The organism is Paenibacillus sp. Lou8.1 (assembly GCF_024213565.1).
Lineage (GTDB): Bacteria > Bacillota > Bacilli > Paenibacillales > Paenibacillaceae > Paenibacillus > Paenibacillus polymyxa_B.
Window position 1 is genome coordinate 1 of the sequence record NZ_JANAVN010000009.1, and the last position, 57,671, is coordinate 57,671.

Genomic DNA, 57,671 nt, shown 5'->3' on the forward strand with positions numbered 1-57,671 from the left:
AACACGACCGTTAAGCCCTCCAGCGCCGATGGTACTTGGACCGCAGGGTCCTGGGAGAGTAGGACGTCGCCAAGCAATATAAAAGAGCACAGCCTTAACGGGCTGTGCTCTTTTTCCTATAACCGATTCATTTATCATTCACATGAAAGATCTTTCTCATGGATTCGGTCAAAAGTTTTATGATATCCTGGTTGTCCTTTGTATAGTGGTGCTTAGTTAGCATTTTTAACAAAGGACAGTATTAACTGGGGAGTTAATCTATTTCAACCTGTTCTGTCTGAAGGACACTCAAGGCTTGAAGTTTACGGGTAATTTCTTTTTGCCACTTGGTATCTCCGACTTGTACGGCAAGATTGAGAAGGTCCAAATAATCATCAATATGCAGGGAGGTTTTACTGAAAGTTTCTTTCACTGCGGTCCTGCCTCCTTTAAAGTCTATGTGTATTTATCATTTAATAATGATAATCATTATCAAAATATGATCTTATTCATATTATGCCTGTGTTCTAGATAAATTGCAAGTTATGATATGAATGAATTTTGAAGCACGCAAATGAGGGCTTGAAAAAACAAACCCTTCTCCTTAAGTTCACGCATTGTTCACGTCTTTTCTATGGAACATAATGAAAAGAACAAGCGGGCATTGAGTGTCCACCAATAAGGAGGGCAAATTGCGCAATGCTTCAACAAGAGGAGGAAAAGGACCATGAGCAGAACAAAAATGAAAGCGTTTGCCATTGTGATGGTGAGCGCCTTGGCATTGACGCTGGCAGCTTGTAATAACGGACAAAGCGCAAGTCCGGGAAATTCAGGAGAACCGAGCAAAGGCACCGAAACGAAAGATGTTACGATTACCTTTCAGAACATTAATCCTGATCCGAGCACCCCTTCGTACAAAATGATTAAGCAAATTGTAGGTCAATACGAGCAGGATCATCCTCATGTCAAAATTGAATTGGATTCGCTAAATACAGATCAACAAAAGCTTAAGCTGAAAACACAGGCAGCGGCGAAGGAAGTACCTGATATCACGATTGTAAACCCGGCTGCACAGATGAAGCCATTCGTAGATGCCGGGCTGCTGGCTCCATTAAACGATGTGGCTGATAAAGAGGGGCTAAAAGATACGTTTCAGAATGGACTTCTTAATTACTATAGTTTCGACGATAAGCTCTACGCTTTTCCGGACGGTAACAATATAGAAGTGGTGTTTTACAATAAGGAACTGTTCAAGCAGGCGGGAATCCAGAAGTTGCCGACCACCTTTGACGAGCTGATTACGACGGTCAAAACGCTGAAGGCGAAGGGAATTACTCCGATTGCCATTGGGGAAAAGGATTCATGGACGGGGTCCCTCCTTTTTATGAACATTTTGTTGCGTACGAATGAAGGACCGAATTTTCTCAATGATGTATTGGACGGCAAAAAGACGTTTAACGACCCGGCTTTTGTGGAAGCGGTGGATGCATTTCAGGAATTGGTGCAGGCAGGAGCTTTCCCGGATGGAGCTACATCTATTGACTACAATGCAGGCGGTAATATTTTTAAAACAGGAAAAGCCGCGATGTATATCATGGGTACATGGGAAACGGGGTCAATTGATGCTTCTTCGGTAGCGGGTAAGGTAGGAGCGTTTCAATTCCCTACGGTGAATGGCAAGGGTGATGTGAATGAGTATGTAATTGCGCCGGGCAGCGCATTTGCGGTATCTGCGAACAGTGAACATTTACAGGAAACGAAGGATTTTCTGCACTATTTTATTAAGGAGATGCCCAAAATTCAGTTTGATCTGAAAAATGCGATTGGCAGCGGTCAGAAAATGAAAGGTGATCTAAAGGAAGCGGGCTACTCCGAGTTAGCGATTAGTCTTAATGAGCTGTTCAAGAATGTAAAAGGGGGCGATCTCGCTTTTGATAATACGATGAATCCGGCTATTGCGCAGGCGCATCTGAGTAGCATTCAAAACCTGTTCGTACAAAAGGAAGACTCTGCACAAGTTGCCAAGGAACATCAGAACACTTTTGAAGCGAATAAATAAGTGAGGTTTTGCAAAAATCCAATAAGCGACTCCCAATGAACAATATATAGATCAAATTGGCCTGGTTCGTCTAGATATTGCACTTTGGAGCGACTGGAATCGAATTTTGCAAAATCCTGAAGTAGCAGGCACTAGGGAGGGGGCGAAATGCTTCTTCCCTGATTGGAAATCATGTAGGTTGTGCATCCTGAGAAGATGTTCAGAATCAACACAAAGGAGATTAGAGCATGAATGTACTGAAGGTGCCAGCACGTACCATTGCCGTTTTCGTGCTACCCTGCCTGTTGTTGTATACCTGTATGGTATTTGTTCCGATTCTGGTATCGGTGTATTGTGGATTGCTGGATTGGAACGGAATTGCCGAGGCAAAGTTCGTGGGGCTGGCTAATTTTGAGCGGATTTTTACAGCAGATTCAGTATTCTGGCCATCCGTGAAACGGACTATGATGTTTGCTGTGTTTTCCATGCTGGAGATTCCGTTCTGTCTGCTGCTGGCGATCTTGCTTAATCGTTATGTGCGTAAGGCCAATACGCTGGTTACGATGTATTTTCTGCCGGTTATTCTGTCGGTGGTCATTATCGGGCAGCTGTGGAAGACGATTTATAATCCGGCCTCGATGGGGGGAATGCTGAACGGTATTTTGATGGCGATTGGGCTGGAAAGCTGGACACGCTCATGGCTGACGGAACCGCAGATAGCGATGTACGCCCTCTATTTTGTATCGTTGTGGCAGTATTTTGGCTATCATTTGCTTATCCAGTTTACCGGGGTACAAAATATACCGAATGAGTTGTACGAAGCAGCCAAAATTGATGGAGCTGAAGGATTCAAAGCAGACCGCTATATTACGCTGCCGCTTATTGTACCTATTTTCAAGATATCAATTGTATTAGCATTTATCGGCTCTCTGCAATCGTTTGATTTGATCTGGGTGATGACGGGTGGAGGACCAGCCCATGCGACGGATACAGTATCCACGTATATGTACAATATGTCCTTTTTATCGATGAAATACGGATATGGCAGCGCATTGGCTTCAATTCTCGTAGTGATTTGCTTGTCATTTACAATTGTGATAAATTTTGTTTTCAAACGAATCGAAAATAAGGTAAGCTAAAGGAGATGGAACTGTTGAATGCCTTGAAAAAAACGGGAGTCTTTTCCTTATTGGCAATCTTAATGGTCACGCAGCTGTATCCACTCTTTTGGCTGCTGACCTATTCGTTGAAGACGAATGAAGAGATATTGAGCTCAAGTTTCTTTGCACTCCCTCAAGTGCCCCAGTGGCACAACTATCAGGAAGCCTATGAATCAGGGAGCTACTTGCGTTATTTAGGAAACAGTGTGCTGGTGACCGGGGTTACGATGATTTTCGTTATTTTATTAAGCTCGATGACTGCTTATGCGATTACACGTTTTCGTTGGCGCTTCGGGGCTGTTGTGCTGACTATGTTTTTGATCGGGATGATGATCCCGATGCAAGCCACACTACTGCCGCTAATGGTGATGTTTAAAAACGTCCATATTCTGAATACGTATTTCTCACTGATTTTACCCTACATTGCTTTTCAGACACCGATTGCGGTCTTCATCCTATCCGGCTTTATGCGGTCCATTCCCCACGAAATTGAAGAATCCGCTTACATTGACGGAGCAAGCATTTATCGTATTTTCCGCAGTGTAATCTTACCCATCTCGATTCCGCCTATCATGACGGTATGTATTTTAACTTTCATTAACATCTGGAATGAATACATTATGGCTGCCACCTTTATCTCATCCGAGAAGCTCAAAACTCTCCCTTTCGGCGTATATACGTTCGTCAGCCAGTATTCTGTGAACTACGGTAATATTGGTGCTTTTCTAGTCATGGGTGCCTTACCGGTCATTATTATTTATTTTGTTCTGTCCGAAAATATCACCAAGGGCATGGTTGCGGGAGCGGTTAAAGGATAGGCGGCCGAAGCGAAAGGAGCGCACGGAGGTATGATGCGCCGTTTTCAATCCATTCAATACCGCTTGTTTGTTCTGTTCCTATTGAGCATGTCCGGCATTGTGCTGGCGGTCAGTCTATTATTTTACAACCGTACTACGGTGCAGTTCCATGATAAGGTCAGCGAGCTGGCGCGAAAAAATGTATCCCAGACGGCAGGCCTGTTCGAATTGCTACTCGGCAGCTATAACAGTCTCTCCAAATCGATCAGCAACAATATGGATTTGGTTCGTCTGTTGACGACGGATAGTAGTGATTTACCTGCTGTCAATTACATCAACGAACGTACGATTACGAATATTCTGGGGGCTATCTATTATTCGCGTGAGGATCTGATTGGCATCCATGTCATCACAGACACAGGCAAGGTATATAACTATGGAAATTATATGAATGTCATTGATACTCATTACGAACATACGGAATGGTATAAGGAAATTCGAAAGTCGGCGGGCAAAATTGCATGGCTGGGCGTGTATCCTCACTCTGTCATTGATCAGGTGGAAACCAGACCCGTGTTTGCGTTTGGGCGGCAGCTCTATGATCTGGATGAACACAAGCCGATTGGTATTGTCCTGTTTGAGGCTGAGCCGCGTTCTGTTTTGTCCGCTCTCCACAATTTGCGGTTAGGCACCAATAGTCAGGTATATTTGTTGGGTCATGAAAATCGAATTGTGTCGGCCACTTCCTCTGATCCGCCACCGGATTTGCAAAATTTAGAGCAGCAGGTACCGGAGGAGGATGTTATTGTAAATCGAAGTAATGAAAGAGTTGTAATCGCTTCCAAGTTGCCGTTTGCCGACTGGTCTGTGATTAGTGTGACACCTAGTGAGGATCTGAACGTGGAGCTGGTGCAAAATCAAAGGTACTTATTTATCGTGGCACCTATACTTATTATTGTGTCGGCGTTAATTGCATCTATCGTCTCCAGGGGCATTTCCCTTCCACTCAAGCGAGTCATTCGGGAAATGAAGCGGGTAGAGACAGGAAATTTCCGTCATACGGTAAACACCAAATCCTATGAAGAAATCAATCAACTAGCTACCTCTTTTAACCATATGGTAAGACGGATTGCAGAGCTAATCGAGCTGGTGCGTATATCATCGGTCAGTGAAAAAAATGCGGAGCTGCACGCGCTGCAGACGCAGGTCAATCCACATTTTCTGTATAATACGCTGGATATGATCTATTGGATGCTGGATGAAAAGGGACAAGATCAGCTCGGAGAGGTGGTTCTCTCCTTATCCCATATGTTCCGTTACAGCAGCCATTGGGAAGAGGGGACTGATGTAAGCCTTCGTGAAGAAGTGGAGCAGGTTGGCCACTATCTTACCATTATCCAAGCCCGGCTGGAGGGCAGGGTATCCGTAGACATCAATATTGAAGAACGATGGATGGATATCCGCTTGCCGAAAATGACCTTACAGCCATTAATTGAAAATGCGGTGAAGCACGGACTGGAGCCTCTTCATGCAGATACAGGTGGCAAGTTGCTCGTCAGAGCGGAGGAATATGGCGGTGTATTGAGTCTGCACATCATCGACAACGGTGCAGGGATGGAGTACGAACGATGGGAGGTGGTCCAGGTCGCTTTGGCAGAACCCGGCAAACAGGCGGGCAGCGGGCAGGCGGGAGGCATCGGCCTGCAAAACCTAAATTTACGGCTACGGCACATGTTCGGAGAAGAGTACGGCCTACGGATCTCTAGCGTACCTGGGGCCGGAACAACAGTCACTGTAAGTGTGCCTCTGCCACAGAAGGAGGAGAAACATGAATATTCTGATAGCTGACGATGAAAATATGATTCGGCAGGGGATTCGGCGTACCATTGGCCAAGCTCTACCAACCTGCGGCATTCATCTCGCTGCTTCCACCGAGGAGGCAGCAGGCATTCTGGCGGAGCATCCTGTAGATATTGTATTAACTGATATCCTGATGCCCGGTATGGATGGTCTGGAATTCATGCGTATTTCTAAGCGAAAGCATCCTCATCTGCAGTGGGTTGTCATTTCGGCCCATTCCGACTTCCATTATGCACAAAGAGCAGTAAAGCTGGGTGCCAAAGACTACCTGTTAAAGCCGATTGGTAAAAGAAAGCTGCTGGAATGCATTGAAATACTGGCAGCCGAAGCGCTTGTGGCCTCGCAGCAGGCGAACGAGGGTAGGCTTCTCAAATCCAATATGGTTTATTTGCGTGAAGCCGTTTTCCAACGCTATGCCCTTGGACTGGACACGGGCAAGCTGGATATACAGCCTTTTGTCGAAAATTATCCGGAATTCCATCTCTTCATGGTTCGCATGGAACCTGATCACAAGCAGACGCATCTGGAGCATTTTATGATTGAAAATGTACTGTCCGAGCTCATTGAGGCAGGAGGCAGCGGCTTTGTCGTCAGTCTAGACCGCCATAGTCTGCTGGGCATTGCAAGGCTAAGGGATGAGGCAGAGGCCGCACGGCTAGAGACGTTGCTCGAATCCCATTTGAAGCGTTATGTGAAGGTGCCCCTACAAATTACACGTTCGGGTGTTCATCACAATTTTGCCTCCATACCTGAAGAGGTGGCGCGACTAAGACGTACACCAGAGGAGATTGCAGCCGCAGCAGCGGATACAGGAGAATGTCTGCGCAAAGGCATGCATACGGTAGATGTGGCATTGCAATACATTCGGGCTCACTTTACAGAGGAGCTGTCGCTGGAGAAGGTGGCTTCAATCGTATTTTTGAATCCGGTGTATTTCAGCCAGTTATTCAAGCAAAAGACGGGACAAGGCTACAAGGATTATGTCATTTGCCTGCGTATGGAGGAGGCGAAGCGGCTGCTCAGTGATCCTCATCTGCGGCTGGCTGATATTTCGGAGCGGATCGGCTATCAGGATATGCGGCATTTTACACAGGTATTCCGGCGCAAATGTGGAATGACTCCAACCGAGTATCGGCATCAAGGAGTCAAGTAAGGCGGTTACCAACGACCGAATGAAGGAAGTTCATCTAGCATCAGACTGTTTCAGGAGTAGAGCGGTAGGCATCTACTCGGGAACAGTCTTTTTCGCGTCTCCAGCTTGTAGCAGTTCAACAAATTTGCGAGCTGCATTGGATAAATAACGATCTTTGCGCCATACGACGGCAGGCTGTGTGAAGGGGAATGGCTCCTTAATGGAGAGTGTGCGAAATCTGTCCCCGTATTCTTGTCCCAAGCCAGCGTCTGGAATAATGGTAATTCCCATGCCTGTGGAAACGAGCGAGAGAATGGTCGATATTTCTGGACAGTCTAGTACGACGCGCGGAATAAGATGGTGTTCCTGAAATTTGCGGATGACGGTTTCGTATAGTCCGTATCCTTCTGTTCGGCGTCCCAACAAGAGGTCATAGCTGGCAGCTTCCTGTAAGGTAATTTCCCCACTGGGATGGCGATCTGCCCATTCACACGGAAGAACCGCAACAAAAGAAACGCCCTCCAGTTCAATCGTATGGTACGATTTGTCATCTACCGGAAGCAGCAGCAGGGCCAGATCAACTTTATTTTGGTGCAGCAGCTCTTCCAGATGATGTGTGTCTCCGTGTCCTATTTTAACGTATACCTCTGGATAAACCTGATGAAAGCGACTGAGTTGTTCAGTAATCAGAGACATACAGGCGGATGACGTGCCTATAGCAAGTGTGCCGGTTACTTTGTTTTCAAACTCCCCAATTTCTCTACAGGTGTCCTCCATTTCAGCCAATAATCGTTTGGCGCGTGTATACAGTGTATACCCGGCCTCGGTAACTTCCCACTTCTTTCCTTCACGGTAAATCAGCTTTACACCAAGCTCGTCCTCCATATTTTTGAGTTGTTGACTCAATGGAGGCTGGGCCATGTTGAGCGTTCTGGCGGCCTTGGTGATTTGGCCTTCCTCCACGATGACGCAAAAGTAATGCAGATGCTTCAAGTCCATTGGGGATTCCTCCTCATTTCTAAACAACGCTTCGATTTGAATACTTTTAAAGTATGCATTACATATATTATATATATTTTTCGTGTGCAGGGAACGGGCGTATAATTTTTGACAGTAATGCATGGGTGAACATAAAACGATGGGATGGAAGGAGGGGACATATGAAGAAAATCATTGTAGGAATATCGGGAGCGACAGGGTCGATCTTTGGTATCCGTATATTACAACAATTACGAGAGGCTGGAGTCCAAAGCCATCTGGTGCTATCCCCGTGGGCTATTGCGAACATCCCCTATGAGACAGGCTACACGGTGAAGGAAGTGGAGGCGATGGCGGATGCGGTCTACTCGTATAAGGATCAGGCTGCGCGTATTTCCAGCGGCTCCTTTCGAGTAGACGGCATGGTCGTCGCTCCTTGCAGCATGAAGACCCTTGCCTCCATTCGTATTGGTATGGCGGACAACCTGCTTACCCGATCAGCGGATGTGATACTAAAGGAGCGAAAGAAGCTGCTGCTCATGACCAGAGAAACACCATTAAGCAGTATCCATCTGGAAAATATGCTGGAGCTGTCACGTATGGGCGTGATGATCCTGCCGCCGATGCCTGCCTTTTATAATCATCCTGCAAGTATCGAGGAATTGGTGGATCATATTGTTTTTCGTGCATTGGATCAGTTCGGTATTGTCACAACCGCAGCCAAACGCTGGGATGGAATGAAGCAGAATGACTCCAGACTGCACCAGAATTGAGAAATCGAAAGACGAAGGAGAATGAATGATGGCTTATAAAGACTTTCGCGATTTTCTACACACCTTGGAAAAGGAGGGACAATTACTCACGATCAGCGATGAGGTAAAGCCGGAGCCGGACCTCGCAGCAGCTAACAGAGCATTAAACAATCTTGGAGATAAGACGCCTGCTCTCATTTTCAACAACATCTATGGATATACGGATGCTCGTATTGCAATGAATGTGATGGGCTCCTGGCCCAATCATGCCCTCATGATGGGGATGCCAAAAAACACGCCGCTCAAGGAGCAGTTTTTTGAATTTGCCAGACGCTATGAACAATTTCCGGTGCCCGTGAAGCGGGAAGAAACCGCACCCTTTCATGAAGTCGAGATTACAGAGGATATTAATTTGTTTGATATTTTGCCGTTGTTTCGTTTGAATCAGGGGGACGGTGGGTTTTATCTGGATAAAGCAATTCTAGTTTCACGCGATCTGGATGACCCGGACACCTACGGTAAGCAAAATGTCGGCTTATACCGGATGCAGGTGAAAGGCAAGAACCGTTTGGGCATCCAGCCTGTACCACAGCATGATATTGCGATCCATATCCGTCAGGCTGAGGAGCGCGGAGAAAATCTGAAGGTGGCTATTGCCCTCGGATGTGAGCCTGTGATTACAACGGCTGCTTCTACGCCGCTGCTGTACGATCAATCCGAATATGAGATGGCGGGCGCCATTCAGGGTGAGCCTTATCGTGTGGTCAAAGCGAAGGATGCAGATCTGGATCTGCCTTGGGGAGCCGAGGTCATTTTGGAAGGCGAAGTGTTAGCAGGTGAACGTGAGTATGAAGGTCCATTCGGTGAATTCACAGGTCACTATTCCGGCGGCCGCGCGATGCCAGTCATTCAGATTAATCGTGTATATCACCGCAAACAGCCTATCTTTGAGCATCTGTACATCGGGATGCCTTGGACGGAAACGGATTATATGATCGGTGTGAATACAAGTGTACCGTTGTTTCAGCAGCTTAAGGATGCTTTTCCTAATGAAATCGTAGCCGTTAATGCCATGTATACGCATGGGCTGGTCGCTATTATTTCCACGAAAACCCGGTATGGCGGCTTTGCAAAGGCTGTGGGAATGCGTGCGTTAACGACTCCGCATGGATTGGGGTATTGCAAGCTCGTGATTGTGGTGGATGAGGAGGTCGATCCGTTCAATCTGCCGCAGGTCATGTGGGCTTTATCCACCAAGCTTCATCCAAAGCATGATACTGTCATTGTTCCTGGCTTGTCTATTTTACCGCTTGACCCCGGCTCTGATCCGGCAGGTATGACGCACAAAATGATATTGGATGCGACGACACCTGTAGCACCGGATATTAGAGGACATTACTCGCAGTCGCTCGATTCCCCATTGGGTGTAGCAGAATGGGAGAAAAAGTTGAGCCAAATGCTTCGCTGAATATTTTTAAAAATAAAGAAAGATTAAAGGAGTGCTGACAGATGCATATTTGTCCCCGTTGTGAATCTAATCGTTCGGAGGTTGTTACCCGCTCGCCAGTTAAAGGCGCCTGGGAGGTTTTGTTGTGCCCTGTATGCCTGTTCACATGGCGTACCTCAGAACCGGATAGCATTACGGATCCCGCAAAGTATAAATCGGCGTTCAAGGTAAACCCCCAAGATATTCCCAATGCTGCTCATGTTCCTCCTATTCCAGAGCGGATATAGGGTCGTTCGTAAGTAGCCGTAAATTATGGTACTTTGAAGTTATAGGCCAAAATTAAAGGGGAATATACTTCATGCAGACACCAAGGATCGGTAAGGAACTGTTTACGCTGTTGGACGGTAAGGAGTTGAAGGACAAGCAGCATGAAGCAATGATGCTGATGACGGTCACGGAAGATCAGTGGCCGCACATAGCGATGATTAGTGTGGGCGAGGTTGTAGCGCTGGACGAGGGGAATTTGCGTTTGGCACTATGGCCGGGTACGACCACGACGGGCAACATGATCCGTACTGGCAAGGCGACGCTTGCGGTGTTTACTGGGGGGAAGGCGCATTATGTGCGGTTGTCGCTGGAACATCTGCCTGCTTTGCCCGGAGCCAAGCATGTACGTGAGCGATTTGCGGCGCATGTTTTTGCAGCCAGAGAAGATTCGGCCCAATATGCGGATATCTTGACAGGTGTCACGGTCCGTCTCAAGGAACCGGAATCGGTGATCCATCGTTGGAAGGAAACGGTGGCTGAGCTGTTAATGTAATGCCATCTGATTACTCCGTCGTTTATATGCACCAACTGGCTCCTAATATGGAAGAATACCATCATTTAAGAGTTCGCGCAGCAGCATATAGCTGTTTGTAAATGCGAGATTGTGGATCTGTTGAGAAAAATCTTCACTATGGCTCTGAAGCTACAAAAATTGTAATGTCTAATTTTTATCAGAAACGATCTAGTTAATAAGGACCAAATTTCCTTCGAAGCCTAAACTATTCTTTTCCATATGACGACATAAAACGTAGGTGTAAGGATTTTGCGAAATCCTTAATTTAAGTTTTGAAATGGGAGGGAATTAGATTTTGAAGAATAGATGGTCCGGTTTTCTGGCGTTGGTCATCCTGATTTCAAGTTTTACATCATATGCAGGATTTGCATCTGCTGCGGATGCAGTGCTTTCCAAGATTGTCCTTTCCTCTAACGAGGTAACTTTGCAGCAGGGAGATACGGCAGCGTTGACGGCTACTGCTGTTTTTAGCGATGGGACAACCTCGAATGTAACCGTAAGCACGGATTGGAAAAGTGATAATACAGCTATTGCTACTGTGTATAATGGTACAGTTTCGGCCAAGGCTGAAGGGGAAGCCACCGTGGTTGCGACCTATAAAGAGAAGGTACAATCGGTTCAGGTACATGTAACGAAAAAGGTTAAGGCGCTGACATCCAGTGTACAAAGCCTGAACTTGCGTTCAAGCGGTACAGGACAGGTTGATTTGACAGCGACATACAGTGATAATACAACAGCTCAGGTTTCGGGTGATGCTACTTGGACCTCCGATAATCAAAAGGTAGCCACAGTAGTGAACGGATTGGTTACCGCTCAGGGAGCAGGTACAGCTAATATTAAGGCCGTATATGGTCAACAGACCGTAACCATTGCTGTGCAGGTGGAGCAGGTTAAACGCCTCGATGTTAGTTCATCAGAGGTTTCTCTTTTGTTGAAGGATACTGAGAAGGTTAAGCTTTCAGCGACGTTCCCGGATGGATCGGTACAGGACGTGACAGAGTCCGCTGAGTGGAGCTCCAGCAATGCAGCTGTGGCGGATGTACTGAAAGGCACCATTACCGGCTATAGCGCGGGAAAGGCGACAATTACAGGTAAATATGGCACGATGTCCGCTACGATTTCGGTGGATGTCGATCAAACGAATAAGTTGAAAGCCAGTGAATCCAATATTTTTCTCCGTCTGGATGAATCTAAAAAAGTACAAGTTTCTGCCGTTTATCCGGATGGGACGGTAACGGATATCACAGATAAAGCTACTTGGACATCAAGCGATGAAAAAATTGCGACTGTGAATAAGGGAACGATTATGGCGATTGGAGCGGGTTCGGCTACGGTGACCGCTAAGTATGGAGATAAGACCGTTTCGATCAAGACAGATGTCGAAACCTCCAGATATCTGGATTTGAGTGAGGACAAGCTGAGCCTGAATGCCAAGGAATCCAAAAAGCTCAAGCTGACCGCAACGTATGTAACAGGTACGGAAGAAGATATCACAAGTAAGGCAGAGTGGAAGTCCAGCAATGAAGACATCGCTTTTGTCAGTGCGGGAGAAGTCACGGGTTATAAAACAGGTGAGGCTACGATCACCGCTTCTTATGGTGGCAAAACAGTTACAGCTACGGTATCCGTAAATGTACCCGGTGATCTGTCTCTGTCCTCCAAAACGGCAACGATTGATATTGATGAGGACTATACTGCAACTTTGACGGCTACTTATGCGGATGGACGTAAAGAAGATGTAACACAGGATGCAGAATGGACTTCAAGCGCAGAAGATATTGCCTCTGTGTCCAAAGGAACGATTACGGGTAAATCCGCTGGTAAAGCGGTTATTACAGCGACCTATAATGGCAAAAAACTGACGATTAACGTGCAAGTAGGCCTTGTAGACCGTCTGGAAACAGACTCGCGTGTAATTGCGCTTGGTGCTCAGGAAACGAAGCAACTGAAAGTAACAGGAGTTAAGAGTGGCGGTACAAAAACAGATGTAACTAAGGACGCCACCTGGACAACTAGCAATGTAAAAGTGGTTGAGGTTAGCGAAGGTTTGATCAAAGCGAATGGTAGCGGTAAGGCAACTGTGACTGCTTCATATGGCAAGCAAAACATTACGTTTACGGTAGAAGTGGACGTAGCGCAAAAGATTGAAGCGGATGCAATCGCGCTATCGCTCAAATCTGGAGATCAAAAAACCATCGCGATTGTGGTTAAATCGAGTGATGGTAAAGAAAAGGACGTTACGGCCCAAGCTGAATGGAAAACGTCTAATTATAAGGTAGCCACTGTTAAAAAGGGTCAGGTTACCGCGGTTAGCTACGGTAAAGCTAACATTCAGGCGAAATTTGGCGGGAAGGTAATCAGCGTACCTGTGGATGTTGATACGCTTAAATACCTGCAAACAGACGAAGTCGCATTGAATTTGAAGGCAGGACAGCTGGCTAAGGTTACGGCTACAGCCACGTATAAGGATGAGTCGGAGAAGGATGTCTCCAAACCGGCTGTCTGGTCCTCGTCCAGAATTATTGTTGCGACCGTCAAAGACGGTAACATTAAGGCACAGGGCAAGGGTAAAGCTGTAATTACTGTGAAATATGCAGGTAAAATGACGAAGGTACAGGTAACCGTTCAGTAAAAAAGAGAGCAAGCATACGTCCAAGGACGATAGGCTTGCTCTTTTATTTTAAGGAGGCTACCGCTTATAATTTATGACTTATCCTTCTTGGTTGGTGTGTTGCGTGTAAGTGATTCGGTCAAACGCTTGCCAGTCGGCGTCTGGGCCAACCCGCCTTTGGCGGTCTCGCGGTGCTTCGACGGCATCGCACTGCCGACTTCAAGCATCACGTCAATGACTTCGTCAGACGGAATAGCGCTGCGCACACCCGCCAAAGCCATATCTGCTGCGGCAAGTGCAGTCACGGCTCCCAGCCCGTTGCGCACGATGCACGGGATCTCCACGAGTCCGGCGACGGGGTCGCAAATCAGGCCGAGCGTGTTCTTAAGGGCGAGACCCACGGCGTGAACAGCCTGTTCAGGCGTACCACCGCGCAGCTCGACCATAGCGCCAGCGGCCATCCCGATAGCTGAGCCAATCTCAGCCTGACAGCCTCCCTCCGCGCCAGAAATGAAGGAGTTGTTGGCGATCACGTAGCCAATGGCTCCAGCGGCGAATAGGCCGTTCACCATATGCTCATCATCCCAGCCGAACCGTTCCTGCGCACTGATGAATACACCAGGGATAACCCCACATGAGCCTGCGGTAGGCGTGGCGACAATGCGACCCATGGATGCATTAACCTCCGACACGGAGAGGGCATAAGCCATGGCGAGCGCGGAGGCATCACCGGAGCAGGTTTCCCCTGCCCGCAGATACTCGGCTAGGCGCTTGCCGTCACCGCCCGTCAATCCACTGCGGGATACGGTGTCTTGTGTCTGACCGCGATGAACGGCTTCCTTCATGACTTCATAATAATCAGACATTTGGCGAAAGATTTCTTCCTCCGTTGTATTCGTTTCTTGTACCTGCTCTTGAATCATCAAGCGGCCAATCGTGGTGGATTCTTCAGCGCATAAAGCGCTGATCTCATGCAGATGGCTAAACCGCATCGGATTCAGCTCCTTTTTTCAAATTAATCATCTTAATTTCATACATATGAGGTAAAGAACGCAGTTCCGCAATTAGTTCAGCTGGAGCAGAACTGTCCGTTTCAATGGCGGTGAGTGCTTCACCATCCCGGCCCTTGCGATCTACGTGCATATAGGCAATGTTAATGTGAGCCTCGCCCAGCGCTGAAGTTATCGCGCCCAATGTACCGGGCTTATCCGAGTGGAGAAGCACCAGCGTAGGCAGCTCCCCGGTCAGATTGACCCGGAATTCATTCAGTTGCTGGACATGGATGCTGCCGCCGCCGATGGAGGAGCCCAACAGTGTGCGCTGATCCTCGCCCTTCCACAGCTCGAAACGGACAGTGTTCGGATGAGGGGCGGGGAGTCCGCTGACGGCGAATTCCACGGCCATCCCGGCTTGTTCGGCCCATTGCTCGGCATCGGGAATCCGGTGATCGTCCGTATCGTAATTAAGCAGTCCTGCGATGAGCGCCAGATCTGTACCGTGTCCTTTATACGTATCGGCAAAGGAGCCGTATAATGTCATGCGGGCACGGTCAGGCTGCGCTCCGAGCCAGTGCCGGGCAACGCGTGCGAGTCGCACCGCGCCTGCGGTGTGTGAACTGGAAGGTCCGGTCATGGCCGGGCCGATAATGGAAAATACATCTTTGAAACGCATGGTGTGGCCCCCTGTATGTTCTAATACCATACTATATGGTATTTCCGCGTCTTTGCGCGTTTATGACGGTTCCTAATGCTGACGCGCAATGTGAGCACAAAAAAGGACAGGATAAGGAAGTTTCCCTTATCTCTGTCCTCGTTACCTGAGAGTTTCGTGCGGTGTTCTTACCGCCTTACCCCTTGGGTGGCTTGCGCTCTCTCCAGAGTTGCGTCAGATGACGATACATGGACCTGAGAGATTATCCGCCAGCCGGGTGCTGGCGTCTTGCTCCTTCGGTGCCGCCAGAGTGTAGGCTCCCTGGACAGACTCTCCCGTCATCTTCATTCGCGTATACCGTTCTACATGTCTTCCTTAGGGTAATGTATGCCGTGCTCGGTGTCAATCACAGGGTTCAATTTTTACATAAACAGGTGCGTTTCCAATAAAAAAGATTAAAATTTACATAATTATGGATGAAATCAGGAAGGAATTAGAAGATTGGCGGCTAATCTGATAAAGGACAAGTACATTTATAGAAAACATAGGAGGGATATTGACGTATGGTAAAAGGCTTGCGGTTCACAGGTTCACGCTTAAAAGGGATGCTGCATCTAGCAGCAATCGTATCACTGCTGATCGGGATCTTCGTTCCATTCGGTCAGGTCAAGGCAGAGGGAGTATTGACAGTAGCCGAAGCACTTCAAGGCCAAAGCAGTGGAGGTACGGTGACGGTGGAAGGCTACATCGTCGGACATGCTACCGGATCGAAAACGGCTAACTTTTCTTCTCCGTTCGCGAATGATTTTAACGTACTGATTGCTGATCAGGCAAATGAACGTAATACGTCTAATCTATTGGATGTACAGCTGACTTCAGCGTACAGAGGGCAATTTGGGCTGTCAGGCCATCCTGAGCTGATCGGCAGCAAAATTCGTGTGACGGGTACACTCGGCGCCTACAATAATTTTGGTGGAGTGAAAAGCCCAAGCGCTGTTGAACTGGTGAGCGGAAGCGAGCCGGGGGAACCAGGTGAACCTGGCGAACCTGGCAACCCGGGTCAACCCGGTACTACATTGCCGGATGGAAAAGGCAAAAAGGTGCTGTTCGATAATACGCACGCACAGACCGCTGGTGCAGCAGATTGGGTCATTGAAGGCGCCTTCTCCGACTTTGCCAATGGACTGCGTAATGTAGGCTTTACGGTAGACCAATTGAATCGCCCCATTCCTTTTACTTATGGAGAGCAGGCCATAACATATGACAAGCTGCGCCAATATGATGTGTTCATTATTGGTGAAGCGAATGTTGCCTTTAAGGCATCCGAGCAGGCTGCTCTGCTGCAATACGTGAATAACGGGGGGAGCGTCTTCTTCATCTCCGATCATTATAATGCGGACCGTAACAAAAACCGTTGGGATTCCTCCGAAGTTATGAATGGCTACCGTCGTGGAGCCTATACTAATCCGGCCAAAGGCATGACTGCAGAAGAAGCAGCATCACCGGCGATGCAAGGATTAACAAGCTCCGATTGGCTGGCGACCAACTTTGGTGTTCGTTTCCGTTATAATGCGCTTGGTGACGTGAATGCTACTGACATTGTAGCCGCAGATCAATCTTTCGGTATTACCAAGGGTGTGCGCTCGATTGCAATGCATGCAGGATCTACGCTGGCTATTATTGATCCTACCAAGGCTAAAGGCATTGCTTATATCCCTTCAGGCACGAACAAATGGGGGAATGCTGTAGACCAGGGAGTTTATAACGGTGGGGGCCGTGCAGAAGGGCCTTATGCCGCTATCTCCAAGGTAGGTCAAGGCAAGGCAGCGTTCATCGGTGATTCTTCCCCTGTAGAAGATGCTACACCGAAATATGTGCGTGAGGAAAACGGACAGTCGAAGAAGACATATGATGGTTTCGAGGAAGTGGATGATTCCACCTTCCTGGTACAAACGGTCCAATGGCTTGCATGGAAGCAGGACTACACGAAATTGTCTGATGTGGCAGGTTTGACTCTGGATCAACCAACGAAGCTTCTGCCATTCGAGGAGCCTGCGGCTTCTACCGAACCACAGGCTGAGCCTTGGTCTGCGCCGGCAGCAGGCTACAAATGGTATGATCCTAGAACGTTCAAGTCTGGCTCCTATGGAGCGGCTTCATAATTATCGCCAGAAGCTCAATGTGAGCTGGCATTAGTTAGTCGTTTGATCCCTGTAGAGGGATCAAACGACTTTTTTTGTGATGAAAATTAACCTGTGGTTGGTTATTTCATTACATTTTGTGCCAGAAAGGCCGCGCTACTGCTGGATCATTGATTTTTTAAATGATGTTGATAGCATAATCTTAATTGATATATCCATATACTGGTGATAGGATGTATTCAAATTATTCCGACAAAAACGGTATGTAATGTTCATGAGAGGTTTTAAACATCAAACATGGTGAGAATAAGCGGGACAAGACCATGGAGAATGGAGGAAGCGCGCATTGAATACCGAACCCGTGTTGGAAATTAAAGGATTATCCGTCTCTTTTCGCATCAAGGATCAATATCACCCCGCAGTCGACCATTTGGATCTGACGGTCAACCCCAATGAAGTGCTGGCTGTAGTCGGAGAATCTGGCTGTGGCAAAAGCGCGCTGGCGCTTTCTATCCCGCAACTGCATGACATGGAACGCACACGTGTAGAGGGAGAGGTCCTTTTTAAAGGCACGGACCTGAACCGTCTTTCTTCAGGGCAAATGAATAAAATCCGCGGAGCGGGCATTGGTATGATTTTTCAGGACCCGCTGACAGCACTCAACCCGTTGATGAGCATTGGCAAGCAGATTGAGGAAAATCTTGATTATCATACGTCACTATCTACGAAGCAAAAAAGGGAACGTGTGCTGGAGCTGCTGGAAAGTGTAGATATACCGAATCCTGTGCGTGTGTATGATCAGTATCCGCATGAACTGTCAGGAGGGATGCGGCAGCGTGTGATGATCGCGATTGCCATAGCTTGCCGACCTTCTCTTATTATTGCAGATGAACCAACTACTGCGCTCGATGTAACGATCCAATCGCAAATTCTCGACTTGCTCAAACAGCTTCAACAGGAGACTGAGAGCGGAATTATCCTGATTACGCACGATCTTGGTGTTGTGGCAGAAGTAGCCGACCGCGTGGTGGTCATGTATGCCGGAGAAATCGTGGAGAGCGCTGATGTTTTTGAATTATTCAGGCATCCACAGCATCCGTATACGCGTTCTTTGCTTGCTTCTATGCCGGGATCGCATACCAAGGGGGAATCACTGCATGTCATCGGCGGCATTGTTCCCTCATTACAAGATATCCCCCGCAATAGTTGCCGCTTTGCTCCGCGTATTCCTTGGATTCAGGAGAGAGTGCATGAAGACCATCCCCAACTAAATGAAATTTCCCCTGGACATTGGGTCCGTTGTACATGTTATCAGCATTTTCATTTTGAAGACGAGGCAAAGGGGGAGGTTGCTCATGGCACTACTAGAGTTAAATGATCTAAGGGTCCACTATCCGGTGCGCGGTGGTTTCTTCCAGCGTGTTATCGATCAGGTGAAAGCAGTGGATGGCGTGTCGATCAGCATTGAGGCAGGCCAGACATACGGGCTGGTGGGAGAATCCGGCTGTGGAAAAACGACGACAGGCAGGACGATCATCGGTCTAAATAAGCTGACGAGCGGACGGATTCTGTTTAAAGGAAAGGACCTTACAGCTCTGAGCCGTAACAATCGCCATCCACTGCGTAGAGATATTCAGATGATTTTTCAGGACCCATACTCTTCGCTCAACCCGCGTAAGCGCGTATTGGATGTCATTGCTGAACCGCTGCGAAATTTTGAAAGGCTGAGCAGTGAGGAAGAACGAAGGAAAGTACAGACGTTGCTGGAAAAGGTCGGCTTGAACGCCGATGCAGCCTACAAATATCCGCATGAATTTTCCGGGGGGCAGCGGCAGCGGATCGGGATCGCGCGTGCGCTTACATTAAACCCCAAGCTGATCATTGCAGATGAGCCGGTGTCGGCGCTGGACGTTTCCGTGCAGGCACAAGTGCTTAATTTTATGAAGGATGTGCAGCGGGAGTTTAATTTAACGTATTTGTTCATTAGTCATGACCTAGGTATTATCCGCCATATGTGTGACCAAATCGGTATTATGTATCGGGGTCGTTTAGTGGAGCAGGGGAGCGAGCAAGACATTTATGAGCGTCCACAGCATCTGTATACCCAGCGCCTCATTGCAACCATTCCCAATATTGATCCTACAAAACGACTGGAAAATGCCCAAAAAAGGCGAATGCTTTTATCCTCCTACAAAACAGAGCTACCCCAACATCTAGACGCGAGTGGAAAGCCGTTTGCACTAAAATCAGTAAGTCCATCCCATCAAGTCGCGCTACCATAAGGGGGGTACAGAATATGTGGAAATTTACACTGCGTCGGCTGCTGGTTATGATCCCTCAACTTTTTGCACTGAGCGTGCTTATATTTTTCCTAGCTAAGGCTATGCCGGGGGATGCCCTGACAGGACTTATTACCTCGACACCCAATCTGAATCCGGCCGCACTGGAAGAACAGCGACAAAAACTGGGACTGAATGATCCGGTGTGGGTGCAGTATGGGAACTGGCTCGTCCAGCTGGCTCACGGGGATCTGGGCAAATCTTATGTACATAAAATTAGCGTTACCGATCTGATTGGCAGCCGTCTGGGGAACACGTTCTTTCTGGGCGTAGTAATTCTGGTTCTGACGTATCTGATCGCCATTCCGCTCGGCGTACTCAGCGGTCGTTATCAGCATAGTTTGCTGGATAAAACCGTAGTGGGCTATACCTATCTCAGCTTTGCGACACCTCTATTTATACTCGCGTTGTTGTTGCTGTACGTATTCGGATTCAGGCTCGGCTGGTTTCCAACCAGCGGCAGTGTGGATGTAGGCGTGGAGCCGGGAACATGGGCATATTACGTGAACAAGTCGTATCATCTCATTTTACCTGCGGTTACAGGCGCAATGCTCAGTACAACGGCTACGATTCAGTATTTGCGCAATGAGGTCATTGACACAAGACTGAAGGATTTTGTGAAAACAGCGCGTTCCAAAGGGGTGCCCGAAGGTAAAATTTATTCCCGCCATATTTTCAAAAACTCTCTATTGCCGATTGCTGCCTTTTTGGGCTATGACCTGACGGGAGTAATTGCAGGCAATATTTTTCTTGAATCTATTTTCGGTTATCCGGGGTTGGGCCAATTATTTCTCCAGTCCATCACTCAACGGGATTTTTCAGTCGTGAACGCGCTGGTCATGATCTCTGGCTTCTTGGCGCTATTAGGAACTCTTTTATCTGATGTCATCCTAAGCAAAGTCGATCCCCGCATTCGAATTGAATAGCGAACAAGTCTAGAGAAAGGGAGGGATTATGGTGTCTATACAGGTGGAGGAGGTCTTCACGCCGGAAATCATTCGTAAATCACCATCCAGTTGGTCTGTGCTGCGTCGTGAGCTGGTGCGTGACAAAATGTCCTTGGTTTCCATTGGCTTTGTAATTCTGTTCTTGATCTTTATATATGCCTCTGTCCTGTTTGTAAATCAGGATGTAGTCACGACAGTCGATTTGGGCGCGATCCGTGAAGCTCCAGGCTCAGTGCATTGGCTGGGGACAGATCGAGCGGGCAGGGATATTTTCGGTCAGCTGGTCATTGGAGCCCGCAATTCCTTCACCATCGGCTTTACGATTACATTGTTATCCGCCGCTATTGGCTTAACGTTAGGTTTGTTGGCTGGTTTTTATGGGGGGCTGGTCGATAACATCATCATGCGAATCATTGATTTTATTCTGGTGCTTCCGTTTTTGATGCTGGTTATCGTATTTGTCAGCATTGTACCCAAAAGCGGCATAGGGTCCTTTATTTTCATTATGACTGCCTTTTTATGGATTGGGAAAGCACGTCTTATCCGGGCCAAGGTGTTGTCGGAGCGCGAACTGGATTATGTGCAGGCTTCCAAAACCCTTGGCACACCCAATTGGAAAATCATTTGGTTTGGCGTGCTGCCCAATCTTAGCTCGGTCGTGATCGTCAATCTGACCCTCAGCCTCGCGGGGAATATCGGGATTGAGACCGGGCTTTCTTATCTCGGCTTTGGCTTACCGGAATCTACGCCAAGCTTGGGTACACTGGTGAGTTATGCCAATGACCCGGATGTTTTGCAGAATAGCTGGTGGATGTGGTTGCCAGCCTCACTGCTTATTTTGGTGCTAATGCTGGCGATTAACTTTATTGGCCAGGCGCTCAAACGCGCCACGGATGCCAGACAACGATTGGGTTAACTGAAGTTCAAGGATAAGGACAATGACAAGGAGGGATTTACAATGGTTAAACACTGGAAAAAAGGAATTCTGCCTGTTCTATCTGCAATTTTGGTATTTTCACTGGCCGCATGCAGCGGTTCGCCTTCCGCTTCAAATGGAGGGAAATCGTCTGACGGTACAGGCGGCTCAGGGTCCGACAGCAAGCAGGTGAATGCGACAGCGCTGGCGAAGGCGGTCAAGAACGATAAGGCGCCGATTAAGGGTGGCATCATCAATTATGCACTCGTGTCTGATACCCCTTTTGAAGGTATTCTGAATCCTGTATTTTATGAAGGCAATCCTGATTTTGAAGTCTTCCAGTTTTTCTACCCTTCTATGTTTTCGATTGACTCCAATCTAAATATTGACGATAAAGGAGCGGCGACAATTTCCTTTTCCCCAGACAATAAGGCGGTGACTGTCAAAATTGATCCCAAGCTGAACTGGACGGATGGTAATCCCGTAACGGCAGAGGACTATGCTTTTTCCTATGAAGTGATTGGTCATAAAGACTATGAAGGTCCGCGTTATGATAGCTTTATGACCAACATTGTGGGCATGGAGGATTATCACGCGGGTAAGGCCAAAACCATTTCTGGCATCAAGGTGCTGAATGAGAAAGAGGTTACCATTCACTTCAAGGAACCTAATCCTTCGGTGAAATCGGGGCTTTGGTCTACACCACTGGAGAAAAAGGTATTTCAGAATATTCCCGTGAAAGATATGGCCGGATCTGATCCTGTCCGTAAAAATCCGATTGGCTATGGGCCGTTCAAAATTAAATCTATGGTCACAGGTGAATCTGTGGAATTCGTCAAAAATGAAGATTATTTCCACGGTGAGCCCAAGTTAGATGGCCTTCATCTGAAGGTGGTGAACCCGAATGTCATTACCGAGGCGCTGAAAAGTGGAGAAGTCGACTGGGCCAGCTATCCAACCACCCGTTACAATGAGGCCAGTAATCCGAAAAATGTACAGTTTCTCGGTCAGGAGGAATTATCTTATAGCTATGTGGGCTTTAAGATGGGCAAATTCGATCAGGCCAAGAATCTAAATATCATGGACCCGAACGCCAAGCTGGCGAACAAGTCATTGCGTCAGGCCCTCGGCTATGCGCTGAATAATGAGCAGGTCGGCAAGCAGCTCTATCATGGACTTCGGATTCCAGCAACATCCCTGATTCCGCCTGCCTTTAAGGGATATCATGATATGAATGCAAAGGGCATCACGTATGACCCGGACAAGGCGAAAAAGCTGCTGGACGAGGCAGGCTATGTGGATACCAATGGAGATGGATACCGTGAGGACCCTAAGGGCAAGGAACTGGTACTCCATTATGCAGCAATGAGCGGGGATGCGACAGCCGAATCGCTGGCGAAGTTTTATTTGCAAAATTGGAAGGATGTCGGGCTTCATGTCGAACTGGTGGACGGTCGTCTGCTTGAGTTCAATTCTTTCTATGACCGTGTGCAAAAGGATGACCCCGGCATTGATATTTTTGGCGGCGCATGGAGTACAGGTACAGATGTAAACCCTAGTGGGCTGTATGGACGCGGAGCCAGCTTTAACTACTCGCGCTTTACCAGTGAAGAGAATGATAAGCTGTTGCAGGAAGGGGTGTCTGTTAAAGCCTTTGACGACAATTATCGTAAAGATATATACAATCAGTGGCAGGCGTATATGAGCGAGGAGGCACCCATCGTACCGACGTTATTCCGTTACTCGTTAGAGGCAGTGAATAATCGGGTAGCCAATTACGATATTACCCGTGGCAAGGAGTATGATGCAGACACGTTTGCGAATATTACGTTGACTGCGGAAAAAGCCGAAGTAGCCCAATAATCTAAAAAAGCGCAATAACCTGAAGATGAAGCGCGAACCGGATGGATCCGATTTTGCGCTTCTTTTGACCTCTTAATATCAATCATTCTGGGGATTCTCGAAGGGAGAGAAGGAAGACGGAAATACGTCAGCTTCAATACTTCATTGCTGTATGCGAGGAACTACATTTTACGAAAGCTTCGGAAAAGATCGGAATCTCCCAACCCACGCTCAGCTTGCAAATCAAGGCACTGGAGGAGGAATTGGGCATGACGCTTTTTGATCGTGCAGGTAAGAAGATTAAAATGACAGATGCCGGGAAGTTGTTGCTGCAACACAGTGCACATGCGCTCAAGGATTTGCAGCAAGCAAAGGCTTCCATTGAGGAGTTGCGCACCGAGCAACGCGGGAGTTTGCGGATTGGTATTGCATTACCGGAGCTGGAGGAGTCATTGCATGAAATGCTTATCCATTTTCATCAGTCATTTCCTAGAGTCAGCCTGCACATCCCATCATTTGATGTAACAGAACAGCTGCTGGATAACCGAATGGATGTTGGCATTACACTGCATTCGGGTATGGATGAAAGGCTTGTCCAGCTTCCTCTTCGTACGGAGAACTACTGTCTTGTTGTTCCGGTAGAGCATGTGTTTTCCAACCGTTCTTCCATTACGCTGGACGAATTGAGGCATGTATCCTGGGCGATGCAGCCAGAGTGTCATCCCGGCAGGAAGCTGATTGAGAAGTGCTTCCGGGATCGCGGGTATCCCTTTGCAACCGTCTTGGAGACAAATTCCATACCTTCAATCCTGCGCTGGGTGCAGGAGGGACTTGCCGTAACCCTACAGACGGAGTCCCTTGCAGCAGAATTGGATCGCTCACAATTTTGCACTGTACCTATTTTGTGCGGCGTGCTCCAGGGTCAGCTAGAGTTGATTTATCGGTCTGGCCGTTATCAGGGAGAAGCATTGAAGCGATTAATTGAAAAGATACAAGCTGTATTAGCAGTGCGTTCCAACTAGTGGCAACGCTGATGAGTATCACGAGCTTTAATGTGTACGAACTTCCAGCCTGCGTGCAATCAGTGACATACTGTAATTGACAGCAAAGTACAGGAAAGCTGCGAACAGCAGGGCTGGAATGACAAAGGATTGATTTTGCCCACCGACAATCTGAATGTTATGCGTCAGCTCCGGCAAACTGATAATGACAGCCAGTGAGGTATCCTTGAATAGGGAAATGAACTGGCTGACAATCGGGGGCACCATGCGACGAAGCGCTTGGGGCAGAATGATATGCCATAAGGTTTGAGAGTAGCTTAGACCGGAGGAACGTGCGGCTTCCACCTGTCCTTTATGGACCGAATTCAGACCGCTGCGCACAATCTCGGCGATCATGGCTCCCTCGAAGATCGACAGGCCTGTAATGGCTGCCCACTTGAGGGAAATCGACAATCCGATGGATGGTAAAACCATACCGATGAAAAAAATAATGAGCAATAATGGAAGATTGCGAATGAGATCAATGATAAAGGCTGCAACCTGTGAAATGACAGGTAAGCGGGTATAGCGCAGGATGCCGAATAAGATACCGAGAACGAAGCTGAACACGATAGAGTAAATAGCAACCTCCAGCGTGAGCAGGAAGCCCTCCAGTATAAAACGCACATTAGGCCACACAAATAATCCACCGAAATCCATACGGGCTTCCCTCCTTAGGATGTTTTGGACAGACGCCGTTCCATATATAGTACAAGAAAGCTAAGCGGAACCGTCAAGATAAGATACAACAGCGCCGTGATGGCGTAGACTGTGATGGGCAGGAAGGTATCCGAGTTAATGAGGTCCGAGTAATACATTAGGTCCAGTCCGGCCACAATAGCCAGCACGGAAGAGTTTTTGACCAGATTAATGAATTGGTTGCCGATTGCAGGCAGTACAATTTTGATGGCTTGCGGTAAAATAATGCTGATCATCGTCTGGTTGTAACTCAACCCGGAGGACCTTGCCGCTTCAAATTGCCCCTTGGGCACAGATTGAATGCCGGCACGTATGGCTTCAGCAATAAAGGAGGCCGTGTATACGGTCAATCCAAGCGTTCCAGATACGAATCCGTCCAAAGGGATGCCCAAAGTGGGAAGCCCGAGATAAAAAAACAGTACGACGATCAGCAATGGGATATTGCGGATGACCTCTACATAGACGGTACCGATCCAGTTCAGCCATTTAAAAGGCGCAATTCGGAGGATGGCAATAATAGCCCCTAGAATAAAGCTTCCGATCAAGGCAATGACACTAGCTTGAACGGTATGAAGCAAGCCTTCTCTGAAACGGTCGCTATGATCAAAAAGTACGTTGATATCAAAAGTAAGCATCTGCGAATGTACCTCCTTATCCAGACCTAAGAAAGGAAGGAGCTCGCAATCGCGGCTCCTTCACAAGAATACTATTCGGGTTTAACCCCAAGCCATTGCTCGTGGAGCTTATCGTATTCACCGTTGCTTTTCAGTTCCTTGATCGTATCATTAATGGCTTGCAGCAGTTCAGGCTGTCCCTTCTTCACTGCAATGCCGTAAGGTTCCTCTGTGAAGTTCCCGCCTACAAGAATATAATTCGGATCTTGCTTCTGCATGCCGAGCAGAATAGAGTTATCGGTAGTTAACGCTTCTCCTTTACCTGCTTTGAGGGCGTTGAAAGCATCCTGATAGTTTTCGAATTCCAATATCGTTGCTTCAGGAGCTTTTTCACGGATATTTTTGGCGGAAGTAGAGCCTTTCACGGCGAGCACCTTGGTTTTTGGGGTCAGAGATTCCAGCCCGGTGATGGGGCTCCCCTTTTTCACGAGCAGAGATTGCCCGGCGTTAAAATAGACGTCGCTGAAATCAACCTGTTTTTTACGTTCATCCGAAATGGTCATCGTCGCGATAATGGCGTCAATGTCCCCGTTTTGCAATAAGGTGATTCGTGTTTTGGACGTGACCTCTTTTAGTTCAAGTTTGGTTTCATCGCCAAAAATATGTTTGGCTACAGCCTTAGCGATGTCGATATCAAAGCCTTCTACTTTTCCGCTAGCCGGGTCTTTCAGTCCGAACAGCTTGGTATCGTATTTCACACCAACGACCAGTTTGCCACGCTGTTTGATCGCTTCCAGCCCGTTGGCTGCTGCCGGCTCATTCCCCGACGTTGCCGCTCCTTCTTTGCCTCCACAGCCTGCCAAGACGAGCAGACAAGATAAAGCTACCAGCACCAAAGTACTCCATTGAAATCTTTTTCTCATCAGAACATTCCCCTTTCGATTTACGCTACATTGGTAGTCTGTTTAATGATGAATCAGACGGCTCAGGAACAGGCGAGCCCGTTCTTCACCCGGATTCTGGAAAAATTCGGCAGGTTGGCTGTCTTCCAAAATCTGTCCTTTATCCATAAAAATCACGCGGTCCGCCACTTCACGTGCAAAGCCCATTTCATGAGTGACAATGACCATTGTGATGCCCTGATGGGCGAGCGAGCGCATAACATCCAGTACCTCTCCGATCGTTTCGGGATCAAGTGCTGAAGTAGGCTCGTCGAACAACATAATTTTTGGATTCATCGCGAGCCCACGGGCGATCGCGACCCGCTGCTGCTGTCCACCGGACAATTGGGCGGGGTAGCTCTGTGCCTTTTCTTCGATTCCGACGCGCTTTAGATAGGTGATGGCTGTTTGAGTAGCTTCTTCTTTCGAGATGCCCAGTACCTTCATAGGTGCCAGTACAATGTTTTCAATCACCTTTTTGTGTGGATACAGATTGAAATGTTGGAACACCATCCCGATGTTGCGGCGGAAGGCATTAATATCAATCTTTTTGTCATGTACAGGAACCTCGTTAACGATCAGCTCCCCATCCGATATCGTTTCCAGACGATTGATGCAGCGAAGCAGGGTGCTTTTACCCGAGCCGGAGGGACCGATGATTACGACGACCTCGCCCTCCTTAATTTGAAGATTGATGTCTTTGAGTACATGGAAGTGACCATAATGCTTGTTGACATTGCGAAACTGGATCAGAGAGCTCACCCCTTTTAGGCTTGGATACATAGCTTAGTAGACGGATTGACATGATCAAGCTCTATTAGAATTTCAAAATTTCTCTCATGATACTATAAGCTTACAATAAAAAACAAGATTTTATGTCATAAAACTTTACGTGTATTATATTTTGGTATGTCCTTTTGCTTGTTAACTGCTATTTATATGATAAAATCAAATGAATATTCACAATTTAATGTTATTTAATTTGACGTGGAATAATAGCGTTCGACATGCCAAGGGAGAAACGTGACAAAAGCAACGCTATGTTTTACAGTAGGGAAGAAGGAATTTAGGGTAAAGGAAGGTTAGACAATGACGAAAGCTATTTCACCGCTAGTAACGGCATTGGGCATGGAGCCCCATCCAGAAGGCGGCTGGTACAAAGAGATGTGGAAGGCCCATTTCCAAATTCCGAAGCCTGTACTGCCGGATGTGTATTCCGGTCCGCGCTTTGCAGCTTCGTCTACGTATTTCTTGCTGCATCCGGGCGAGTTCTCCGAGTGGCATGTGGTCCATTCTGATGAGCTGTGGTTATATCATAGCGGAAGCCCTGTAGAGTTGAAATTGGGTGGAAGCGGAGAAGAGCCTGGTGAAGAAACTGTGATTATCGTCGGTGCGGATGTGGAGGCAGGACAGCATCCACAAGCACTCGTCCCAGGAACAGTATGGCAAACGGCACGTCCGCTGGGGGATGAGCCTGTGCTGGTAACCTGTGTGGTTGCACCAGGATTCCACTTTGATGATTTCAAGCTGATTGCCAAGAATCCAACTGAATCATGATGTGAGCATTGGCGGGTGTATTTCTGTAATGAACAGGAATGGCCCGCCTGATTTATTTTTACTCATAGAAATAGGTACTTTAAAATGGCTTTAGGTGCTTAGTTTGGCTTGAACAATAAGACGATGGGTGGGGTTTACGAGAGGGTCACATGTAATCAGCGTGAGCAGCTTTTGTTTTTTGAAGCTTTTCAGAACAGACACGTCCGTAGGATCAACCACCTTCAGGCTATAAACGCTATATACATATTGGTTACCCCGAGTGTTGACAACAATCTTATCCCCAATCTTCAATTCATTTAGACGATTAAATAAACGTCCAGAGGTACGGGCCCGATGAGCAGCAATGGCGGCATTCCCCGCTTGTCCCAGCGTCCCCGTTTCCGGCATATGTACAGCCGCGTGCCTCATATTTATCCTCGTTGCGCCTTCCAACACAGGGAGCTTTAAAGCAATACGACTTATACTAATAGTGGCTATGGGAGTTTGTTCATTAGCGCTTGCCATGGGAGCAGGAGGTGGGGAAGTATTTTGTCGCGCTTCACTAACCGGAACTTCCGTAAGACGAGTAGACAAGCGAGCATAGCTGTCTATAAGACTGGCGGTTCTAAGCGCATCGCTTTTTCCTGATGGTAGCTCGGCTGCTTTTAATAGCTTGCTTTGTTCCCGATCCTCATTCCATTCCGTCGCTTTAGGAAACAAAATAAAAAGTAAGCCTAACACAATAAATACGTAGGAAAGTTTACGCAGACGCAGCAATCTCGCCTCCCCTAAGCAAAGTACGGATTATACATATTTTTTTGAAAAATGCCCCATTCCCGACTTATTCCAATCGGGAATGGAATGGCCGGGAGATCAGGGCAGGTGATCAATTTTATTTTTTGTTTGTCCGTCTGAATTTCAAAAATACGCCCCATATAACCATCGCTATGCCTGTCAAATAGAACGGAACGGGGCTGCCTTCACCTGTTTGGGGTAATTGATGTACCGCAGGTGTATCTTCCGGCTCTTCAGGTTCTTTCCCTGGAACCTTGAGACGGATCTTAGGTTCGGGATCGTCTTTCGAATCCACCGGAGGAGGAGGATTTTGATGAGGCATGACGGCTGGCAGCTCTGGCTCCGGTGGTATAGGCGCAGGTTCCTCCTGTGGAGGGGCTATGTCCTCCGGAGACTTTGGCAATGACGGAGGCACGGTTATAGACGGAGTATCGGGTATTTCCGGATCTTTGTCATGTTTTTTACCTGAGCCTCCGGACGGGGGTGAAGGGTCTGGATGAGTAGGCGTTCCTGGTCCTGAGGGATTCGTGGGGTCTGTTGGAGTTCCCGGGTCTACAGGTGGTTCAGGGTCGTTTTTCTTTTCTTTACGATTGGTGATCACAACCCTCTTTACGCCAGAGCTTTGCCGCAGTGTTGCGTCTATTTTGATCTCGAGCTTGCCCTCGGTGATTTTATAGCCCTCCGGTGCTGCCAATTCTTCCAAGATGTAATCGTCATGAAGCAAGGAGGAAAAGATGATTTTGCCTTCCTGATTGGTGGTCTGAATGAGAGGGGTTCTTTTTTGACCTTTATCATAGAGCGCAAACTGTGCGCCAGGCAGTACCTTGTCAGGCATATCCTGATCTACCTTGGTCAGCTCAAGACTTTCGGTCACACCCCCGCCAGAACCGGAGCCGGAAGACGTTCGTACGATGATTTCCTGGCTGGTTTCCCGCAGTTCTGTCGTCAAACGATCCCCCTCAAAGGCAACCTTATTACTCACCTTGGCTTTGTCTTCAGCATGAATGAACGATTGGTATTCAAGTATAAAAGCAGTGGAAATATCCTTAGCAAAAGTAAGTTCAAACGTTTGCTGGCCTTGAGCATCTGTCTTGATATACAGCTTGTAATCTTGGTTTCTAATCAACTCGGTGCCCTTGATGGTATTTCCGTTGGCAGCGATGATTGTAGAGTACAAATGAAAGGAATCCTCAATTAAGATTTGATTGCTGCTAGGCTGGTCTATAATTTTACCGTTGGATACATGGGACTGTCCTTCATTGATGCGGATGCTCCAGTCAATCTTATTTCCATTTTGTGCACCGACTTTAGATACATATTCTCCGCCATGAGGTACCGTGACTTGCGCTGCCCATTCGGAGACAGTTTTTTGTCCATCCAGTAGAAGGGCTTGATTATGGATTTCCTTTTCAATCAGTTCTCCTTCCAATGAAGTTTGAAAGGTAATCCAGTAGGGAGTCTGTATCTTATTTTTGAACTGGATACGCAATTCATTACCATTTTGCTGGGAGGGAGGAATAATGGTGTATTGATCTGCTGGGATTTCAGCCCCTTTTTGTACGCCATCCCACCATCCCAGCAAGGTCATATCGTATACTTTTACGGAGGCGGGCAGTAACTTCTGACCTTGCAACAAGGGATCTCTCACTTCCGCGTGATTCAGGATCTTGCGATTGTAGTTAGCTTTAATGTCCCAGGTAATGAGCTTGGAGGTCGCATTATAGCTTCCTTGCTTGGCACCGTTTCGTTGTGTCATAAAGTCCGGCCAGATCGGGCACTCCACTTCTTGCGATGATCTTTCCCCGTCTTCAAACTGGTATTCTATATGGGATTTATTACGAAACTCGGGCTTCGTCGTATCCGTTTTCCAGTCATTATTATAGGTGGTTGAATACTTGATTGTATAAGCCTTCTGAATGGCTTTATGAAAAATGAGCGTAAATCCTTGTTTATAGTCCTGTGATAGCGGAATCAGCTCATAATCCGTGGGTGCACGTAGCTCCGTTGTTCCGTCAACACTTTGAATTTTCAGGGTATCCGGTAACAAAGCCAAGCCCCCGTTTGGAAACACATCCTGAATGACGATATTTTTCATGATGTACAAGTCTGTATTGATGGTAATCACCCAAGGTATGATTTTGGTGTTGTAATTGGGTGTGTCATACATTTTAGTCATAACTCCGCTTATGATTTCCGTCGATACAATCTTCTGCGTTCCATCCGAGGTTATGATGTTTATAACTTTTCCATTATCATAGACACGGCCTCTGGCTTGAGTCTGGTATCGGATGGTATAGGCTGAATCTACGTCGAAGTTAAATTGAAGTTTGAAGCCGTTGCGGTCCGGATAATCAACTGGGATGACAGTATACGCCCACGATGGGAGTTCCTCCAGTGTGTTTCCCTTAAATACTTTCAAAGAACCGGGCAGCAATTCTTGAGTTTTATTGAAATGATCAATTAAAAGAGCTTTGACTTCGGGAATTTTTGTCTCGCTGAAGTTATATCTTATGGCCCACGAGAGTGTTTGTGTGGCATGATCATATTTTTCAACCTTTTTGGACAAAAATTCACCACGTTCCACCTGAACAGTAGCGGTAGCAACAACGTTCTCTATCGCATCTCCTGAAAGCGTTGCTGTGTTGGAGAAACGAGTTTCATCGCCAATAATACGCGTGGAATATTGAATCTGATAGGCCGTGTTAATGCTATCGTCTTGAAAACGAATCACAAACCCTGTCCCGGCTTGATCTGCTTCAATGGCATATTCACTTGCATTCACTAGGTCTCGAACAACGGTCGAGCCGTCGATATTGACTTGTAGATGATAGAGCCGGATAGAGTCTCTTCTGAGTTCCAGCCCTGAAGGAATTGGATCGGTGATGAGGGCATGCTTTACGGTGTTTAGCTGTTTGTTCACATCAATGGTCCAGTCGATCTGATTGGTGCCAGCTATTTTCCCTTGTTTGCTTAGGGTTGGCCCTGACTGGGGTTTTACATTCACGATGACCGTTTGTGCCCCGCCTTTGATCGGAATCGCAATGATGATCTCTGTACTGCCTTTCATCATCTCTTTCGTAAACTCGGTTTTGATTTGCAGTTTGCCGCTGACATTGGAATGATTCTCTACATATTGGTTAAAGGTCATGATCACCTTGCCCTGACGATCTACTGTGAAGTATCCCACGGTTCCGTCGGTAGTGACTAATGGAGATGAGATATCAGTGTAGATGACAAACTGTTCTGGTAAATGAAAGGTGAAGGTGTCCCCTGACTTATAGGTATTGTCAGGAAGCTCCCATTCATAGCCTAGTTGGATGGCTGATCCGATGTCGAATTGGCTGTCTGGGCTATATACCGCATCAATGACACGCCCTGCTTCGTCGGTCAGGCTCAACTTCGTTAATATGCTCAGCGGAGCTGCATCATGTTGAGACTTTGAAGTGGTTGCTCCTTGAACGGAGGGAACCGTGTTTGAAGGAATCTCCCTAGGAGGTTCAAGGTTTGGGACAACGTATACAGCATCCGTAACGGTATGGTTAGGATCGGATACAGCACTCTGCGGCAGTTCTGGGGCTGGAGCATCTGCGTAAGCCAGCGTTGCGCTGAAAAAGCTTTGGACAATGAGCAATAAGGCAATGATCATTACATTTATTTTTGTTCTCATGCTCCAAGTGATTCTCCTATTCATCGTAATATGGCAATGCTTCGGCGGTTATGTTTTTTCCTTCCCTCCTCCTAGTTCGAAATTAGTATATTCAGCATGCTAGGCTGACATGACTATCCCAATAGAAAAAAAGCCCTGATCATAGCGATCAGGGCTTTCTTCGAGAGAGGTAAAGCAATTTGTGATGGATCTATGTAAAAAAGACATAATAAAAAGCTCGTTCATCTGGTAGCTGGCTGCCATCTGGAAAGGAAGGCCCTATAGTTTTGCGTCACTGCCTTTCGACAGTTTTGCCATTAACTTGAATAGCTTGTGCGTCTATCATCTATCAAACTGATTTCATGTAACCTCTCATTTACAACTTTGAACGGTTCCCCCATTTTTTGCGGAAGGAATGAGGTGTTTCTCCTACATGCTCCTTGAATAGGTTAATAAAATGGCTCGTATTGGGAATCCCTACGTACCTTGCGATATCCACAATGGACATGTCACTGGTTTTAAGCCAGCTTTGAGCGGCTGTGATACGGACATTAATGAGATAATCAATCGGAGAGAAACCGATCTGCTTTTTGAAATTTTTAGCCAGATTAAACTTGTTTAATTCAAACATATCTGCCAGCGAGTCCAGTGTTATTCGCTCACAGTAGGACTGATCCAAATATTGCTGTACCCGACGTACTTCGCTCAGGGTTTCAGCATTCACACACGGATGATCATAGGGATGTTGCAAAATGCACGTTAGTATTTCACCAATGAGCCTGGACGTTAGTAGCTCAGCGGAAAGACTTCTGTCAGACTGCCCGCAAATCAGAGCATGGAGCTTATCCAATATAATATGCGGATTATGCATGGAAATGACCGGTTTATTATGCTTGGCAAATTGTTCGTAAAAATTTTCAATCAGGTTGCCATACAGGTACAAGCTGATAAACTCCCAGGATTCATGACCGGAGGTGCTGTATTGAACATATTCCTCGCAATTAACAAAGAACAAATCTTGAGGTTTTATGATATATTTCTTGCCCCGGTACAGTAATTCTCCCTTACCAGACAACGTAAAGACAAGCAAAAAAGAGGCAAGTTCTTTCCTTTCCATCATAAAAGCAGAAGTTTTTTGGAAGTAGCCTAATTCCTGGATATACAAAAGGGATTGCTTGGCAAAAGCGGAGGGAGTGCGTACAATAACGACCGGATCGCCATTCCAGAGGCCCACGTTGTTTTTTTGGTCTGTTGTCATATTCAATTCCTTTACAAAAAAGCAATTTTATCTAGCATATCTTGGTTTGAATTACCAATATATAATGACTGATTAAACATGATTCCCTATTTATAAAAGTTTATTTTATCACATCAAATATGTCTATATAGCAAAATATGTGTTTGAATTTTATGGGAGTATCACTTTTTATGGATATATAACCTGGTAATCCATACGAAAAAGTCGAATGCTGTTGAAAGAATCTGGGGTTATCATGGATTCAAATCCTTTCTGAGGTCAAATACCAACATGGTACTGAAAAAAGGTATCTTATGCCCATTCAACTTTCTTGTTCACTTCTCCTTTCGGTTTAAAAAAAATGAGACTTGGTTCTGATAAAATGGTTCGTAAGGCTTATTATTGAAAATAAGAGTTTGGGCCCAGTACTGTGATTTTGTTCACAAACATGAATGTAAAAAAGAGAGATATATGCATAAAAAATTACGCAAAAAGTGCCCTTGCGCGTTTCATCTCAAGTGCTTTCAACTTTGGAAATGACACGGGCAATGATATGATGGGTAATACAGGTATAGTGCTTTACTTACTCGACAGTCAGTTTGGAGGATTACAGGATGGGAAAACCAAAAAATACGAAAACCGCAGCGGCTTGGTCGCTCGTTATTCTAGGGGCAGGCTTTGCAGCCACATTGCCCTTCCAGCAATATGGCTGGGCTCGTTTGTTAGCCGGAGCTTTTGAGGCAGGACTTGTAGGGGGACTGGCAGACTGGTTCGCTGTCACTGCTTTGTTCCGTCATCCGCTAGGCATTCCGATACCACACACCGCGCTGCTTCCTAAAAATAGGGACAAGCTCACGAATGCATTGGTAAGTACGGTGGAAAATAACCTGCTAAACAAAGACAGCATCGCGTCTAAAATTGCAGATATCCGTTTGGCCGATTTGGTGCTGGGCGGTGTGGAAAAAGGATTACGCACGCCGGAGGCGGCGGCATCCATAGATGTTCTTGCCAAGCGGCTTGTCCAGTCCCTCCCGCTCGCGGAATTGGCTCCGGTCATCGTGGCAGAGCTGAAGCGGCAGATGACTGACTTTGACGCCGGACCGCTGCTGGAGGCGCTTGCTCGTCAGACCAGCGAGAAGGGCTATGATCGCCGCGCACTGGATTACACGCTGAAGCAAGCCGAGTCCTGGCTTTTGCGACCCGAAACGGGTTATACGCTGGGGACCTTAGGGATGCAGGCTGTCAGTGGTTTGCAGGTGAGCGGGCTGATGCAGTTTGCTTTGAACGCATTCCTCGGCTATCTGAACGAAGAGCGTATGGGTGAAATGATTCGTCATTTCCTGCTGGATCAGGTAGCAGAACTGCAAAGGGAAGAGCACCCGCGCCGTCAGGCTGTGCTGGATGGTCTGAAAACACAGGTGACCCGAATGGCGACGAAAGATACGGTTCAGGAAGGGTTGAACGGCTGGAAGGATAGCCTTGTTGAAGCCTGGGAAGGCGATGCGTCAGTGCTGGGCAAAATGGAAGAGCTGCGTATACGCTTATTGGACTACATGGAAGACGGAAACTATGTGCAGACCTATATTTTACCGCTATTGGATCGGATGCTGACTGATTTAAGAGGGAATACCGAGCTGCTGGACAAGATCAATGTGCGAATTGTGGAAGGTATTACTGGACTGGTGGAAGCTAACCATAGTCGGATTGGTAACTTGGTGCGCGAAAATGTAGACAAGATGGATAACAAATCCCTGATTGCACTGATGGAGGACAAACTGGGACAGGATTTGCAGTGGATACGTATTAACGGCGCAGTTACAGGCTTCCTGATCGGCATTGTGCTGACAGGTATCCGTATGCTAATCCAATAGACCAGAAAAAGCTACAGATAGGGTTGTGGAAGCATGAGGCTTTGGCATGAACATTTAATCGACAAGTTACCCCGTCCGCAACTGCTGGGGCAACATCGTGAGTGCTGTGCCCTGCGTGGGAATGGGTGGGGCAAGCCACACGCCACCGTGAATTATGTGTTCGATTATCACCCCATGCTGCTGGTGCGCTATCATAGGCTCATTATGGACGAAATGAAAAGCAGAGGGTACAATGTTGATCCACTATGGGAACAGCCGTTGTATCGCGGTAAGCAGTGTGAGCCTTGGGAGGCGGAACTGGGTGAGGAACTGGCAGGTGCGGGTGCATATATGGAGCATGACGATGAGTATATGAAGGAGTGCCTGGATAACCTGGCTTCCAAGGGGATTTTAATAGAGATTGAAGTGACCTAAAAAAGGCGGGCTGTGGTAGGTTCATCATTCAGATGAAGTGCCGCAAGCCCGCTTTTTACGTGCTTCAATGTTCAGGGTTTCGGAAGAGACTCGGGATATTAGATTACAGAATCCAGCGTGTGACCTTTTCTAGTGGTTGTCTGGATTTTTCCCGCTTGGGTTCATGAGCACGATAACCGAAGGCAGCAATGACTGAAATATCGAACAGCCCGTTCTCCAGCAGTCCTTCTTCCTCCAATATGGCATGCACTTGATCGTAGTTAAAGCCCTCAATTGGACAGGAATCAATACCGATCTGAGCCGCTGCTGTCATCATATTGCCTAAGGCAATGTAGGTTTGCTTGGAAGCCCAGTCAAATAACGTACGTTCGTTTTCCAGCAGACGTTGACTTTCACCCTGGAAAATCTTATAGCGGCCTGGCAGTGAGGCAAAGTCCTCCTCAGACATACCTTTAACCTCTTTATACATATACTCCACGTAAGGAGAATCATAACGAACATCCTTGCGCGCCAAAATCAGGACGACGTGGCTAGCCGCAGGAATCTGCTTTTGACCGCCGCTGGAAACTGCAGCCAGCTTTTCTCTCAATGCCTGATTTTGCACAACTACAAACTGCCATGGTTCAAAACCGACGGAGCTTGGAGAAAGCCGTCCGGTTTCGAGAATGAACTGAAAATCCTCTTCCGGTATGATGCGATTGGGATCGAATTCTTTCGTGGCGTGCCTGAACAGAAAGGCGTCCAGAATTTCCTGTTTTTTAGCTGATGTATTAGACATAAAATGTACTCCTTTGGGTATGGGTTTAGTTGGTACTCTATGGGTTTTCTGCTACTATAATGAGAGCTGATATCGAATATATAGTTATCATATAGAAAGTTTTTGCAGGGAACAAGTACGCACATATTTGTTCCTTGTCATGCGTCGGGGGCTATTGGTTTACACATTCTACAGAAAGAAGGGGTATACATGGCACAGGAGATGGAACATGCAGTTAGCGTTAATTTTGGATGTCCGGTAGCGAAAACCGTCGGGGTTATAGGCGGCAAATGGAAGGGAGTCATCTTGTATCATTTGACCACAGGACCGCGGCGCTATAACGAAATTCGACGGACCTTGCCTAATATTACACAGCGGATGCTAACCTTGCAGTTGCGCGAATTGGAGCGAGATGGCATTGTGCACCGTGAAATTTATAATGAGAACCCACCGCGTGTGGAATACTCGCTTACCCCGTTAGGAGATACGTTAAGGCCGTTGCTGGATTTTATGAGAGACTGGGGGATCTTCTATGGAGAACAGGGTTGCGAGCCTGTGACGACAACTTCCAAATCAGGCAAGCACTTTTGTTAAAGGGGATGAAGAAAGCCCGCCAAATGATTTCATAGAAGACGCATAAGAAATCATTAGCGGGCGGAATAAGGTCAGATACACTTATTTAAACTCGATGGCTTCGTTCATCTGTGCCCAGGCTGTTTCTCCAATGATACCCAAGCGCCAGATAGCGATTCCTTTGAGGTCATAACGTTTGGCTAAACCGATCTTGGCGTTAACGGTGCTGTCTTTTTCGCTACCCATCGAAATCCCCAAAATGAGCTTGTCCCGCGAGGTTTCCTTCAAGGCCAGTTGTATGGCTTCATCCACTTTTTCCAAAGGCTCAGGAGTAGCCTTCTGTCCGTAATCATAGGCCATGATGATCAGATCGTCCGCCAGATTGCCCAGCGTTTTGTAGTCATAGCCAGAGTAAGAGCTGTTCAGCGGATGCAGAACGACGGTGAGCTTGAGTCCAGCCTGATGCGCTTTGGCCGATAGCTTTTTAATAAAGGCGTTGTAGTCTGAACGCGCTTTGGCTTTATCGCCGCTCCAGCCCAATCCTTCCAGGTCTAGCGTAATGCCTTTAAATTGTTTGTCGGTGGCGGTGCTGACGATTTGGGAAATGGTCTGTTCTTGAAGCTGCACATTTTCCAAAATCTTGGTCAGCTCGTGATTGCCATCTCCGGAATAGACCATCAGGTAAGGGGAAGTCCCCTGGCTGTCTGCCTCCTGCACAATGGACTCCGGCGTTACGGTTCCAGCGGCTTGAGGCCATTTGTATTCCTTGCCGTTTGTCGTAAATTGTCCGTTCGTATCAATTCGACTCCAGCCGAAGGCAACTGCGTTAAAATCCGGTATTTTGGATTTTTGGTCAAAGGAAGACAGCGCATAGAAGCCTACTGTATACATAGCTTCACGTGGCGATGTAATGGAGACCGTCCGTGTCCCCTGGTTCCAGTTCACCGTGGCTCCAAACTGCTGCCCGAAAAAGCCCAGCGGAATCATCGTGCTGCCGCGCACGGTTTGCGGAGCGGCTGTTAGTTGAACCGTTTGTCCGTCCACTGTGGCATTGCGGCTACCCATCTTTAGAACCACCTGCTTGGTAGCAGAGCCTTGCGCTTTGGTAGCAGTGATGCTTTGGCTGGCTTGATCCCATTTCACTGTAATGCCAAGAGCCTCAGAAATAGCGCGAAAGGGAACCATGGTCGTGCCGTTCATCATGGCAGGTTGTACGGGGAACGGTAATGGATATCCGTCCAGCATAATGCTGATCTTGCCGGCCTCGGCTTGTGCCAAGGGGCTATAGATACCTGCTGCGGTACTCAGAAAAATAGCACTAGATAACAGAGCCTTATTTACGATTTTCATCCTATGATCTCCTATGCTCAATAGATTGCAATGCTATCATGTTAGAATCGTGAGGGTTCTACCTATTTTACCAAAAAAATGATAGAAAGGTGAATGTGAAATAATAGGATGAGATGAATCTGAGTATGTATTTAAGCTGAATATTAATCGTTTTATTTCATACCAAAAAAGCTGACCCCTTTTAAATAGGTGTCAGCTTTTCTTTTTAAAACGGTCTTAACCTTTATCCGTAACCCAGATTACTTGCGGCGCTTGAGTGCAATGCCGACAGCTGCGGCACCAAGAACGACTGCAATGATCGAGAGGACGAGTGCTGTCGTTTGTGCAGCAGAGCTGGCTGGAGCAGAAGCGGCAGGTGTAGCTTCTACAGCATTGTTCGAAGCAGGTGCGGGGCTGCTGCTATCTTTAGCCGCATCTGTGCTCGTATGGCCTGCTGCCGTGCCCGCTGAATCGTGTCCGCTGTCTGCGGCAGGGGCAGGAGTTGCTGACGTGGCATCCGCCGTGATTTCAGTAATGGAATGTGGATTATTACTTCCTTCGTCACCTGTCCATTCCACGATACTTCCGTCACTGTAATATTGGAAGGCGTCCCAGGGTGCTGCGGTATTTTGGTCTGCATTTTGCGCTACAAAGCTGAAACGCTGATACTGACCCGCTTGAATGCCGTCTTTTTCAGTCGTCCAGGTCACGGTGGTTACTTTGCCAGAGCTGTCTTTTTCGGTGGCTACTTTCCAATCCGGTACAGGCTCGTATTGTTTGAAAACGACCTCTTTCGGAATTTTCAAGGCGACTTTGGTGGTTGGAATGTTTTTTTCCACGGGTACTTTCAATGTGTACGTTTCCCACGCATTAGGTTGTGAAACAGAAGGCTTGACTGTCACATGTGCACTGGCCATACCTGCAAAAAGTAAGGCACCCGCCGCAATTAGACCCACAGAGGTCGCAAACCTGGAAAATATGGATTTTGCTGTTTGAATCGTTGTATTCATAATCAATTCGCTCCTTTTAAACATAAAATAATTATTTTTTACCGCCTACATGCAGGGTGAAATCAGCATCAACCGCATCGAGTGATGCCGTCAGAGCATGTACTTTTACCGCCCATGTTCCTTCGGAGGTCATCAATTCCTGACTGTGGAATGGCTGTTGCTGCTTCACGGGCAGAACAAATTCCTGTTGATCTTGGTCAGGGTCTGCTGGAGTGAGCGTTAATGTAACCTGCTGGATTCCTGAAACGGCAGCACCTTTGGTATCCTGAACGGATACCTTGAATTCATTGCTGCCTACAGCATTGGGGCTGACTGACAGCGTAACGTTGTATCCGCCCGTAGTGCGAGTCTCCTCAAACGGAACAGCAGGTGCCTGGCCGGGTGACAGGTGAGTAAGCACCGCAGTCAACAGCATCACGAGCAGGCCCACGGACACCTCGGCACGCAATCCCCGGGCGGCTTGTTTGCTGGGCGCCGCTTGCCTTGCGCTGCGGAACTGGCTGGCCGCAAAGGCCAGCATGATTAGCAGCAGCGCTGCCTTGCCGAGCAGAACGAGTCCATAGGACGTGTTCAGCAGCATGGAGGGAGCCGGAATGTACAGCACGGCTCCATATATACCGGTGGCAAGTAGCGCTGCCACCATAGCAATGCCCCAGCCGGCAAAGCGACGCAGGGCGGCTTGTCGCAGAGTTGCCCGCTCGGATACGGGCAACTCCGCTCCGGCAACAGGCAGGCACACGACCATGACGGCAAGTGAGCCGATCCAAAAAGCTGCTGCCGCGAGATGGACAAAGTCCGCCGCAATGGCCGGAGCTGGATGGGTAGCCGCTGCCGGATGACCGACAAAGGCTTTGGACAGCATGAGGCATAGCGTTAGGAGAGCTGAGCTGTAGCCCCAAAGACGGCGCTGGCGATCCGAAATGCTGTAATCCAGCGCGTAAATCAGCGTTACGCTTAGGAGCAGCACGAGAATCATCTGGATAAACCAAATTTGCCCGGCTCCAGTAAACTGGAGAGCTTCTCCCAGAATAGGGAGTGAGAAGCCCTCCCTGATGGAAACCCCGGCATCCCATGAAGCCTGAAGTGGCAGGCTGATCAGAATGGCGGCAGACGTTATGCCGTAGCCGCTCCATAGCAGCTTAGTCCAGCGGGGCAATGTGTCAAAGGGACGCTGATTTTGCTGATGCTGTTCACTTCGATTCTTGTCTTGGCTTATGCTCGGTAAGATGAACAGCCGGAAACAAATCGCTCCAAAAAGCAGCGATAGTCCTATGTAAAGAAACCAACGGACAGCGATTAAGTCGATTCGTGATGTCCCTGAGCCTTCAGATGCGGCAGCTTGATGGGTAGGCGCATTGGAACCGCTGCCTACTTGAAATGGAATGACTCCATTAACCGGATGTCCGTCTGCGGATAAAGCTCTCCAATTGACGGAGTAAATTCCATTTTTCACCCCTGGAATCAATTGGATTTCCATGGTGGCTTTATGATTCGGGTTGAGTTGTGCTTTTCCTGTGTCGACCCGCTTGCCTGTTTCGTCGGTCACTTTGATCGACATGAAGGCAGATTGCAAATCTTCATTGAAGGTGATGGTCACCTGAGAAGGCGACTTGTCCAAAACCTGATTTTCGGTCGGACTGGATTCAATGACAAATGCATGAGCCCACGAAGAGTGAGGAAACAGGATTAGAAGGGGGAGACACAGCAATAAAAGACAAGCCACACGGGCTGGTCTGGACAGGTACAACATGCCTGTGAAGTCACCTTCTCTCGATTACTTGAAGCGAGGATATCCCCATTTATAACATTTTATACGGACAAACCCATTCCTATCTTAATCATAGTGCATATGGCGTGAATAGATGGAGCGAATTATGACATTTATATGAAATTTGAAATAATAAGCATTATACAAAATGCCAATCATATGAAAACCCCTAGCGTGGTTGAATTCAGGACGATTTCAACCACGTTAGGGGCAAAGAGGAAGAGCCAATGAAGGAATTAGAGCCCTGTTTCCATGAAATCCGTGAAAGCAGGTTGCTTATGTTGAATATAATGGATAAAAGTAGCCGTTAGTTTGGGATCGAATTGGCTACCCGAGCAAGCACGTAGTTCTTCAATGGCCTCCTCGAACGTTTTGGTGGGTTGATAGGGGCGCTCAGTTGTCATCGCATCAAAAGAGTCGATGATCGTCAGCATCCGACATAAACGTGGAATTTGCTCGCCCTTAAAGCCAAACGGATAGCCTCCTCCGTCATAACGTTCATGATGCAGCTCCACAAAAGGAACCAAATCTATGAATCGTTCGTTGGCTTCGACAATTCGTTTGCCCCACATGACATGCGCTTGCACCATCTGCCATTCCTCAGCGGACAGCTTCTCTTTTTTATTGAGGATATTCCAGGGAATCTCCAGTTTACCAATGTCATGAATGAGGGCACCTAGTATGAAACGCCGCTTATCCTCTGGTCCGAGTTGAAGCACATCGCTCATGTCTGCTGCATATCTGAATACCCGTTTGGAATGCTTGAAAGTGTTAATATCCTTGTACAAGAACAAATTAAGCTGCTGTTCAAGATCACGAATATCCTGCCCCAGATCGACCTCGCGCTCCACTTCATTTAAACTTCCATGCGTATGAACGATGTTTTTTCCCTGTTTCTTGGCGTAGTACAGGGCTTTATCCGCCAGATCGACCAGCTGTGATTTGTCGTAGATGTCAATGCGACTTTGTGCAATGCCTGCGGAGAAGGACAGACAGCCGTGTGGAAAAATTTCAACACCCTCATAACGAGAATCATTTAATCTTTTTCGAATAGTATTAACTATTTCGTATGCTTGTTCAGCGGTATGATCGGGCATCAGCAGGGTGAATTCTTCTCCACCATAGCGGGATACGGTGATGTGGGTGCCGGAAGTCTCCTTTTTAAGAAATTCACCGAGAAATCCCAGTAGCTGATCGCCTTTGAGGTGACCGAAATGATCATTGTATTTTTTGAAATCATCTATATCAATCAGAGCCAGACTGAGAGGAGTATTCTCGGATCTGGATATATTTAATTCAGCTTCAAGTGTATTTTCAAAGTAGCTGTGATTGTATAGCCCTGTTCTGCGATCCATGTTCGCTTTTTCTTCGATTTCCCGATACAGCGTGAACATTTGCTTGAATGCGTGAGACAGGAGCATGCTTAGCCCAAGGAACAGCAAAAGTCCTAAAATGCCATTGTCATAAATCAATGTAGTCAATACCAAAGACAGAATGAGTGTACATAAGTATACGAGCAGAGATTCAGCCAAAAAAGCCTGTTTAAGCTCATTGAAGGACCCTTTGTATGCGATATAAAAGTAGATGCCCAGTGTGATGGTATTCACCGCAAAGTAGCAAATCAAGGCCAGCAGGTAGGAAACAAAATGATCTTGGTTTAAAGCCCCCTGCGTTCCGCCGCTTAGCTCAAATACTGTTGAAGACAGGGAAATGGAAAGAGCGTAAATGGAAAAATTGACGGTATGTTTCCACCAGGACAACTCTGTGTGCCGGAACATAGCGATGATTACATTTAACAGCAAAATTAGAATAGCAATTTCGGTGCCATGCACAAAAATACAAGCCAGGTACACGGAGGAATCCATAGACTGCTTGTTACTGGCGGGGGGGAGCTGGAATGTAAAATGCTCCAGAATCAGAACGGCTCCCAATAGGGAATAGATCGTGACCCACTCTGTTGTCGTATAGTGCAAAAAGGACCATTGGTTCGTATACAAGAGGACGATCATGCCTACCATACATATGCAAAACACGTATATTCCCGTCGCGGTAACCCGTTCTTGCAGCTTTTTTATTATACTCATCATTTCTTCTCCTGCCTTGTCGTATCTTGATGTCAAAGCTACCAGGGGTGAATGGGATAATTTACAATTTTGTAATCGAAAATTTCACATGAAAAAACAGGCCGGAATCCAGCCTGTTTTGTTGAGCCTGTGCTTCCTTTTTTTCTTATCGGTGACTAGCCCCCGATTTTGTAACCGGAAGTCAAAGCAATGATGACAGAAGCCACGATAATAGCATTGATAATCACACGGGAGTATTTCAAGTTTTTCATAGGGTTCCCTCCCTTCCTTGGAATAAGGTGCGCACTAGGCGTGGTGGGGATTGGTTTCTTGCTGCTTATCCTTAGTTCTCTTCACGACCATAATGCTTTGGATAAACAGGAACATCCCGAAGTTCATGACAACATCTCCAATACTAATTACCTGCGTGCGGGGATAGGGCTTGGAGAGAGGAATAATGTCACCAAGCAATGATAGACGCGTGCTCGCATCCATCATGTAATGTTTCGAGATGACACTTCCGGATTTAAGCATATCTGTATAATAGGGACCTAGCACCTCCGAAGCGCTCAACGAGACCGGCATCCTGCCGCCATTCACCGCCATAACGATAAAATTCATCAATACGCCGATTATAATAAGCTTGAATCCCTTATGATGTCTGTTCAACCAGAGAAATATCAATCCAACCACGTAGACTCCCATAAATAGATACCCGTTAATGGCTGCCAGCCAAGCCCACTTTTCCTGGGCATAAAAAATAATGAATTGTACCAGCAGCAGCACAGGGAACATCCAGCCGGCTATAAGGCGAATTTGACTGAAACGGATCAGACCTTGCCGCCAGCCTCCTCTGAACAGACCTACAATGAGACCCAGTAGCACTCCATCATAGACCATTATCATTCTCCAGATTCCACAAATTTTGTTTTGGTTACCGTATAATTCGACCTGAAATTGGTAAATTCCTGCCTGATATATAGCAGTTTTGAAAAAAAATTGCGGATTAGCGTGTAATTATTCGAAGCTAGACGAAATGAGTGATATCATGATGTATTGAAGTAATTATTTATATTTTTGTGAAAAGGATGATTATTATTATGAACCGGTTATCCAATACTGTTATGGTTGCGGCAGATATGACCAAATCGCGAATATTATGGATCGCCTTTGTCCTGGGTGCATTGAGTGCTTTCGGGCCGTTGTCCATAGATATGTATTTGCCGTCGTTGCCTACATTAGCCGACAATTTGCATACGACCACTTCGCTGGCGCAGCTTAGTTTGACCGCCTGTCTGTTAGGACTGGCCGTTGGCCAGATCGTTGCTGGTCCGCTTAGCGACGTAAGGGGTCGCAGAGGACCGCTGGTGATCTCGCTCATTCTGTACGCTGCTGCTTCGCTGTTATGCGTGTTTGCGCCGAATATCGGTATGCTCATTGCGCTTCGCTTTATTCAAGGGCTTACGGGATCGGCGGGGATCGTGATTTCTAGAGCTGTAGCCCGTGATCTTTACTCGGGCAAAGAGTTGACACGCTTTTTCTCACTGCTCATGCTGGTGAACGGCGTGGCACCCATTGCTGCACCAGTACTGGGCGGTGTCATATTGAACTTTGTTTCCTGGCGTGGTGTATTCATGGTGCTTTGTGTAGTCGGCGTGGCTATGCTGATTGCCGTCGTGTTGGGTTTGCCAGAAACGTTGGCAACTAACCGCCGCTCGTCCGGTGGCTTGAAGCAGACGCTGGGAACACTCGGTCATCTGTTTGCCGATCGACGCTTTATGGGCTATGCCCTCTCACAGGCGCTGATTACAGGAGCGATGTTCGCGTATATCGCTGGCTCACCATTCGTGCTTCAGGATATTTTCGGGGTTTCCCCTCAGACGTATAGCATCATTTTTGCAGTGAATGGTTTGGGGATTGTGCTGTTTTCGCAGTTGACGGGTAGACTCGTGGGTCGCTTCAGCGAACGACAGTTACTCTTGTCGGGTCTGATAATTGCGGCTGTAGCCGGAATCAGCTTGCTTACTGTAGCCTTTACCGGAGGCCAATTGTTTGCTGTTTTAGTTCCTCTGTTTTTTGTCGTTTCCTGCGTAGGGATTGTAAGTACAACGACGACTTCATTGGCAATGCAGAGTCAGCAGCGCTCCGCAGGCAGTGCGTCCGCCATGCTTGGTTTGTTGCCTCTATTGCTGGGTTCCATTGCTTCACCGCTAGTAGGCTTGGGGAGTGGAACAACCCCCGTACCGATGGCGGTCGTTATAGCTATAGCCGAGATTGGCGCGCTATTAAGTTTTGTCGTACTTGCTAAGGAAGCACACCCAAAAGTATAGAATAGGGCGAAAAAGTGACATTTTTCTGGAAGGTTGACATACCCCATGGGGGTATATTATGATAAGGATATAACAAATGCATAAATGCATATATACACCACACAGGAGGCTGATGTATGGCTGAGGAGCAACCTGTTTCCCACACTCAAATCCATGAGAATCACTGTGGAACAGACGGGGAAAAGACAGTTAGAAAAAGTCATCATTCGGCAGAGTTCAAGAACAGCCTCGTATCCCGTTTGAACCGTATTGAAGGTCAGGTTCGCGGAATTAAGGGCTTGATTGAGAAGGATACCTACTGTGACGATGTACTGAACCAGATTGCGGCTGTCCAGTCCGCACTGAATGGTGTCGGTAAGCTGCTGCTGGAAGGGCATATGAAAAGCTGTGTCATTGAGCGCATGCAGGCAGGAGAGCAGGAAGTGATTGACGAGCTGCTGGTTACGGTCAAAAAGCTAATTCGTTAAGAGTAGTATTCATACACATTATGGGTACGGAAGTATCCCTGAGGAGGAAAAGAAATGGCACAAGTTACATTGAACGTAGAAGGCATGAGCTGCAATCATTGCGTGAAAGCAGTAGAAGGCGCTTTGGAGAAAGTTGGCGCTACTGGCAAGGTCAGCCTCGAAACGAAACAAGTGAATGTAGAATATGACGAGTCCAAGCTGAACGTTGAAGCTCTGAAAACAGCCATTGAAGACCAAGGCTATGATGTTGTTTAAGCTGAAGATGTTTTATGTGTGAACAGACTTGTTTCGAAGGAGAAGCTTCCATATTAGAAGCTTTTTCTTTTTGGATATGATATACCCCACTGGGGTATAGGAGGAGGGTTATCATGGAAAACCGTGCGACCGACGGTGACAAGCAGACAACGCTTCATATTACGGGGATGTCCTGTGCCGCTTGCGCAAGCCGTATTGAGAAAGGTTTAAATCGAATAGATGGTGTGGCACAGGCTAATGTGAATTTGGCTTTGGAGCAGGCGTCGATATCCTATGATCCCAAGCAGGTGGAGATCCCTGAGTTTCGCGATAAAATTGCTTCTCTTGGGTTTGGAACTGTAAGTGAAGAAGCCAATCTGAATGTGACGGGCATGACTTGTGCGGCCTGTGCAACCCGGATTGAAAAGGGATTGAATCGGATGCCTGGTGTAACAGGTGCCACGGTAAACTTGGCGATGGAAACAGCTCATGTGGAATATGCCGCGGGGAGTATTGCGGTTGGTGATCTGGTGAGCAAGATTGAACAGCTAGGCTACGGAGCGATCCCGCAGAGCGCTGAGGACAATATCGCGGATGTGCGCAGTAAGGATATCCATCGTAAAAAATGGAAGTGGATTGTGTCCGCAGTGCTGTCGTTTCCGTTGTTGTGGGCGATGGTGGCTCATTTTTCCTTTACGTCATGGATTTATGTGCCGGAACTGTTCTTGAATCCATGGTTCCAACTAGTGCTGACAACGCCGATTCAGTTCGTCATTGGTTGGCAGTTTTATGTGGGCGCGTATAAAGCGCTTCGCAATGGCAGCTCGAATATGGATGTGTTAGTTGCACTGGGCACGTCTGCGGCTTATTTTTACAGCTTGTACCTTACGCTGCGTCCGTCTGATGTCATGGAGGGGATGGCGGGAATGCCTGTCATGACCATGCCAGAGCTGTATTACGAGACAAGTGCAGTGCTAATTACGCTTATTTTAGTGGGTAAATGGTTCGAGGCGGTAGCCAAAGGGCGTTCGTCCGAGGCGATCAAGAGCCTGATGAGCCTACAGGCGACGACGGCACGTGTAGTACGTGATGGACAAGAGACTGATATACCGATCGAACAGGTACGTGTGAAGGATATCTTTATTGTACGACCCGGCGAGAAAATTCCTGTCGATGGTGTGGTCGTGGACGGACGTTCCGCAGTGGACGAATCCATGTTAAGTGGTGAGAGTCTTCCGGTTGAAAAAGAAGCAGGTTCCGCAGTTACAGGGGCGACGCTTAATAAAAACGGGGTACTACGTATTCAGGCCGAGCGTGTGGGTGGTGATACGGCGTTGTCCCGTATTATTAAGGTCGTGGAAGATGCACAAAACTCTAAGGCCCCGATTCAGCGGATTGCGGATCAGATTTCCGGTATTTTTGTCCCCATTGTTGTTGCTATTGCTGTGTTAGCCTTTATCGTCTGGTTTTTCCTTGTGACGCCGACTGATTTTGCAGGCTCACTGGAGAAAATGATTGCAGTTCTCGTCATTGCTTGTCCTTGTGCGCTCGGCTTGGCTACTCCAACGTCCATTATGGCAGGATCGGGACGTGCCGCTGAATACGGTATTTTGTTCAAGGGCGGCGAGCATTTGGAAATGACCCGTTCAGTCAACGCAGTGGTATTGGATAAGACAGGAACAGTTACGAATGGCAAGCCAGAGCTGACAGATGTTATGGTTGGTGCAAGCGGCTTGGCTGAAAACGATTTGCTGCGGTTGCTCGGTGCAGCAGAAAAAAGCTCGGAGCATCCGCTGGCGGAAGCCATTGTAAAGGGGATTGCAGATCGAGGAATTGATCTGGTAGCACCGACAGATTTTGAAAATATTCCGGGTTATGGTGTGAAGGCGCATGTGGAAGGTAAGCAGGTATTGGCGGGTACACGCCGATTGATGAGCAGGGAAGGCATCGCGATAGATGACTCAGCCGAGCAGTATATGAATGAGCTGGAAAACGCAGGGAAAACCGCGATGCTGGTCGCTGTGGACGGTTCCTATGCCGGACTGGTGGCCGTAGCGGACACGATTAAAGAAACGTCACGGGAGGCCGTTGCCCGTCTGCGGGCGATGAACATTGAAGTCATCATGATTACGGGTGACAATGAACGGACTGCGCGGGCTGTTGCCGCCGAGGCCGGAATTGAACGAGTGCTGGCGGAGGTGCTGCCTGAAGGAAAGGCTGAGGAAGTGAAACGGCTTCAGGAACAAGGCATGATCGTAGCTATGGTTGGGGATGGTATTAACGATGCGCCTGCGCTGGCTACTGCTAATATTGGGATGGCGATGGGCACGGGAACGGATGTGGCCATGGAGGCGGCGGATATTACCCTCATGCGCGGCAACCTGAACAGCATTCCTGACGCGATCGAAATGAGCCGCCGGACCATGACAAACATACGGCAAAATCTGTTTTGGGCGCTCGGTTATAACGTGATCGGTATTCCGATTGCCGCTTTGGGCTTCCTTGCTCCATGGTTGGCGGGAGCAGCCATGGCATTTAGCTCTGTTTCGGTTGTGCTAAATGCACTGCGTCTCCAACGGGTGAAGCTGTAAATGTATGGATGCACCAGCAGGATAGCGTGCTGCCGGACATCTGTAGCGAGATAAAGTTATTATCAGAGTATAGAGCAAGTACGCACAATTGGTTTTCTGCGTGCTTGCTTTTTGTTGCGTTTGTTTTTTTAAACCATACTGTTAACCCTCATCACGTCAGGTTGCTTATCATTCGCGAAAGTTTCATAATATTTGTAGGAGTGCCATGCAAGCATGCAAGAACTTCTTCGTATACTCACAGCTAGAAGTAGATAAAGAGCTTAAATTATGGATTAGGAGTGAAGCAGTCATGAATGATACGATTTCCTTGTTGATGAATCACCGGTCTGTGCGAAAGTTCAAGTCAGACGCCGCCGTTACCGACGAGCAGCTCGCAGCTATTGTGGCAGCTGGCCAAATGGCATCCTCGTCCAGTAATGTGCAGGCATATACCGTTATTGCCGTTACCGATCCTTCTTTAAAAACAAAACTGGCCGAGTTGGCAGGAGGGCAGGCTTACGTTGAGCAATGCCCCGCGTTTCTGGTATGGTGCGCAGATCTGTACCGTTTGAAGCAGGTCACACTCCACCATCAGCCAGGTCAGCCTTCCTATGAAGGGTCCGTCGAAAATTATACGGTTGCGACCATTGATGCCGCGTTAGCTGCACAAAATGCAGCGGTAGCCGCTGAATCACTGGGCCTGGGCATCGTCTACATTGGCGGCATTCGTACTAAAATAGCAGAGGTATCTGAGTTGCTAGGGTTGCCAGAGCTGGTGTATCCAGTGTTCGGTATGTGTATTGGTGTACCAGATCAGGAAACGGGCTTGCGCCCACGTCTTCCGCTGTCCGGTGTTTTGCATATGAACGGCTACGACAAAAATCAGACGATGAAAGCTGTAGAGGTATACGACCACACATCAGCCGAATATTTGAAGGAGCGTACGGGCGGTCAACGCTCCACGCCATGGTCTGAGCAAATGGCCGCGAGACTGACCGAGCCAGCACGTTTGCAGATGAAGCCATTTTTGGAACAGAAGGGTTTCTTGAAGCAATAAAAGCTGAGTAGCGACAAAAAACTCTGCAAAATACAAGAACCTCCTTATTTACGCATGATGAAGTCCCGCGTAAATAAGGAGGTTCTTTGCTTTGGTTGCATGTTGTGGTTGTAAACCTTCCAGTGAGTAAATAGCTGGTATCCTTTATCAATCAGATAGTGAGTAAAAGCGTCTCGTATTTTCATAAAATAATTGACGGACGGCAGATTCATCTTGATGGGTCAGCTTACTATACGCGCGAATGACGTCGGCAGTCATCCGTGGATGTGTCTGTTGTCCGGTAAAAGGCCCCTCGAACCGCCAGGGACCGTCTGTCTCTGCCATGATCTGATCAGACGGATACTGTCTTGCCAAACTGCGGATCTCTTCTTCGTACAGGAGATCCGGTGTGAAGGAGACATAATAGCCGTTCCGCGCCATACGTTCGGTTGTGGCGGCAGAGCCTTTAAACCAGTGAAAATGCGCCTGCGTGACGCTGTGACGTTCCAGAAGGTCACAGGCGATATCTGCGTCCTCATAAACGGCGTGCAGGACAATGGGCTTGTTATGCTTGCTTGCAAACTGGATAAAACGCTCCAGCAGCGCTATGTAGGGAGCGAGGTCAAAAGGTGAACCGTTCTGTGAGGCTTCCAGCCGATTGTAATAGGGCAAGCCGACTTCACCCACGGCGATCATCTGCTGTACATGTTCGTCCATCCAGTCGAACAAGAGGTCAAGCTCAGCTTGCGGTGGAAGAGCCTGTTCGGGATGAAAGCCAAAGGCTGGTCGTACCAGCTCGGGGTAACGCTTGGCTAACCGTAGATTGGCTCGGCTGGAGCCCAGATGCATCGACACGGCTATCACGGCTTGGACGCTGCTATCGGCAAGTGAAGCGAGCAATAACTCTTGTTGTTCAGGCGGGTAGCTGTCTACATGAATATGCGCGTCGATCAATGGAGCGGGCTCAATTGCGGTCAAATCCAAGCCTGGCTTTGTTTGGCTGTTCCATTTCAATGCACATCGAACTTTTACGTCACTCATGTCGATTCAATCCATCTTCCGGGATATTCTTGTGGACGCTCTGAGCATTGTCCATGTCGCCGTCCAGTTTGTACTTTTCCTCGCGCATCCAGCTGGTCATGGTCCGCTTCCATTCAATAAAGAGCGGATCGAGGGTGATTTCTTCCCTACGCGGGCGGGGAAAAGGGACATCTACGACATGCACCACCGAAGCAGGTCGCGCCGACAGCACATAGATGCGGTCGGAGAGCAGCAGCGCTTCTTCAATGCTGTGGGTAATAAATAGCACAGAACGGCGGTTCTTTTCCCACATGCGTAATAACCATTGCTGCATGTCTGCACGTGTCAGCGCATCGAGTGCGCTGAACGGCTCATCCAGCAGCATTAATTCCTGCGGGCTGAGTAGTGCTCGTAGAAAGGCTGCGCGCTGTTGCATTCCACCAGACAGCGTATGTGGGTACGCCTTGGCGAATTTACCAAGTCCAACCTGTTCGAGCCATTGCAAGGCTTCTTTGCGACGCTCGCGTTCACTGGCGTACTCAGGGGGGACTGCTGTAGTTTTACGTGGAGCATTTTCTTGCCCAAGCAGTACGTTGTCCAGCGTGGTACGCCACGGAAAAAGGGCGGGCTGCTGCGGCATATAGCTGATATGACCACGTTCACCAGTCATGTCCCGTCCGTGCATACGGATACGTCCCTGCTGGGGTTTGAGTAGCCCACCGATGATGTGAAATAGCGTGCTTTTGCCGCTGCCTGACGGACCGATGAGGGAAACGAATTCTCCCGGCTTGACTGTGAGGGATACATCCTGCAGTACGGGCAGTAAGCTTCGCTTTTCGCGGAAGGCAAGGCTGATCCCGTCCAATTCCAAAGCAGGAGGAGCAGTTGAAGGACTCTGTTGTTCCCCGGCTCGTTGTTCATTAGCCACGTTGTGTGATGATAAGTCAATCGGATGCAGACTCATACGCGCCACGTCCTTTCTTTGCTGTATTTAATTCAAGGAGGAAGCTACTCTCGATCGGGTTTCCAGCGAACCAACCATTTCTCCAGTAGTAAAATAACCACAAACATGAGTAAGCTGAGTGCGACAATAATGCCGATGGCTGCAAAAATGAGGTCCGTGCGATAGGCCGATTTTTGCAGCAGCATATAATATCCAATTCCTTCACTAGCTCCGATCCATTCGGCAATGATCGCGCCCATCACACTATAGGTAGCAGCAATTTTAACGCCAGAAAAGACTTGCGGCAGGGAATGTGGCAGCTCCAGCTTCATAAAAATAGACATGCGGCTTGCACCCGACATCCGCATATAGTTCATCATCGTACGGTCTGTTCGAGTCAGCCCGTCCATGGCCGCTACAGCCACGGGAAAAAAGCATACTAAGGTAATGACCATGAGCTTGGGCAGCACGCCAAAACCAAACCACACCATGAGCAACGGACCGAGGGCGATGATCGGAATGTTTTGGCTAAGGATCAAGAGCGGGTATAGAGCAGATTTGAGAAAAGGAATCGTATGAAGAACGATGGCGATCAGCAGTCCCGTAGCTGTCCCTATAGCGAATCCCGCAAGTGTCAGACGAATTGTAGCCCATGTATGGGTGCCAAGCAACGCCGATTGCGCCATGCCCTCTTGTACGATTAGGGATGGAGCTGGCAGCAGCCAGGATTCAATATGTAAATAGGAAACCGCCCCCTGCCAGGCCGTTAAAAAGAAGAGGACCGCCACAAGGGGCGGCCATACGCTTTTCCACCAGGATGCGTTCTTGCCTTTCGGATTCATGGGCGATATTTCTCGGTCAGCTTGTTCATGCTGATGCCTTGTGGGTTATGTGCGATTTTGATCTGTGAAATGACGCTGGGACTGCCCGCTTCCGTCAAAGCCTCGTGCATTTCTTTAACCACTTTCAGCAACTCGTCGAGCTCGCCCTCCATGGTCGTATCCAATGGATTCACCTGATATTTGACTCCGGAGCGCTGAATGACCTCAATCGCCTTATCTACATACGGGTAAGAGTCCTCGTTATTAGGAGTTTTAGGGATTACTTGAATACTGAGCAGTGTGTTAGCCATGAAAATTCACCTGTCCTTTATTGTGGAGTTGTTTTGAGAAAATAGGGTGGTTTAAGGCGGGGAGACCGCTTCGCGTTTCATTTGATCTTACGATCGCTGTTGCCGTGGGATTCTTTGAATAAATTTTAAAAGGTAAGAATCCCACGGCAAAGGCGAACGCTGCGCTTCTCCAGATTCAAATGAACCGCTACGCTGCCAACCGCCTTAAAAAGCACCTTAGTTTTTAAGCTAGGTTGTACGGTATTTTGTATTTTTCTCACATAAGCGCACCTGCTTTTGCGCTTAGACACTATGAGACTAAAGAATAAACCAAGTGGAACGAGAACGAAGTGGGCGGAATGGTGCTGTACAAGCGTTAGCGTTCGCCTTTGTACCCAGATTTCAACCTCTGGATATTCATAAAAGAAATCTGGGTACAACAGCGATGGGAAGCACCATCCGACTGCGTAGTGGAACTTCGTTCACTTCTCTAGTTCAGTCTTATTTAGCGTTTTAACAAATGATCAGCGCTTGGGCAAGAAGTCGTTTGTGAAGGCTTTATCCACTTCCAAAGGCTTGCTGAGCAGCTTGCGTTCGTACATCCAGTCCGAATAGTTTTGCCATACCTCCGCTTTTTGCACACCCCATTGCGCGGCATCGTCCTGATAACGCGGGCTCAGCCATTTTTGGCTGGCAAGTACCAGTTTTTTATCCAGCTCCGGTACAGCTTTGCTTAAGATGTCCGCGGCTTCATCTGGATGGGCGATAGTGTATTCATAGCCTTGTGCGGTAGCGTTCATGAACGCTTTTACCAGTTCTGGATCATTTTTTATTGTCTGTTCGTTGCTCACAATTACAGGTGTATAGTAATCGAGGCTTTTGGAATAATCTTTTACATACAGCATATCTAATGACTCACCTCGAAGCTGGGCCTCAATTCCGGTCCATGCGTAGAAAATCCAGGCAAAGTCGATATCCCGCTTCACGGCTGTAAAATAGTCTGCATTGCCCATGTTGACGATCTTCACTTTGCTCACATCGCCTTTGTCTGAATCCATGATGGATTTCATGACCGCTTCTTCTACGGGAGAGCCCCAACCGCCGTATTTTTTACCTTCAAAATCTTTGGGGCTCTTAATTCCGCGATCTACTGGGGCTGCGAAGCCTGAGGTATTATGCTGAATCACCGCAGCGATGGATACAAGCGGCACGCCTTGCGTACGAGCCTGTGTGACGCCTTCTTGGTAGCTAATACCAAAAGGTGCAGCATTAGAGGCAACCATTTGATCGGCTCCGCCTGAACCAGGTTGAATAATTTGGACATTCAAACCCGCTTTTTCGTAAAATCCTTTGTCCTTGGCAACATAGAGTCCCGTATGATTCGTATTGGGTGTCCAGTCGAGCACGACTTTAACATCTTTGAGCTCCTTTGCCGGAGTAGACGTTTGAGTGTTGGTAGCGGGAGCCGCTTCTTGGGATGTGGAGGGACTTCCACCGCAAGCGGTCAGGGTCAAGGCCATGAGCCACAGACTGATCAGTCCCAGGCTTAACATTTTCATGCGCTTCATCGTTGTGTTCTCTCCTTTAATTACCCGTTATCCGTCCAATCAGACAGCTTATGTTCCCCATTTTCATAAAAATAACATCTGCCGGACGCGATCTTTCCAACAACTTAATCTTCAACAAAAAAAGCGCCCCGAGGTTCCGGGACGCTTGCGCTTGTATATACCAAAGTAAGGGATGGTCCTATGTAAAAAAGGCACATCTTGCTTAAGCATTCCTACGCTGGCATTACCCAGATCAGGTTGTAAGGGTCAGTGTCTTGGGACACACTCTCAGCCGGCCGATTCCAGCACCCCTGGCATTGTAAGGTTTAATGGGTTCATTTATTCGGGTTTACTACGACGATTATATGCCTTGAATGCGGGTCTGTCCAGCATGGAGGAAGAGATGGCGGTTCATTTGCCGAACGATAGGGTACACTTTTACTGTGAGCTTTGATCTGAAAATGAGCATGCATCAATCCGATCTGATCGGGTCATGTTATTTTCAGAACAGCTGTGCAGGTAGGTTCAGATGGGCTGGTGCCCAATGGCATGGCCGTAGAGAATTCTAATTCGTGAAAAGGAGTTGTTGTACTGTGGGTAAAACGGAAACATTGGATCGTAGCCAACTAGAACAAGCCATTGTGAAGGCTTTGGATAACAACAAATTTTGCTCGTTAGGTACGGTAGAGGGTGGCAAACCGAAAGTACGCTATATGGCCCTTTTTAACGATGGAATGAACATTCATCTGGCGACAGATCGCAAAACGCATAAAGTGGATGAGCTAAAGGATAATCCGAATGCTTATCTGCTGCTGGGTTATGAAGTTGGCGGTACAAAGGAAGTCGTAGAAGTGGAGGCTACTGTCCAGATTACAGCTGATGAAGGGCTGCGCAAACAAGTGTGGAACGATTCCTTGAAGGAATGGTTTTCCGGACCGGATGATCCCGATTATGTCATTCTGGACGTGAATCCGACTCGCATTGAGTATGTGGGTCAGCAAACGGAGCGCCAAGTGTGGAATAAATAATGAGAATATAAATGGATAAACCAGTGAATCTCCGAGTTTTTTAGGAGGTTTGCTGGTTTTTTTATTTTTGAGAGAATTAATTATTTTTTCATAAATAATTTAAGTGAATGACTACTCTTTTGTCTGGCGTTGGATTAAAATAGAAATGGTGGGTTCAAGGCTTACATATATGTGCAAAAGTATGTATATGAGGCATACACCTTAATGAGGAGGGGTATATTTTGTTATTTCGTAAAAATTGGTTTAAAGGGTTTACAGCAATAGTTGTAGCTTGTAGCATGCTGGTGTTTTCGGCCGCTCCATCCTGGGCAGCTAGCGATTCTCGCGATAGCGCTACGGTGAATTTGCGGATCATGGAAACAACGGATATTCATGCGTCGCTGATGAACTATGATTACTATTCAGACAAAGAAACCAACGAATATGGCTTGATTAGCACAGCTTGTTTGATCCAACAGGCGCGCAGTGAAACAAGAAACAGCATGCTGTTCGATAACGGTGATTTGTTACAGGGCAATCCATTAGGCGATTATATGGCCAGAAACAAAACCTATGAAAAAGAAGGCGGTGTCCATCCAGTCTACAAGATGATGAACTTGATGGGCTATGATGCGGCGACAGTGGGCAACCACGAATTCAACTATGGTCTCGATTTTCTGGAAAAATCGCTCAAGGGAGCCGATTTCCCTTACGTAAATGCGAATGTTTATGTTGATAAGGGGGGGCAAGCTACTAAAAATTATTTTACCCCTTATCAAATTCTTGATAAAACGGTAACGGATGAGAAAGGTGAAGAGCATACGCTCAGAGTGGGTGTCATCGGCTTGGTCACACCTCAAATTATGCAGTGGGATGAAGCCAATTTGAAGGATAAAGTCGTTACGAAGGATATTGTGGAAACGGCGAAAAAGTTTATTCCTCAAATGAAGACGGAAGGTGCTGACATTATTGTCGTGCTTGCGCACACAGGTTATGAGGATGTGCCGCAAACGCCAATGATGGAGAATGCCGTTAAATATTTAAGCCAGGTGGACGGAATTAACGCTATTCTGTTTGGGCATGCTCATAAATCTTTCCCTGGTCCTGATTTTAAAGAAATGAAGGGTGTAGATCTAGATAAAGGAACCATTAACGGCGTACCGGCCGTGGAAGCTTCCTCATGGGGCAAGGAGCTGGGTATTATTGACCTGAGCCTGGAAAAGAAAAACCGCGAGTGGAACGTAACAAACTCTCAGTCTGAAGTACGTCCGGTTGTGAATACCACTAACCAGGCTGTGCAGTTTACTCCTGACTACAAACTGACAGATTCGATCAAGGAAGAGCATCAAGGAACCTTGGATTATATTCGTCAACCTGTCGGAACAACGACTGCACCGATTACCAGCTATTTTGCATTAGTGCAGGACGATCCTTCTATTCAAATCGTGACGAATGCACAGAAATGGTATGTTCAAAACCATCTTAAAGGAACTGAATACGAAAAACTTCCCGTATTGTCGGCAGGCGCTCCATTCAAGGCCGGCGGTCGAAACGGAGCCGAGTATTACACCAATATTCCTGAAGGTACGGTAGCGATTAAAAACGTATCCGACCTGTATGTGTATCCGAACACGGTTCATGCTGTAGAAGTGACCGGTGCTGAAATTCAGGAATGGCTGGAGT

The 57,671-nt window shown here is 47.5% G+C and carries 52 protein-coding genes, 1 rRNA gene, 1 pseudogene and 3 riboswitches (1 of these 57 running past the window's edge); of the genes and pseudogenes, 31 read left to right on the plus strand and 23 right to left on the minus strand.

The window, feature by feature from the left end; genetic code table 11:
- A 5S ribosomal RNA gene (gene rrf / locus NLX78_RS26900) occupies positions 1-75 on the plus strand; the annotation flags it as partial.
- Positions 76-253: 178 nt separating this feature from the next.
- Here rrf and NLX78_RS13930 read toward each other — a convergent pair.
- Positions 254-412: a hypothetical protein gene (locus NLX78_RS13930; protein WP_165147892.1), complete on the minus strand. Its 159-nt coding sequence runs from the start codon at positions 410-412 to the stop codon at positions 254-256.
- 294 nt (positions 413-706) lie between these two features.
- Here NLX78_RS13930 and NLX78_RS13935 point away from each other — a divergent pair, with 294 nt between their 5' ends.
- The 5 genes from NLX78_RS13935 to NLX78_RS13955 all read left to right on the plus strand — a co-directional run bounded on the left by NLX78_RS13935 (position 707) and on the right by NLX78_RS13955 (position 6,987).
- Complete coding sequence (locus NLX78_RS13935) at positions 707-2,038, plus strand: extracellular solute-binding protein (RefSeq protein ID WP_254350716.1); 1,332 nt, start codon at positions 707-709, stop codon at positions 2,036-2,038.
- A gap of 227 nt (positions 2,039-2,265) precedes the next feature.
- A complete protein-coding gene (locus tag NLX78_RS13940) occupies positions 2,266-3,156 on the plus strand; it encodes a carbohydrate ABC transporter permease (protein ID WP_061832099.1) in 891 nt (296 codons plus the stop codon).
- Positions 3,157-3,161: 5 nt separating this feature from the next.
- A complete protein-coding gene (locus tag NLX78_RS13945) occupies positions 3,162-3,995 on the plus strand; it encodes a carbohydrate ABC transporter permease (RefSeq protein ID WP_483311679.1) in 834 nt (277 codons plus the stop codon).
- Positions 3,996-4,025: 30 nt separating this feature from the next.
- Positions 4,026-5,822 (plus strand): sensor histidine kinase, encoded by a 1,797-nt coding sequence (locus tag NLX78_RS13950; RefSeq protein WP_061832098.1) that lies wholly within the window; start codon positions 4,026-4,028, stop codon positions 5,820-5,822.
- Positions 5,803-6,987, plus strand: a complete 1,185-nt coding sequence (locus tag NLX78_RS13955) for a response regulator (RefSeq protein ID WP_025723834.1) — start codon at positions 5,803-5,805, stop codon at positions 6,985-6,987. Before NLX78_RS13950 ends, NLX78_RS13955 begins: the two co-directional genes overlap by 20 nt.
- Before the next feature lie 72 nt (positions 6,988-7,059).
- On the opposite strand, the gene NLX78_RS13960 is transcribed toward NLX78_RS13955, so the two are convergent.
- Positions 7,060-7,965, minus strand: a complete 906-nt coding sequence (locus NLX78_RS13960; RefSeq protein ID WP_254350718.1) for a LysR family transcriptional regulator — start codon at positions 7,963-7,965, stop codon at positions 7,060-7,062.
- Positions 7,966-8,126: 161 nt separating this feature from the next.
- Here NLX78_RS13960 and NLX78_RS13965 point away from each other — a divergent pair, with 161 nt between their 5' ends.
- From NLX78_RS13965 to NLX78_RS13985, 5 genes are all read left to right on the plus strand, one after another.
- Positions 8,127-8,717: a flavin prenyltransferase UbiX gene (locus tag NLX78_RS13965; RefSeq protein WP_013369033.1), complete on the plus strand. Its 591-nt coding sequence runs from the start codon at positions 8,127-8,129 to the stop codon at positions 8,715-8,717.
- 28 nt (positions 8,718-8,745) lie between these two features.
- The gene (locus tag NLX78_RS13970) at positions 8,746-10,164 is read left to right on the plus strand and encodes a non-oxidative hydroxyarylic acid decarboxylases subunit C (protein WP_254350857.1); all 1,419 of its coding nucleotides are present in this window, start codon (positions 8,746-8,748) and stop codon (positions 10,162-10,164) included.
- Between the two features lie 41 nt (positions 10,165-10,205).
- Complete coding sequence (locus tag NLX78_RS13975; RefSeq protein ID WP_028541239.1) at positions 10,206-10,430, plus strand: non-oxidative hydroxyarylic acid decarboxylases subunit D; 225 nt, start codon at positions 10,206-10,208, stop codon at positions 10,428-10,430.
- A gap of 71 nt (positions 10,431-10,501) precedes the next feature.
- Positions 10,502-10,963, plus strand: a complete 462-nt coding sequence (locus NLX78_RS13980; RefSeq protein ID WP_254350719.1) for a pyridoxamine 5'-phosphate oxidase family protein — start codon at positions 10,502-10,504, stop codon at positions 10,961-10,963.
- Positions 10,964-11,279: 316 nt separating this feature from the next.
- Complete coding sequence (locus NLX78_RS13985; protein WP_250259735.1) at positions 11,280-13,616, plus strand: Ig-like domain-containing protein; 2,337 nt, start codon at positions 11,280-11,282, stop codon at positions 13,614-13,616.
- Between the two features lie 71 nt (positions 13,617-13,687).
- On the opposite strand, the gene sdaAA is transcribed toward NLX78_RS13985, so the two are convergent.
- Entirely contained in the window at positions 13,688-14,587 is a 900-nt protein-coding gene (gene sdaAA / locus NLX78_RS13990; RefSeq protein ID WP_071639258.1) for an L-serine ammonia-lyase, iron-sulfur-dependent, subunit alpha, read from the minus strand.
- Complete coding sequence (gene sdaAB, locus NLX78_RS13995) at positions 14,577-15,266, minus strand: L-serine ammonia-lyase, iron-sulfur-dependent subunit beta (RefSeq protein ID WP_254350720.1); 690 nt, start codon at positions 15,264-15,266, stop codon at positions 14,577-14,579. Before sdaAB ends, sdaAA begins: the two co-directional genes overlap by 11 nt.
- A 211-nt stretch (positions 15,267-15,477) precedes the next feature.
- Positions 15,478-15,593: riboswitch (glycine riboswitch) on the minus strand.
- Positions 15,594-15,808: 215 nt separating this feature from the next.
- Here sdaAB and NLX78_RS14000 point away from each other — a divergent pair.
- The 8 genes and pseudogenes from NLX78_RS14000 (at position 15,809) to NLX78_RS14035 (ending at position 24,452) form a co-directional block, all read left to right on the plus strand.
- Positions 15,809-17,407, plus strand: coding sequence for a DUF6359 domain-containing protein (locus tag NLX78_RS14000; RefSeq protein ID WP_254350721.1), 1,599 nt, complete (start codon positions 15,809-15,811; stop codon positions 17,405-17,407).
- A gap of 325 nt (positions 17,408-17,732) precedes the next feature.
- Positions 17,733-18,764, plus strand: coding sequence for an ABC transporter ATP-binding protein (locus NLX78_RS14005; protein ID WP_254350722.1), 1,032 nt, complete (start codon positions 17,733-17,735; stop codon positions 18,762-18,764).
- A complete protein-coding gene (locus tag NLX78_RS14010; protein ID WP_250267258.1) occupies positions 18,742-19,668 on the plus strand; it encodes an ABC transporter ATP-binding protein in 927 nt (308 codons plus the stop codon). Before NLX78_RS14005 ends, NLX78_RS14010 begins: the two co-directional genes overlap by 23 nt.
- Before the next feature lie 14 nt (positions 19,669-19,682).
- Positions 19,683-20,651: an oligopeptide ABC transporter permease gene (opp4B, locus tag NLX78_RS14015; RefSeq protein ID WP_254350723.1), complete on the plus strand. Its 969-nt coding sequence runs from the start codon at positions 19,683-19,685 to the stop codon at positions 20,649-20,651.
- Between the two features lie 28 nt (positions 20,652-20,679).
- Entirely contained in the window at positions 20,680-21,588 is a 909-nt protein-coding gene (locus tag NLX78_RS14020) for an ABC transporter permease (RefSeq protein ID WP_013308435.1), read from the plus strand.
- Between the two features lie 42 nt (positions 21,589-21,630).
- Positions 21,631-23,451: an oligopeptide ABC transporter substrate-binding protein gene (gene opp4A, locus NLX78_RS14025; RefSeq protein ID WP_061831944.1), complete on the plus strand. Its 1,821-nt coding sequence runs from the start codon at positions 21,631-21,633 to the stop codon at positions 23,449-23,451.
- Positions 23,452-23,594: 143 nt separating this feature from the next.
- Positions 23,595-23,693 (plus strand): annotated as a pseudogene (locus NLX78_RS26905) (LysR family transcriptional regulator); the annotation flags it as partial.
- A 6-nt stretch (positions 23,694-23,699) separates the two neighbouring features.
- Positions 23,700-24,452 (plus strand): LysR family transcriptional regulator substrate-binding protein, encoded by a 753-nt coding sequence (locus tag NLX78_RS14035; RefSeq protein ID WP_254350724.1) that lies wholly within the window; start codon positions 23,700-23,702, stop codon positions 24,450-24,452.
- Positions 24,453-24,479: 27 nt separating this feature from the next.
- Here the strand turns inward: NLX78_RS14035 and NLX78_RS14040 are convergent, their stop codons facing one another.
- The 4 genes from NLX78_RS14040 to NLX78_RS14055 form a co-directional block, all read right to left on the minus strand.
- Positions 24,480-25,130, minus strand: a complete 651-nt coding sequence (locus tag NLX78_RS14040; RefSeq protein WP_039270255.1) for an amino acid ABC transporter permease — start codon at positions 25,128-25,130, stop codon at positions 24,480-24,482.
- 14 nt (positions 25,131-25,144) lie between these two features.
- Positions 25,145-25,804: an amino acid ABC transporter permease gene (locus NLX78_RS14045; protein ID WP_023986681.1), complete on the minus strand. Its 660-nt coding sequence runs from the start codon at positions 25,802-25,804 to the stop codon at positions 25,145-25,147.
- A 71-nt stretch (positions 25,805-25,875) separates the two neighbouring features.
- The gene (locus NLX78_RS14050; protein WP_061831943.1) at positions 25,876-26,706 is read right to left on the minus strand and encodes a transporter substrate-binding domain-containing protein; all 831 of its coding nucleotides are present in this window, start codon (positions 26,704-26,706) and stop codon (positions 25,876-25,878) included.
- 42 nt (positions 26,707-26,748) lie between these two features.
- A complete protein-coding gene (locus NLX78_RS14055) occupies positions 26,749-27,507 on the minus strand; it encodes an amino acid ABC transporter ATP-binding protein (RefSeq protein ID WP_165178777.1) in 759 nt (252 codons plus the stop codon).
- 306 nt (positions 27,508-27,813) lie between these two features.
- Here NLX78_RS14055 and NLX78_RS14060 point away from each other — a divergent pair, with 306 nt between their 5' ends.
- Positions 27,814-28,281: a cupin domain-containing protein gene (locus NLX78_RS14060; protein ID WP_254350725.1), complete on the plus strand. Its 468-nt coding sequence runs from the start codon at positions 27,814-27,816 to the stop codon at positions 28,279-28,281.
- 90 nt (positions 28,282-28,371) lie between these two features.
- On the opposite strand, the gene NLX78_RS14065 is transcribed toward NLX78_RS14060, so the two are convergent.
- From NLX78_RS14065 to NLX78_RS14080, 4 genes are all read right to left on the minus strand, one after another.
- The gene (locus NLX78_RS14065; protein ID WP_254350726.1) at positions 28,372-29,037 is read right to left on the minus strand and encodes a class D sortase; all 666 of its coding nucleotides are present in this window, start codon (positions 29,035-29,037) and stop codon (positions 28,372-28,374) included.
- A 115-nt stretch (positions 29,038-29,152) separates the two neighbouring features.
- Positions 29,153-32,722 carry a collagen binding domain-containing protein gene (locus NLX78_RS14070; RefSeq protein ID WP_254350727.1) on the minus strand — a complete coding sequence of 1,190 codons (3,570 nt, stop codon included), beginning with the start codon at positions 32,720-32,722 and terminating at the stop codon, positions 29,153-29,155.
- Between the two features lie 99 nt (positions 32,723-32,821).
- Entirely contained in the window at positions 32,822-32,965 is a 144-nt protein-coding gene (locus NLX78_RS14075; RefSeq protein ID WP_250267264.1) for a hypothetical protein, read from the minus strand.
- A riboswitch (cyclic di-GMP riboswitch) is annotated at positions 32,947-33,027 on the minus strand. (Overlaps the previous gene by 19 nt.)
- 50 nt (positions 33,028-33,077) lie before the next feature.
- Positions 33,078-33,959 carry an AraC family transcriptional regulator gene (locus NLX78_RS14080; RefSeq protein WP_061831940.1) on the minus strand — a complete coding sequence of 294 codons (882 nt, stop codon included), beginning with the start codon at positions 33,957-33,959 and terminating at the stop codon, positions 33,078-33,080.
- Positions 33,960-34,552: 593 nt separating this feature from the next.
- On the opposite strand from NLX78_RS14080, the gene NLX78_RS14085 reads away from it, so the two are divergent.
- Positions 34,553-35,809, plus strand: coding sequence for a DUF445 domain-containing protein (locus NLX78_RS14085; RefSeq protein ID WP_254350728.1), 1,257 nt, complete (start codon positions 34,553-34,555; stop codon positions 35,807-35,809).
- A gap of 33 nt (positions 35,810-35,842) precedes the next feature.
- Positions 35,843-36,223: a TIGR02328 family protein gene (locus tag NLX78_RS14090; protein WP_254350729.1), complete on the plus strand. Its 381-nt coding sequence runs from the start codon at positions 35,843-35,845 to the stop codon at positions 36,221-36,223.
- Between the two features lie 103 nt (positions 36,224-36,326).
- Here the strand turns inward: NLX78_RS14090 and NLX78_RS14095 are convergent, their stop codons facing one another.
- Positions 36,327-37,001: an NAD(P)H-dependent oxidoreductase gene (locus NLX78_RS14095; protein ID WP_039270272.1), complete on the minus strand. Its 675-nt coding sequence runs from the start codon at positions 36,999-37,001 to the stop codon at positions 36,327-36,329.
- 189 nt (positions 37,002-37,190) lie between these two features.
- On the opposite strand from NLX78_RS14095, the gene NLX78_RS14100 reads away from it, so the two are divergent.
- A complete protein-coding gene (locus NLX78_RS14100; RefSeq protein WP_023986690.1) occupies positions 37,191-37,574 on the plus strand; it encodes a winged helix-turn-helix transcriptional regulator in 384 nt (127 codons plus the stop codon).
- Positions 37,575-37,655: 81 nt separating this feature from the next.
- Here NLX78_RS14100 and NLX78_RS14105 read toward each other — a convergent pair whose 3' ends face one another.
- The 5 genes from NLX78_RS14105 to NLX78_RS14125 all read right to left on the minus strand — a co-directional run bounded on the left by NLX78_RS14105 (position 37,656) and on the right by NLX78_RS14125 (position 44,623).
- Positions 37,656-38,903: a stalk domain-containing protein gene (locus tag NLX78_RS14105; protein WP_254350730.1), complete on the minus strand. Its 1,248-nt coding sequence runs from the start codon at positions 38,901-38,903 to the stop codon at positions 37,656-37,658.
- Between the two features lie 239 nt (positions 38,904-39,142).
- Entirely contained in the window at positions 39,143-39,892 is a 750-nt protein-coding gene (locus NLX78_RS14110; RefSeq protein ID WP_254350731.1) for a YcnI family copper-binding membrane protein, read from the minus strand.
- 31 nt (positions 39,893-39,923) lie between these two features.
- A complete protein-coding gene (locus tag NLX78_RS14115) occupies positions 39,924-41,642 on the minus strand; it encodes a copper resistance CopC/CopD family protein (protein ID WP_254350732.1) in 1,719 nt (572 codons plus the stop codon).
- A gap of 254 nt (positions 41,643-41,896) precedes the next feature.
- Entirely contained in the window at positions 41,897-43,747 is a 1,851-nt protein-coding gene (locus NLX78_RS14120; protein WP_250267270.1) for a bifunctional diguanylate cyclase/phosphohydrolase, read from the minus strand.
- A 282-nt stretch (positions 43,748-44,029) separates the two neighbouring features.
- Positions 44,030-44,623 carry a DUF5317 domain-containing protein gene (locus NLX78_RS14125; RefSeq protein WP_039270279.1) on the minus strand — a complete coding sequence of 198 codons (594 nt, stop codon included), beginning with the start codon at positions 44,621-44,623 and terminating at the stop codon, positions 44,030-44,032.
- 200 nt (positions 44,624-44,823) lie between these two features.
- On the opposite strand from NLX78_RS14125, the gene NLX78_RS14130 reads away from it, so the two are divergent.
- From NLX78_RS14130 to nfsA, 5 genes are all read left to right on the plus strand, one after another.
- Positions 44,824-46,053, plus strand: coding sequence for a multidrug effflux MFS transporter (locus NLX78_RS14130; protein ID WP_254350733.1), 1,230 nt, complete (start codon positions 44,824-44,826; stop codon positions 46,051-46,053).
- A 116-nt stretch (positions 46,054-46,169) separates the two neighbouring features.
- Positions 46,170-46,520, plus strand: a complete 351-nt coding sequence (locus tag NLX78_RS14135) for a metal-sensitive transcriptional regulator (RefSeq protein WP_069290915.1) — start codon at positions 46,170-46,172, stop codon at positions 46,518-46,520.
- A gap of 54 nt (positions 46,521-46,574) precedes the next feature.
- A complete protein-coding gene (locus NLX78_RS14140) occupies positions 46,575-46,775 on the plus strand; it encodes a copper ion binding protein (protein ID WP_013308457.1) in 201 nt (66 codons plus the stop codon).
- Positions 46,776-46,888: 113 nt separating this feature from the next.
- Positions 46,889-49,345 (plus strand): heavy metal translocating P-type ATPase, encoded by a 2,457-nt coding sequence (locus tag NLX78_RS14145; protein ID WP_061831128.1) that lies wholly within the window; start codon positions 46,889-46,891, stop codon positions 49,343-49,345.
- Between the two features lie 289 nt (positions 49,346-49,634).
- Entirely contained in the window at positions 49,635-50,381 is a 747-nt protein-coding gene (nfsA, locus tag NLX78_RS14150) for an oxygen-insensitive NADPH nitroreductase (RefSeq protein WP_069290917.1), read from the plus strand.
- 147 nt (positions 50,382-50,528) lie between these two features.
- Here nfsA and NLX78_RS14155 read toward each other — a convergent pair whose 3' ends face one another.
- The 4 genes from NLX78_RS14155 to NLX78_RS14170 are packed head-to-tail and all read right to left on the minus strand — an operon-like array spanning position 50,529 to position 53,455.
- Positions 50,529-51,401: a TatD family hydrolase gene (locus NLX78_RS14155; RefSeq protein WP_254350734.1), complete on the minus strand. Its 873-nt coding sequence runs from the start codon at positions 51,399-51,401 to the stop codon at positions 50,529-50,531.
- Positions 51,394-52,344 carry an ABC transporter ATP-binding protein gene (locus NLX78_RS14160; protein ID WP_254350735.1) on the minus strand — a complete coding sequence of 317 codons (951 nt, stop codon included), beginning with the start codon at positions 52,342-52,344 and terminating at the stop codon, positions 51,394-51,396. The genes NLX78_RS14155 and NLX78_RS14160 overlap by 8 nt, the downstream gene beginning before the upstream one ends.
- Before the next feature lie 44 nt (positions 52,345-52,388).
- Positions 52,389-53,165, minus strand: coding sequence for an ABC transporter permease (locus NLX78_RS14165; protein WP_250259686.1), 777 nt, complete (start codon positions 53,163-53,165; stop codon positions 52,389-52,391).
- On the minus strand, positions 53,162-53,455 hold the full coding sequence (locus tag NLX78_RS14170) for an MTH1187 family thiamine-binding protein (RefSeq protein WP_235307040.1): 294 nt from the start codon (positions 53,453-53,455) through the stop codon (positions 53,162-53,164). The genes NLX78_RS14165 and NLX78_RS14170 overlap by 4 nt, the downstream gene beginning before the upstream one ends.
- A gap of 313 nt (positions 53,456-53,768) precedes the next feature.
- Between NLX78_RS14170 and NLX78_RS14175 the strand changes: the two genes are divergently transcribed.
- Entirely contained in the window at positions 53,769-53,951 is a 183-nt protein-coding gene (locus NLX78_RS14175; protein WP_254350736.1) for a hypothetical protein, read from the plus strand.
- A 7-nt stretch (positions 53,952-53,958) separates the two neighbouring features.
- Here NLX78_RS14175 and NLX78_RS14180 read toward each other — a convergent pair whose 3' ends face one another.
- Complete coding sequence (locus NLX78_RS14180; protein WP_254350737.1) at positions 53,959-55,002, minus strand: ABC transporter substrate-binding protein; 1,044 nt, start codon at positions 55,000-55,002, stop codon at positions 53,959-53,961.
- A gap of 192 nt (positions 55,003-55,194) precedes the next feature.
- Positions 55,195-55,304, minus strand: a riboswitch (TPP riboswitch).
- 270 nt (positions 55,305-55,574) lie between these two features.
- On the opposite strand from NLX78_RS14180, the gene NLX78_RS14185 reads away from it, so the two are divergent.
- Entirely contained in the window at positions 55,575-56,009 is a 435-nt protein-coding gene (locus NLX78_RS14185; protein ID WP_061831133.1) for a pyridoxamine 5'-phosphate oxidase family protein, read from the plus strand.
- Between the two features lie 221 nt (positions 56,010-56,230).
- Positions 56,231-57,671, plus strand: the 5' portion of a protein-coding gene (locus tag NLX78_RS14190; RefSeq protein WP_254350738.1) for a bifunctional 2',3'-cyclic-nucleotide 2'-phosphodiesterase/3'-nucleotidase. Its footprint extends 662 nt past the window's final position; 1,441 of the gene's 2,103 nt are visible here — the first part of the coding sequence; it begins with the start codon at positions 56,231-56,233; the stop codon falls past the right edge of the window.

Coding starts and splice junctions, on each gene's coding strand:
- NLX78_RS13945 (WP_483311679.1), top strand. CDS start 3,162: ATGGAACTGTTGAATGCCTTGAAAAAAACGGGAGTCTTTTCCTTATTG.
- sdaAB (WP_254350720.1), bottom strand. CDS start 15,266: ATGCGTTTCAAAGATGTATTTTCCATTATCGGCCCGGCCATGACCGGA.
- NLX78_RS14160 (WP_254350735.1), bottom strand. CDS start 52,344: ATGAGTCTGCATCCGATTGACTTATCATCACACAACGTGGCTAATGAA.
- NLX78_RS14060 (WP_254350725.1), top strand. CDS start 27,814: ATGACGAAAGCTATTTCACCGCTAGTAACGGCATTGGGCATGGAGCCC.
- NLX78_RS14105 (WP_254350730.1), bottom strand. CDS start 38,903: ATGAAAATCGTAAATAAGGCTCTGTTATCTAGTGCTATTTTTCTGAGT.
- NLX78_RS14075 (WP_250267264.1), bottom strand. CDS start 32,965: ATGGCAGCCAGCTACCAGATGAACGAGCTTTTTATTATGTCTTTTTTA.
- NLX78_RS14100 (WP_023986690.1), top strand. CDS start 37,191: ATGGCACAGGAGATGGAACATGCAGTTAGCGTTAATTTTGGATGTCCG.
- NLX78_RS13980 (WP_254350719.1), top strand. CDS start 10,502: ATGCAGACACCAAGGATCGGTAAGGAACTGTTTACGCTGTTGGACGGT.
- NLX78_RS13955 (WP_025723834.1), top strand. CDS start 5,803: ATGAATATTCTGATAGCTGACGATGAAAATATGATTCGGCAGGGGATT.
- NLX78_RS14165 (WP_250259686.1), bottom strand. CDS start 53,165: ATGAATCCGAAAGGCAAGAACGCATCCTGGTGGAAAAGCGTATGGCCG.
- NLX78_RS14110 (WP_254350731.1), bottom strand. CDS start 39,892: ATGAATACAACGATTCAAACAGCAAAATCCATATTTTCCAGGTTTGCG.
- NLX78_RS13940 (WP_061832099.1), top strand. CDS start 2,266: ATGAATGTACTGAAGGTGCCAGCACGTACCATTGCCGTTTTCGTGCTA.
- NLX78_RS14125 (WP_039270279.1), bottom strand. CDS start 44,623: ATGGTCTATGATGGAGTGCTACTGGGTCTCATTGTAGGTCTGTTCAGA.
- NLX78_RS14085 (WP_254350728.1), top strand. CDS start 34,553: ATGGGAAAACCAAAAAATACGAAAACCGCAGCGGCTTGGTCGCTCGTT.
- NLX78_RS13975 (WP_028541239.1), top strand. CDS start 10,206: ATGCATATTTGTCCCCGTTGTGAATCTAATCGTTCGGAGGTTGTTACC.
- opp4B (WP_254350723.1), top strand. CDS start 19,683: ATGTGGAAATTTACACTGCGTCGGCTGCTGGTTATGATCCCTCAACTT.
- NLX78_RS14010 (WP_250267258.1), top strand. CDS start 18,742: ATGGCACTACTAGAGTTAAATGATCTAAGGGTCCACTATCCGGTGCGC.
- NLX78_RS14035 (WP_254350724.1), top strand. CDS start 23,700: ATGACGCTTTTTGATCGTGCAGGTAAGAAGATTAAAATGACAGATGCC.
- NLX78_RS14155 (WP_254350734.1), bottom strand. CDS start 51,401: ATGAGTGACGTAAAAGTTCGATGTGCATTGAAATGGAACAGCCAAACA.
- NLX78_RS14045 (WP_023986681.1), bottom strand. CDS start 25,804: ATGCTTACTTTTGATATCAACGTACTTTTTGATCATAGCGACCGTTTC.
- NLX78_RS13960 (WP_254350718.1), bottom strand. CDS start 7,965: ATGGACTTGAAGCATCTGCATTACTTTTGCGTCATCGTGGAGGAAGGC.
- NLX78_RS13935 (WP_254350716.1), top strand. CDS start 707: ATGAGCAGAACAAAAATGAAAGCGTTTGCCATTGTGATGGTGAGCGCC.
- NLX78_RS14055 (WP_165178777.1), bottom strand. CDS start 27,507: ATGTATCCAAGCCTAAAAGGGGTGAGCTCTCTGATCCAGTTTCGCAAT.
- sdaAA (WP_071639258.1), bottom strand. CDS start 14,587: ATGCGGTTTAGCCATCTGCATGAGATCAGCGCTTTATGCGCTGAAGAA.
- NLX78_RS14130 (WP_254350733.1), top strand. CDS start 44,824: ATGAACCGGTTATCCAATACTGTTATGGTTGCGGCAGATATGACCAAA.
- NLX78_RS14040 (WP_039270255.1), bottom strand. CDS start 25,130: ATGGATTTCGGTGGATTATTTGTGTGGCCTAATGTGCGTTTTATACTG.
- NLX78_RS14145 (WP_061831128.1), top strand. CDS start 46,889: ATGGAAAACCGTGCGACCGACGGTGACAAGCAGACAACGCTTCATATT.
- NLX78_RS14115 (WP_254350732.1), bottom strand. CDS start 41,642: ATGTTGTACCTGTCCAGACCAGCCCGTGTGGCTTGTCTTTTATTGCTG.
- NLX78_RS14140 (WP_013308457.1), top strand. CDS start 46,575: ATGGCACAAGTTACATTGAACGTAGAAGGCATGAGCTGCAATCATTGC.
- NLX78_RS14095 (WP_039270272.1), bottom strand. CDS start 37,001: ATGTCTAATACATCAGCTAAAAAACAGGAAATTCTGGACGCCTTTCTG.
- NLX78_RS13965 (WP_013369033.1), top strand. CDS start 8,127: ATGAAGAAAATCATTGTAGGAATATCGGGAGCGACAGGGTCGATCTTT.
- NLX78_RS14000 (WP_254350721.1), top strand. CDS start 15,809: ATGGTAAAAGGCTTGCGGTTCACAGGTTCACGCTTAAAAGGGATGCTG.
- opp4A (WP_061831944.1), top strand. CDS start 21,631: ATGGTTAAACACTGGAAAAAAGGAATTCTGCCTGTTCTATCTGCAATT.
- NLX78_RS14020 (WP_013308435.1), top strand. CDS start 20,680: ATGGTGTCTATACAGGTGGAGGAGGTCTTCACGCCGGAAATCATTCGT.
- NLX78_RS14080 (WP_061831940.1), bottom strand. CDS start 33,959: ATGACAACAGACCAAAAAAACAACGTGGGCCTCTGGAATGGCGATCCG.
- NLX78_RS14180 (WP_254350737.1), bottom strand. CDS start 55,002: ATGAAGCGCATGAAAATGTTAAGCCTGGGACTGATCAGTCTGTGGCTC.
- NLX78_RS14135 (WP_069290915.1), top strand. CDS start 46,170: ATGGCTGAGGAGCAACCTGTTTCCCACACTCAAATCCATGAGAATCAC.
- NLX78_RS14070 (WP_254350727.1), bottom strand. CDS start 32,722: ATGAGAACAAAAATAAATGTAATGATCATTGCCTTATTGCTCATTGTC.
- nfsA (WP_069290917.1), top strand. CDS start 49,635: ATGAATGATACGATTTCCTTGTTGATGAATCACCGGTCTGTGCGAAAG.
- NLX78_RS14090 (WP_254350729.1), top strand. CDS start 35,843: ATGAGGCTTTGGCATGAACATTTAATCGACAAGTTACCCCGTCCGCAA.
- NLX78_RS13950 (WP_061832098.1), top strand. CDS start 4,026: ATGATGCGCCGTTTTCAATCCATTCAATACCGCTTGTTTGTTCTGTTC.
- NLX78_RS14120 (WP_250267270.1), bottom strand. CDS start 43,747: ATGATGAGTATAATAAAAAAGCTGCAAGAACGGGTTACCGCGACGGGA.
- NLX78_RS14170 (WP_235307040.1), bottom strand. CDS start 53,455: ATGGCTAACACACTGCTCAGTATTCAAGTAATCCCTAAAACTCCTAAT.
- NLX78_RS13970 (WP_254350857.1), top strand. CDS start 8,746: ATGGCTTATAAAGACTTTCGCGATTTTCTACACACCTTGGAAAAGGAG.
- NLX78_RS14050 (WP_061831943.1), bottom strand. CDS start 26,706: ATGAGAAAAAGATTTCAATGGAGTACTTTGGTGCTGGTAGCTTTATCT.